Source organism: Pseudomonas fluorescens, assembly GCF_018614775.1.
Lineage (GTDB): Bacteria > Pseudomonadota > Gammaproteobacteria > Pseudomonadales > Pseudomonadaceae > Aquipseudomonas > Aquipseudomonas fluorescens_BY.
Genome location: NZ_JAGGOF010000019.1, coordinates 1 through 57,671, shown reverse-complemented (window position 1 = coordinate 57,671; position 57,671 = coordinate 1). Strand labels below are relative to the sequence as shown.

General features: G+C 59.9%; 52 protein-coding genes and 1 pseudogene (1 of these 53 running past the window's edge). 21 read left to right on the top strand and 32 right to left on the bottom strand.

Annotation, left to right across the window (positions count from 1 at the left end; translation table 11 throughout):
- Positions 1–66, bottom strand: the 5' end (the start) of a protein-coding gene (locus J7E36_RS05425) for a glycosyltransferase (RefSeq protein ID WP_215000720.1). Its footprint begins 1,566 nt before the window's first position; the window shows 66 of its 1,632 coding nt (coding positions 1–66); the start codon lies at positions 64–66; its stop codon lies beyond the left edge, outside the window.
- Positions 67–488: 422 nt separating this feature from the next.
- Between J7E36_RS05425 and J7E36_RS05420 the strand changes: the two genes are divergently transcribed.
- Genes J7E36_RS05420 through J7E36_RS05385 form a run of 8 tightly spaced genes read left to right on the top strand, consistent with a single transcriptional unit; the run spans position 489 to position 9,492 of the window.
- Positions 489–1,403 carry a GDP-mannose 4,6-dehydratase gene (locus tag J7E36_RS05420; RefSeq protein ID WP_215000614.1) on the top strand — a complete coding sequence of 305 codons (915 nt, stop codon included), beginning with the start codon at positions 489–491 and terminating at the stop codon, positions 1,401–1,403.
- The gene (gmd, locus tag J7E36_RS05415) at positions 1,400–2,368 is read left to right on the top strand and encodes a GDP-mannose 4,6-dehydratase (RefSeq protein ID WP_215000612.1); all 969 of its coding nucleotides are present in this window, start codon (positions 1,400–1,402) and stop codon (positions 2,366–2,368) included. Before J7E36_RS05420 ends, gmd begins: the two co-directional genes overlap by 4 nt.
- A 3-nt stretch (positions 2,369–2,371) precedes the next feature.
- Positions 2,372–3,814, top strand: coding sequence for a mannose-1-phosphate guanylyltransferase/mannose-6-phosphate isomerase (locus J7E36_RS05410; protein WP_215000610.1), 1,443 nt, complete (start codon positions 2,372–2,374; stop codon positions 3,812–3,814).
- The gene (locus J7E36_RS05405; RefSeq protein WP_215000607.1) at positions 3,814–4,611 is read left to right on the top strand and encodes an ABC transporter permease; all 798 of its coding nucleotides are present in this window, start codon (positions 3,814–3,816) and stop codon (positions 4,609–4,611) included. Before J7E36_RS05410 ends, J7E36_RS05405 begins: the two co-directional genes overlap by 1 nt.
- Positions 4,611–5,876 (top strand): ABC transporter ATP-binding protein, encoded by a 1,266-nt coding sequence (locus J7E36_RS05400; protein WP_215000605.1) that lies wholly within the window; start codon positions 4,611–4,613, stop codon positions 5,874–5,876. Before J7E36_RS05405 ends, J7E36_RS05400 begins: the two co-directional genes overlap by 1 nt.
- The gene (locus tag J7E36_RS05395) at positions 5,873–7,240 is read left to right on the top strand and encodes a glycosyltransferase family 4 protein (protein ID WP_215000603.1); all 1,368 of its coding nucleotides are present in this window, start codon (positions 5,873–5,875) and stop codon (positions 7,238–7,240) included. Before J7E36_RS05400 ends, J7E36_RS05395 begins: the two co-directional genes overlap by 4 nt.
- Positions 7,231–8,361: a glycosyltransferase family 4 protein gene (locus tag J7E36_RS05390; RefSeq protein ID WP_215000601.1), complete on the top strand. Its 1,131-nt coding sequence runs from the start codon at positions 7,231–7,233 to the stop codon at positions 8,359–8,361. The genes J7E36_RS05395 and J7E36_RS05390 overlap by 10 nt, the downstream gene beginning before the upstream one ends.
- Positions 8,362–9,492, top strand: coding sequence for a glycosyltransferase family 4 protein (locus J7E36_RS05385; protein WP_215000599.1), 1,131 nt, complete (start codon positions 8,362–8,364; stop codon positions 9,490–9,492).
- Positions 9,493–9,559: 67 nt separating this feature from the next.
- Here J7E36_RS05385 and J7E36_RS05380 read toward each other — a convergent pair whose 3' ends face one another.
- Both J7E36_RS05380 and J7E36_RS05375 read right to left on the bottom strand, forming a co-directional pair.
- Positions 9,560–10,186, bottom strand: coding sequence for a glutathione S-transferase family protein (locus J7E36_RS05380; protein ID WP_215000597.1), 627 nt, complete (start codon positions 10,184–10,186; stop codon positions 9,560–9,562).
- A 125-nt stretch (positions 10,187–10,311) separates the two neighbouring features.
- Positions 10,312–11,214, bottom strand: a complete 903-nt coding sequence (locus tag J7E36_RS05375; RefSeq protein WP_215000595.1) for a LysR family transcriptional regulator — start codon at positions 11,212–11,214, stop codon at positions 10,312–10,314.
- A gap of 407 nt (positions 11,215–11,621) precedes the next feature.
- Between J7E36_RS05375 and J7E36_RS05370 the strand changes: the two genes are divergently transcribed.
- Positions 11,622–13,754 carry an LTA synthase family protein gene (locus J7E36_RS05370; protein WP_215000719.1) on the top strand — a complete coding sequence of 711 codons (2,133 nt, stop codon included), beginning with the start codon at positions 11,622–11,624 and terminating at the stop codon, positions 13,752–13,754.
- On the opposite strand, the pseudogene J7E36_RS05365 reads toward J7E36_RS05370, so the two are convergent.
- The 4 genes and pseudogenes from J7E36_RS05365 to J7E36_RS05350 all read right to left on the bottom strand — a co-directional run bounded on the left by J7E36_RS05365 (position 13,751) and on the right by J7E36_RS05350 (position 17,064).
- Positions 13,751–14,337, bottom strand: a pseudogene (locus J7E36_RS05365) (NUDIX domain-containing protein). The gene J7E36_RS05370 and the pseudogene J7E36_RS05365 sit on opposite strands and share 4 nt — an antisense overlap.
- Positions 14,334–15,173, bottom strand: a complete 840-nt coding sequence (gene nadE / locus J7E36_RS05360; protein WP_215000593.1) for an ammonia-dependent NAD(+) synthetase — start codon at positions 15,171–15,173, stop codon at positions 14,334–14,336. Before nadE ends, J7E36_RS05365 begins: the two are co-directional and overlap by 4 nt.
- 1 nt (position 15,174) lies before the next feature.
- Positions 15,175–16,404: a nicotinate phosphoribosyltransferase gene (pncB, locus tag J7E36_RS05355; RefSeq protein WP_215000591.1), complete on the bottom strand. Its 1,230-nt coding sequence runs from the start codon at positions 16,402–16,404 to the stop codon at positions 15,175–15,177.
- Between the two features lie 12 nt (positions 16,405–16,416).
- Entirely contained in the window at positions 16,417–17,064 is a 648-nt protein-coding gene (locus J7E36_RS05350) for a nicotinamidase (RefSeq protein ID WP_215000717.1), read from the bottom strand.
- A 183-nt stretch (positions 17,065–17,247) separates the two neighbouring features.
- Here J7E36_RS05350 and J7E36_RS05345 point away from each other — a divergent pair, with 183 nt between their 5' ends.
- Positions 17,248–17,793, top strand: a complete 546-nt coding sequence (locus J7E36_RS05345) for an adenylyltransferase/cytidyltransferase family protein (RefSeq protein ID WP_215000589.1) — start codon at positions 17,248–17,250, stop codon at positions 17,791–17,793.
- Between the two features lies 1 nt (position 17,794).
- The gene (locus J7E36_RS05340; protein ID WP_215000587.1) at positions 17,795–18,502 is read left to right on the top strand and encodes an NUDIX hydrolase; all 708 of its coding nucleotides are present in this window, start codon (positions 17,795–17,797) and stop codon (positions 18,500–18,502) included.
- Positions 18,503–18,600: 98 nt separating this feature from the next.
- Here J7E36_RS05340 and glmS read toward each other — a convergent pair whose 3' ends face one another.
- From glmS to mnmG, 16 genes are all read right to left on the bottom strand, one after another.
- A complete protein-coding gene (gene glmS / locus J7E36_RS05335) occupies positions 18,601–20,433 on the bottom strand; it encodes a glutamine--fructose-6-phosphate transaminase (isomerizing) (RefSeq protein WP_215000585.1) in 1,833 nt (610 codons plus the stop codon).
- 1 nt (position 20,434) lies between these two features.
- Positions 20,435–21,211 carry a DeoR/GlpR family DNA-binding transcription regulator gene (locus tag J7E36_RS05330; RefSeq protein WP_215000584.1) on the bottom strand — a complete coding sequence of 259 codons (777 nt, stop codon included), beginning with the start codon at positions 21,209–21,211 and terminating at the stop codon, positions 20,435–20,437.
- Positions 21,212–21,425: 214 nt separating this feature from the next.
- The gene (gene glmU / locus J7E36_RS05325; RefSeq protein ID WP_215000582.1) at positions 21,426–22,793 is read right to left on the bottom strand and encodes a bifunctional UDP-N-acetylglucosamine diphosphorylase/glucosamine-1-phosphate N-acetyltransferase GlmU; all 1,368 of its coding nucleotides are present in this window, start codon (positions 22,791–22,793) and stop codon (positions 21,426–21,428) included.
- 116 nt (positions 22,794–22,909) lie between these two features.
- The gene (locus tag J7E36_RS05320) at positions 22,910–23,335 is read right to left on the bottom strand and encodes a F0F1 ATP synthase subunit epsilon (RefSeq protein WP_024777790.1); all 426 of its coding nucleotides are present in this window, start codon (positions 23,333–23,335) and stop codon (positions 22,910–22,912) included.
- Between the two features lie 45 nt (positions 23,336–23,380).
- Positions 23,381–24,757 carry a F0F1 ATP synthase subunit beta gene (gene atpD, locus J7E36_RS05315; RefSeq protein ID WP_215000580.1) on the bottom strand — a complete coding sequence of 459 codons (1,377 nt, stop codon included), beginning with the start codon at positions 24,755–24,757 and terminating at the stop codon, positions 23,381–23,383.
- Between the two features lie 27 nt (positions 24,758–24,784).
- On the bottom strand, positions 24,785–25,645 hold the full coding sequence (gene atpG, locus J7E36_RS05310) for a F0F1 ATP synthase subunit gamma (protein WP_030139034.1): 861 nt from the start codon (positions 25,643–25,645) through the stop codon (positions 24,785–24,787).
- Between the two features lie 50 nt (positions 25,646–25,695).
- Positions 25,696–27,240: a F0F1 ATP synthase subunit alpha gene (gene atpA / locus J7E36_RS05305; RefSeq protein ID WP_053126819.1), complete on the bottom strand. Its 1,545-nt coding sequence runs from the start codon at positions 27,238–27,240 to the stop codon at positions 25,696–25,698.
- Between the two features lie 21 nt (positions 27,241–27,261).
- Positions 27,262–27,798, bottom strand: coding sequence for a F0F1 ATP synthase subunit delta (locus J7E36_RS05300; RefSeq protein ID WP_003187192.1), 537 nt, complete (start codon positions 27,796–27,798; stop codon positions 27,262–27,264).
- A 12-nt stretch (positions 27,799–27,810) separates the two neighbouring features.
- Positions 27,811–28,281: a F0F1 ATP synthase subunit B gene (locus J7E36_RS05295; protein ID WP_215000578.1), complete on the bottom strand. Its 471-nt coding sequence runs from the start codon at positions 28,279–28,281 to the stop codon at positions 27,811–27,813.
- 58 nt (positions 28,282–28,339) lie between these two features.
- The gene (gene atpE, locus J7E36_RS05290; RefSeq protein ID WP_194788647.1) at positions 28,340–28,597 is read right to left on the bottom strand and encodes a F0F1 ATP synthase subunit C; all 258 of its coding nucleotides are present in this window, start codon (positions 28,595–28,597) and stop codon (positions 28,340–28,342) included.
- A 132-nt stretch (positions 28,598–28,729) separates the two neighbouring features.
- Positions 28,730–29,599 carry a F0F1 ATP synthase subunit A gene (gene atpB / locus J7E36_RS05285; RefSeq protein ID WP_215000576.1) on the bottom strand — a complete coding sequence of 290 codons (870 nt, stop codon included), beginning with the start codon at positions 29,597–29,599 and terminating at the stop codon, positions 28,730–28,732.
- 16 nt (positions 29,600–29,615) lie between these two features.
- On the bottom strand, positions 29,616–30,023 hold the full coding sequence (locus J7E36_RS05280) for a F0F1 ATP synthase subunit I (protein ID WP_215000574.1): 408 nt from the start codon (positions 30,021–30,023) through the stop codon (positions 29,616–29,618).
- Positions 30,024–30,171: 148 nt separating this feature from the next.
- Positions 30,172–31,044 carry a ParB/RepB/Spo0J family partition protein gene (locus tag J7E36_RS05275; RefSeq protein WP_215000572.1) on the bottom strand — a complete coding sequence of 291 codons (873 nt, stop codon included), beginning with the start codon at positions 31,042–31,044 and terminating at the stop codon, positions 30,172–30,174.
- Positions 31,045–31,053: 9 nt separating this feature from the next.
- Positions 31,054–31,851 (bottom strand): ParA family protein, encoded by a 798-nt coding sequence (locus J7E36_RS05270; RefSeq protein ID WP_003187199.1) that lies wholly within the window; start codon positions 31,849–31,851, stop codon positions 31,054–31,056.
- Between the two features lie 18 nt (positions 31,852–31,869).
- Positions 31,870–32,505, bottom strand: a complete 636-nt coding sequence (gene rsmG / locus J7E36_RS05265) for a 16S rRNA (guanine(527)-N(7))-methyltransferase RsmG (RefSeq protein WP_215000715.1) — start codon at positions 32,503–32,505, stop codon at positions 31,870–31,872.
- A gap of 5 nt (positions 32,506–32,510) precedes the next feature.
- Positions 32,511–34,403 carry a tRNA uridine-5-carboxymethylaminomethyl(34) synthesis enzyme MnmG gene (gene mnmG, locus J7E36_RS05260; RefSeq protein ID WP_215000571.1) on the bottom strand — a complete coding sequence of 631 codons (1,893 nt, stop codon included), beginning with the start codon at positions 34,401–34,403 and terminating at the stop codon, positions 32,511–32,513.
- 551 nt (positions 34,404–34,954) lie between these two features.
- On the opposite strand from mnmG, the gene J7E36_RS05255 reads away from it, so the two are divergent.
- The 3 genes from J7E36_RS05255 (at position 34,955) to J7E36_RS05245 (ending at position 38,962) form a co-directional block, all read left to right on the top strand.
- Positions 34,955–35,461 carry a sigma-70 family RNA polymerase sigma factor gene (locus J7E36_RS05255; protein ID WP_215000569.1) on the top strand — a complete coding sequence of 169 codons (507 nt, stop codon included), beginning with the start codon at positions 34,955–34,957 and terminating at the stop codon, positions 35,459–35,461.
- Entirely contained in the window at positions 35,461–36,408 is a 948-nt protein-coding gene (locus tag J7E36_RS05250) for a FecR domain-containing protein (protein WP_215000567.1), read from the top strand. The genes J7E36_RS05255 and J7E36_RS05250 overlap by 1 nt, the downstream gene beginning before the upstream one ends.
- A 118-nt stretch (positions 36,409–36,526) precedes the next feature.
- On the top strand, positions 36,527–38,962 hold the full coding sequence (locus J7E36_RS05245) for a TonB-dependent siderophore receptor (protein ID WP_215000714.1): 2,436 nt from the start codon (positions 36,527–36,529) through the stop codon (positions 38,960–38,962).
- 42 nt (positions 38,963–39,004) lie between these two features.
- Here J7E36_RS05245 and mnmE read toward each other — a convergent pair whose 3' ends face one another.
- From mnmE to rpmH, 5 genes are all read right to left on the bottom strand, one after another.
- Positions 39,005–40,375 (bottom strand): tRNA uridine-5-carboxymethylaminomethyl(34) synthesis GTPase MnmE, encoded by a 1,371-nt coding sequence (gene mnmE / locus J7E36_RS05240; RefSeq protein ID WP_215000565.1) that lies wholly within the window; start codon positions 40,373–40,375, stop codon positions 39,005–39,007.
- Between the two features lie 79 nt (positions 40,376–40,454).
- Positions 40,455–42,137 (bottom strand): membrane protein insertase YidC, encoded by a 1,683-nt coding sequence (gene yidC / locus J7E36_RS05235; RefSeq protein ID WP_215000563.1) that lies wholly within the window; start codon positions 42,135–42,137, stop codon positions 40,455–40,457.
- A gap of 2 nt (positions 42,138–42,139) precedes the next feature.
- Entirely contained in the window at positions 42,140–42,385 is a 246-nt protein-coding gene (gene yidD, locus J7E36_RS05230) for a membrane protein insertion efficiency factor YidD (RefSeq protein WP_010465488.1), read from the bottom strand.
- The gene (rnpA, locus tag J7E36_RS05225) at positions 42,378–42,779 is read right to left on the bottom strand and encodes a ribonuclease P protein component (RefSeq protein ID WP_215000712.1); all 402 of its coding nucleotides are present in this window, start codon (positions 42,777–42,779) and stop codon (positions 42,378–42,380) included. The genes yidD and rnpA overlap by 8 nt, the downstream gene beginning before the upstream one ends.
- Before the next feature lie 16 nt (positions 42,780–42,795).
- A complete protein-coding gene (gene rpmH / locus J7E36_RS05220) occupies positions 42,796–42,930 on the bottom strand; it encodes a 50S ribosomal protein L34 (protein WP_003213577.1) in 135 nt (44 codons plus the stop codon).
- Positions 42,931–43,495: 565 nt separating this feature from the next.
- Here rpmH and dnaA point away from each other — a divergent pair.
- From dnaA to gabP, 5 genes are all read left to right on the top strand, one after another.
- Complete coding sequence (dnaA, locus tag J7E36_RS05215; protein WP_215000560.1) at positions 43,496–45,013, top strand: chromosomal replication initiator protein DnaA; 1,518 nt, start codon at positions 43,496–43,498, stop codon at positions 45,011–45,013.
- Positions 45,014–45,052: 39 nt separating this feature from the next.
- Positions 45,053–46,156, top strand: coding sequence for a DNA polymerase III subunit beta (gene dnaN / locus J7E36_RS05210; protein WP_215000558.1), 1,104 nt, complete (start codon positions 45,053–45,055; stop codon positions 46,154–46,156).
- A 20-nt stretch (positions 46,157–46,176) separates the two neighbouring features.
- Positions 46,177–47,280 carry a DNA replication/repair protein RecF gene (gene recF, locus J7E36_RS05205; protein WP_215000556.1) on the top strand — a complete coding sequence of 368 codons (1,104 nt, stop codon included), beginning with the start codon at positions 46,177–46,179 and terminating at the stop codon, positions 47,278–47,280.
- A 5-nt stretch (positions 47,281–47,285) separates the two neighbouring features.
- On the top strand, positions 47,286–49,703 hold the full coding sequence (gene gyrB / locus J7E36_RS05200) for a DNA topoisomerase (ATP-hydrolyzing) subunit B (protein ID WP_215000554.1): 2,418 nt from the start codon (positions 47,286–47,288) through the stop codon (positions 49,701–49,703).
- 282 nt (positions 49,704–49,985) lie between these two features.
- A complete protein-coding gene (gene gabP, locus J7E36_RS05195; RefSeq protein WP_215000552.1) occupies positions 49,986–51,380 on the top strand; it encodes a GABA permease in 1,395 nt (464 codons plus the stop codon).
- A gap of 190 nt (positions 51,381–51,570) precedes the next feature.
- On the opposite strand, the gene J7E36_RS05190 is transcribed toward gabP, so the two are convergent.
- From J7E36_RS05190 to glyQ, 4 genes are all read right to left on the bottom strand, one after another.
- A complete protein-coding gene (locus J7E36_RS05190) occupies positions 51,571–52,350 on the bottom strand; it encodes a lysophospholipid acyltransferase family protein (protein ID WP_215000550.1) in 780 nt (259 codons plus the stop codon).
- Between the two features lie 79 nt (positions 52,351–52,429).
- Positions 52,430–52,963, bottom strand: a complete 534-nt coding sequence (gene gmhB / locus J7E36_RS05185; RefSeq protein ID WP_215000548.1) for a D-glycero-beta-D-manno-heptose 1,7-bisphosphate 7-phosphatase — start codon at positions 52,961–52,963, stop codon at positions 52,430–52,432.
- Between the two features lie 3 nt (positions 52,964–52,966).
- On the bottom strand, positions 52,967–55,021 hold the full coding sequence (glyS, locus tag J7E36_RS05180) for a glycine--tRNA ligase subunit beta (protein WP_215000546.1): 2,055 nt from the start codon (positions 55,019–55,021) through the stop codon (positions 52,967–52,969).
- On the bottom strand, positions 55,018–55,971 hold the full coding sequence (gene glyQ, locus J7E36_RS05175; RefSeq protein WP_022641565.1) for a glycine--tRNA ligase subunit alpha: 954 nt from the start codon (positions 55,969–55,971) through the stop codon (positions 55,018–55,020). The genes glyS and glyQ overlap by 4 nt, the downstream gene beginning before the upstream one ends.
- 81 nt (positions 55,972–56,052) lie before the next feature.
- Here glyQ and J7E36_RS05170 point away from each other — a divergent pair, with 81 nt between their 5' ends.
- Together J7E36_RS05170 and J7E36_RS05165 are read left to right on the top strand one after the other, a co-directional pair.
- Positions 56,053–56,610 (top strand): DNA-3-methyladenine glycosylase I, encoded by a 558-nt coding sequence (locus J7E36_RS05170; protein WP_215000544.1) that lies wholly within the window; start codon positions 56,053–56,055, stop codon positions 56,608–56,610.
- Between the two features lie 43 nt (positions 56,611–56,653).
- Positions 56,654–57,541: a lysophospholipid acyltransferase gene (locus tag J7E36_RS05165; RefSeq protein WP_215000542.1), complete on the top strand. Its 888-nt coding sequence runs from the start codon at positions 56,654–56,656 to the stop codon at positions 57,539–57,541.
- Positions 57,542–57,671 lie beyond the last annotated feature (130 nt).

Sequence of the window (57,671 nt, the reverse complement as noted above, 5' to 3'; positions counted from 1 at the left end):
CTCCGGGCGGCCGAGGCTCTGACTGATGGAGTGGTCGTTTACGTCCGAGTAAAGAATGAAGTTCATGGCACCCCAAAGGGAGGTCGCCATCCTGGCTACCTCTTTTCATGACGGTCGGGTCACTGAGCGAACCGGCCATGCCGCGTTCGTCGATTCCCTGTCTACCCGTCTCGTTCTTGTTTTTAGTGACCCTCGCCCTGCGGTTCAATCTGGAGACCCTCACCGGGGGTTGGTGTCGAGGGGCATTCTAAACACATCCGCCAAGGGTTCGTGAACCGCCCGGCATGAATAAACCCGCTATAAATATGAGAACTGACCGGTCACGGTTTGCGTTGTTGAAATTGCCGCGAAATTGGCACAGATTGGCAGCCAAACAACTACAACAAACGCTTCTCTTGGCTGATTGTTGGATGATATTTCCCCGATCTTACGGAAATTTCCTACCTAATTCGCCAGAGAACGACGTATCCATCAAAGGGGGTTGATGCGTGAAAAAACGTCTGTTCGTCACGGGCCTCAACGGCTTTGTGGGACGTCACCTCAAATCACGTCTGGATGCCCCCGATTCGGCGTGGCAGGTCATGCCCGTCGCTACTCGCTACGACCTGACCGACAGCAAGACCCTCGAAGGCCTCTGGCCTGACATTCCCGACGCGGTGATCCACCTGGCAGGCCAGACCTTCGTCCCCGAAGCCTTTCGCGACCCGGCGCGGACGCTGAATATCAATCTGCTGGGCACGCTGAATCTGCTCCAGGCCCTCAAGGCCCGCGGGTTCACCGGTACGTTCCTGTATGTCAGCTCCGGCGACGTTTATGGCCAGGTCGCTGAAAGTCAGTTGCCGATCACCGAGCTGCAACCCGCCGCCCCGCGCAACCCCTATGCCGTGAGCAAGCTGTCGGCCGAGCTGCTGAGCCTGCAATGGGGCATGAGCGAAGGCTGGCCAGTGCTGGTGGCCCGTCCGTTCAACCACATCGGCCCCGGCCAGAAGGACAGCTTCGTCATCGCCAGCGCCGCCCGGCAGGTCAGCCGCATCAGGCAGGGCCTGCAACCGGCCCGGCTGCAAGTCGGCGACATCGACGTGACCCGCGACTTCCTCGATGTCGCCGATGTGCTCTCGGCTTACCTGGCCCTGCTCGACAAAGGCGCCCCGGGGCAGGTCTACAACATCTGCTCGGGGCGCGAGCAGAGCATCCGCAGCCTCATCGAACAATTGGCCGACATCGCCCAGGTCGATGTGCAACTGATCCAGGACCCGGCGCGCATGCGCCGTGCAGAACAGCGTCGCGTCTGTGGTAGCCCCGCCAAGCTACGACAGGCCACTGGATGGACGCCTGAGACAACAACACAACAATCCTTGCGGGCGATCCTGTCCGACTGGGAGATACGGGTACTCGAAGAATGAAAAGTGCATTGATCACAGGGATCACCGGCCAGGACGGCGCCTATCTGGCCAAGCTGCTGCTCGACAAGGGTTACCGAGTCCATGGCCTGGTGGCGCGGCGAAGCAGCGATTCACGCTGGCGGCTGCGCGAGACAGGCATCGAACAGGACATCGTTTACCTGGACGGCGACATGGCCGATGCCTGTTCGGTTCAGCGGGCCGTGATCAAGTCGGCGCCGGACGAGGTGTACAACCTCGCCGCGCAAAGCTTCGTTGCCGCGTCCTGGGATCAGCCGGTGACCACCGGGATCGTCGACGGGCTGGGGGTGACCCACCTGCTCGAAGCCATTCGCCAGTTCAGTCCCGATACCCGTTTCTACCAAGCGTCCACCAGCGAAATGTTCGGCCTGATCCAGGCCGAACAACAGGATGAACACACACCGTTCTACCCGCGCAGCCCCTATGGCGTGGCAAAGCTGTACGGCCACTGGATCACCGTCAATTACCGTGAAAGCTTCAACCTGCACGCCAGCAGCGGCATCCTCTTCAATCACGAATCGCCCCTGCGCGGCATCGAGTTCGTGACCCGCAAGGTCACCGACGCCGCGGCACGCATCAAGCAGGGCAAGCAGCAGGAACTGCGCCTGGGCAACATCGACGCCAAGCGCGACTGGGGTTTTGCCGGCGATTACGTCGAGGCCATGTGGCTGATGCTGCAACAGGACACGCCCGACGACTACGTGGTTGCCACCGGCGTCACCACGACGGTACGGGAAATGTGCAGGATTGCCTTCGAACACGTCGGCCTGGACTACCGGGACTTCGTGAAGATCGACCCGGCCTTCTTCCGCCCGGCCGAAGTCGAGGTGTTGCTCGGCAACCCGGCCAAGGCCCAGCGAGTCTTGGGCTGGAAGCCCAGGACCGACCTCGACACCCTGATCCGCATGATGATGGATGCGGACATGAAACGCGTCGCCAAGGAGTAGGTCATGCTCATTCCCGTGATTCTCTCCGGCGGTGCCGGGACGAGGTTGTGGCCGGTGTCCCGCGAAGGCCATCCCAAACCCTTCATGGTCTTGCCCGACGGCCAGTCGTTGCTGGGCAAGACCTATCGGCGTGCCGCAGCGTTGTTCGACGGTCGGGGCGATATCGTCACCGTCACCAATCGCGAGTATTACTTCCAGAGCCGCGACCATTATCAAAGCGCTCACCTGGAACGTCATCGCGGCCACTTCGTACTGGAACCGACGGGCCGAAACACCGCGCCGGCCATCGCCGCCGCCGCCCTCGCTGTGCAAGCCTTGCACGGCGACGATACGATCCTGGTGGTCATGCCCGCCGATCACCTGATCCAGGACGAGGCCGCCTTCAAGGCCTCCGTGGAACACGCGGTGGAGCTGGCCAAGCGCGGCCATCTGGTCACCTTCGGCGTACTGCCGACGGCGCCGGAAACCGGCTTCGGCTACATCGAAAGGGGCAAGCCCCTGGATACCAAGGGCGCGGCCAAGGTCGTGCGCTTCATCGAAAAACCCGACCTGCAGACCGCCACCCACTACCTGGAAAGCGGCCGGTTTCTGTGGAATTCAGGCATGTTCTGCTTCACGGTCAAGACCCTGCTGGCGGAGTTGCACACCCACGCTCCCGAGCTGCTGGAACAGGCCCGCGCCTGCATCGCCGCCAGCGCCGCGGTGGAGACTTCGGGTTGCGTGCAGCAGGAGTTGTCCGCCGAACATTTCACCGACATGCCGGATATTTCCATCGACTATGCCCTGATGGAGCGCTCCGCCAACGTCGTGGTGATCCCGGCCGCCTTCGACTGGAGCGATATCGGTTCCTGGAGCGCCGTCGCCGGCCTGGTGCCTGCCGATGCGCAGGGCAACCGCGCCACGGGCGAGGCCCTGTTCATCGATAGCCAGCGCAACTTCGTCCAGAGCGACGGGCGATTGGTGGCGGCCCTGGGCGTGGAAGACCTGATCATCATCGACACCGCCGACGCCGTGCTGGTGGCCCACGCCGACCGCGCCCAGGACGTTCGCCGCGTCGCCCGGCAACTCAAGGACAAGGCACACGAAGCCTATCGCCTGCACCGCACGGTCAGCCGGCCCTGGGGCAGCTACACCGTGCTCGAAGAGGGGCCGCGCTTCAAGATCAAGCGCATCGTGGTCAAGCCCGGCGCGTCGCTGTCGCTGCAGATGCACCATCACCGCAACGAACACTGGGTGGTAGTCGAAGGCATGGCCAAGGTCACCAACAACGGCTCGGGTTCGCACCTGGTGGCCAAGAACGAGTCGACCTTCATCCCCGCCGGCCACAAGCATCGCCTGGAAAACCCCGGCGTCATCGACCTGGTCATCATCGAAGTGCAGAGCGGCGAATACCTGGGCGAAGACGACATCGTTCGCTTCGAGGATCACTACGGCAGGGCCGTCTGATGTTATTGACCTTGCAACGCACCCTGTGGAGCTACCGCGGCTTCGTCCTGGGCAGCGTCAAGCGCGAATTCCAGGCGCGGTATCGCAACTCGTTGTTCGGCGCGCTGTGGACGGTGCTCAATCCGCTGTCGATGATCCTGGTCTACACGGTGATTTTTTCCCACATCATGCGCGCCCGCCTGCCCGGGGTGGAAGACGGCATGGCCTACAGCGTCTACCTCTGTGCCGGCTTGCTGACCTGGGGTTTGTTCGCTGAAATCACCACCCGTAGCCAGGGCATGTTCCTGGAGAACGCCAACCTGCTGAAGAAAATCAGCTTCCCCAGGGTCTGCCTGCCGGTGATCGTGCTGCTCAACGCCGGAATCAACTTCGCGATCATCCTCGGCTTGTTCCTCGGTTTTCTGCTGATCACCGGGCGCTGGCCCGGCATGAGCTTGCTGGCATTGATACCGCTACTGGCCCTGCAGGTCATGTTTGCCGCCGGGCTGGGCATGTTGCTGGGAATTCTCAACGTGTTTTTCCGCGATGTCGGACAGTTGTTCGGCATCTGCCTGCAATTCTGGTTCTGGCTCACCCCGATCGTTTACCCGATGACGATCCTTCCCCCCTCGATCCAGCAACTGCTGGCGTTCAATCCCATGACCGCGCTAATGCAGAGCTACCAGAACCTGTTTCTCTACAACCAGTGGCCGGTGTGGAGTTCCTTGCTGCCGTTGCTGGTCGTTGGCCTGCTGTTGTGCGTCACCGGCCTGCGCATGTTTCGCCGGCGCGGTGGTGAAATGGTGGACGAACTCTGATGGGACATTTACGCGTCAGTGGCCTGGGCAAGGCCTACAAGCAGTATCCGAACCGCTGGAGCCGGCTGTTCGAATGGCTGATTCCCTTTTCCCGGCAGCGCCATCAACTGCACTGGATCCTGCAAGGGGTGGATTTCGAGATCCAGCCTGGGCAAGCCGTGGGTATTGTCGGGGTCAACGGCGCCGGCAAAAGCACCTTGCTGAAGATGATCACCGGCACCACCCAACCCACCTGCGGCCAGATCCAACTGCGTGGTCGCGTCGCCGCGTTGCTGGAACTGGGCATGGGCTTTCACCCGGACTTCACCGGCCGCCAGAACGCATTCATGGCCGGTCAATTGCTGGGCATGCAGGTGGAGGAAATCCAGGCATTGATGCCGGAGATCGAAGGGTTTGCCGAAATCGGCGAGGCTATCGACCAACCGGTGCGCACCTATTCCAGCGGCATGCAGATGCGCCTGGCCTTCAGTGTCGCCACTGCCCGGCGCCCGGACATCCTGATCGTCGACGAGGCGCTGTCGGTGGGCGATGCCTACTTCCAGCACAAGAGCTTCGAACGCATCCGCAACTTCCGCAAGGCCGGCACGACGCTGTTGATCGTGTCCCATGACCGCTCGGCGATCCAGTCGATCTGCGACACCGCCATCCTGCTCGAACACGGGCGCATGGCCATGCACGGCAAGCCCGAAGAAGTGATGGACTACTACAACGCCATGCTGGCCCAGCGCGAGGGCCAGGTGGTCCGCCAGGAAATGCTCGCCAACGGCCAGGTGCGGACCATTTCCGGCACGGGCGAGGCTGGCATTCTCGATGTGCAGTTGCTCGACAGCCAGGGCCAGCCCGTGGAAGTGGCCGAGATTGGCCAGCCGATGGTGTTGCAGGTCCGGGTTGAAGTCCGCCAGGACATCGAACGACTGGTGCTGGGTTTCCTGATCAAGGACCGTCTCGGCCAGCCCATGTACGGCATCAACACCCACCGCCAGGACAAAGCGGTGACCGACCTCAAGGCCGGCGAGCAGATTACCTTCCGCTTCAGTTTCGACATGCGCCTGGGCAAGGGTAATTATTCCGTTGCGCTGAGCCTGTCACGGCTGGATTCGCACCTTGACCGCAATTTCGAATGGCGCGACTACGGGCTGGTCTTTCACGTGATCAATAATCGCCAGGAAGACTTCGTTGGCTGTTCCTGGCTCCAGGCGCGGACCAGCATCCAGCGCACGAGCCAGCCTGCTGCCGAAGCGTTGCCACAAAAGGAGCTGCCATGACCCGCCTGCTGGTGGAGTGCACTTATGTGTTCGAACACCCGGGAGACAATTCCGGCATCCAACGGGTGGTGCGCAATGTCATCCGCGAGCTCCCCGCTGCCGATGGCGAGCGTGAATGCATCCCCGTGGTCATGGTGCAAGGCAAGCTGTACGAGGTGAAGAGCCTGGCGCCGTTATCTACCCATAAACTGGACCTGGCCAGCCTGCGAGTCCGCTGGGAACAGATGGCCAACCGGTTCTGGTTCGGACACCGGACGTTGGCACGGCAATGGCCCTTCCGCCAATCGCTGTGGGCCCGCCGCCTCCTGTATGTGGGCTGCAGAGTGTTTGCCCTGGCTTGCTTGAGCATTCCGATCCGCTTGCTCGACCGCGCCCTCAAGGGCAAGGAACTGCCGCAGCGGTGCGTGCCGCTGGCGCATCGGGCCGGCGATCAACTGGTGTTGCTGGACTCATCCTGGCATTCGGACATCTTCCCGCTGGCCGAGCAGCTCAAGCGCGACGGCGTGGGCATCGTGTCGGTCATCTATGACCTGATACCCCTGACCCATCCGCAGTTCTGCGACGCAGGGCTGGTCAAGGTGTTCAACCGCTGGTTCGACTGGATTACCCGCACCGCCAACGGCTACATCACCATCTCCAGCACCATCCGCGACCAGGTTCGGCAGGAAATGGTCCGGCGCGTCGGTGAGCAGCAGGTCAGCGAGCGCTGGTTCGACTATTTCTACCTGGGCAGCGAACTGGACCTGGCTGACCCCAGCCGTCCCGTCGATCGCGCGTTGCAACGGATGTTCAAACAATCCGAGCCGGTATTCCTGATGGTCAGCACCATCGAACCGCGGAAAAACCATACCTATTTGCTTGATGCATTCGAGCGCGCCTGGGCGGCCGGCTCCCAGGCCCGGCTATGCATCGTCGGGAAGATCGGTTGGAAATGCGAGGCCCTGATCGAACGGATCGAGCGCCATTCGCAACTCAACAATCGCCTGTTCATGTTCAACACCCTCTCGGATCAAAGCCTGGAATATGCCTACCAGCACGCCACGGCGCTGGTGTTCCCATCCTACGTGGAAGGCTTCGGCCTGCCGTTGGTCGAAGCCATGCAGCGCGGGTTACCGGCGATGGGCAGTGACATTGAAGTGTTCCGCGAAATTGGCGGCGATTTCATGGCTTATTTCGACCTCGACGACCCCCAAAGCCTGGCGGATCAGGTCATGGGCATGGAGCACAGCGGGACATTCCCAGCCATGCGCGCCCTCGATCAATGGCAATGGCTGAGCTGGCGTCAGGCCAGCGAACAGTTGGTAGAGCGCATCGAGCAGCACATCGGCGAAGTGGCCGCTGGCAGGGAAGCCGTATGCGGATAGCCTTCAACGCCCGGATTCTCCAGGCCCCCCGCACCGGCATCGGCCAATACGTGGCGGAGCTGGCCACCGCCCTGGCCCAAGAGCCGGACGTGCAATTGTCGTTGTTCCACGGCTGGGGCTGGAGCCCACAACTGCCACAAGCGGCGATGCCAGGTTATTCACGCCTGAGCCCTCTGCTTCGGCAGGTGCCGGGCGCCTATCGGGCACGTCGCTGGCTGGAACAGAAACGCTTCGACCAGGGCCGTTCCCAGGCCATCGACCTGTACCACGAACCCAGCCTGTGGCCGTTGTCCTTTGACGGCCCGACGGTGATGACCCTGCATGACCTGACTCACTTGTACTACCCTGAGACACAACCGGCGGCGAGATTGAAGGAAATCGAGCGGCGGCTTACCCGTGCGGTGGAACAGGCGCAGCTGATTCTGACCGACTCGCAGTTCATCGCCGAGCAGGCCCGTCAACATTTCGGCCTCCCAGCCGAACGCCTGAAGGTCGCCCCGTTAGGCGTGGCTGCGCGATTCCAGCCGCGTGAACCTGAGGCCATCGACGGGGTGCTCAAGGCTCATGGCCTGGAAGCAGGTCGTTATTTCCTCTGCGTCGGCACCCTGGAGCCGCGCAAGAATTTGTCGCTGGCACTTCGTGCTCACGCCGGACTTCCCGAATCCGCCCGTCAGGCCTTTCCTCTACTCATCGTAGGAATGAGCGGATGGCAACCGACGCAGCTCAACGAAGAGCTGAAAAAAGCCCTGGCTGACGGGCATGTCTGCCTCACCGGATACCTGCCTGATGAGCAGGTCGCTCAGTTACTGGCGGGCGCCCGCGCGCTGATCTTTCCCTCTCTTTATGAGGGCTTCGGCTTGCCCGTGCTCGAAGCAATGGCCAGCGGCACGCCGGTGATCACTACCCGTTGCTCGGCGATGCCCGAGGTGGCCGGGTCGGCCGGCAACTATTGCGAACCCGATGACGATCAAGGCATGCGCGAGGCGATGCTCCGGTTGATGGAAGACAGGCTGCACTGGCGAGCCTGTCGGGAAGCGGGATTGCAACAAGCGGCGCTGTTTTCCTGGGAGCGCTGTGCAAAAGTGACCGCGGGCGCGTATCGCCAGGTCCTGGGAGGTTGAATGCGAGTCCTGCACTTTTACAAAACCTATCTGCCTGAATCCATGGGTGGCATCGAACAGGTCATTTTCCAGCTGTGCGACAGCACCGACCGGTTGAACATCAATAACACCGTGCTTTCCCTGAGCAGAGAGCCCGCCGCCGAACCCATCAGGATCCGGCAGCATGACGTCCACCAGGCGCGGATGGACTTCCAACTGGCCTCCACGGGTTTTTCCTACAGCGTATTCAAGAAGTTTCGCGAGCTGGCCGCTGAAGCGGACGTGATCAACTACCACTTCCCGTGGCCGTTCATGGACCTGGTGCACTTCTTCAGCGCGGTGAAAAAACCCTATGTCGTCACCTATCATTCCGACATCGTTCGCCAGCGCCACCTGCTCAAGCTCTATAAACCGCTGATGCGACGCTTCCTGGACGGCGCCGATCGCATCGTTGCGGCTTCGCCGAACTATGTGCACACCAGCGATGTGCTCAAGGATTACCCGGAGAAAACCCGGGTCATCACCTACGGCCTCAATAAAACCAGCTATCCACAGCCTGACGCCGCGCGCATGGCGGGGTGGAAGGCCCGGTTGGGCGAGCGCTTTTTCCTGTTCGTCGGGGTGATGCGTTACTACAAGGGCCTGCACATTCTGCTCAACGCCCTCAAAGGCGTGGATTATCCGGTGGTCATCATGGGGGCCGGCCCCTTGGAAAAGGAACTGCATGCCCAGGCCGCGGCATTGGGCCTGCGCAACCTGCACTTTCTCGGACGCCTGGGGGATGAGGATAAAGTCGCGCTGCTCGAACTGAGCTACGCCATCGTCTTTCCCTCGCACCTGCGCTCCGAAGCCTTTGGTATCTCGCTGCTCGAAGGCGCGATGTTCGGCAAACCGATGATCTCCAGTGAAATCGGCACCGGCACCAGCTACATCAACGTTCACAACGAAACCGGCCTGGTGGTGCCACCGAGCAATCCCGAGGCGTTCCGCGAAGCAATGCGCAGCCTCTGGGAAAACCCGGCGCAGGCACAGGCAATGGGCACCAAGGCCGAAGCCCGTTACCGGCAGCTGTTCACGTCCGAAGAGATGGGCCGCAAGTGGGTGCAGTTGTACGAGGAGTTGCTGGAGGAAAGAGCGCTTTCCTACGCATGAGCCGAGGCTGGCAAGCTCCACTGTGGCGAGGGGACTTATCCCCTCGCCACAGGGCTGTGTACTGGGCTCAGACAGTTTTCTGTAGACCCACCGCCGTACGCGGCATGCCGACGAACCCGGGCAACGCCTCGATCCGTGCCAGCCACGCACGCACATGGGCATAGTCCTGCAACGACACATTGCCTTCCGGCGCATGGGCAATGTAGGTGTAGCCGGCGATATCGGCGATGGTCGGAGCATCCCCCGCCAGATAGGGGCTGCTGCTCAGTTCCTGATCCACGACTTTCAACAGATTGTGGGAACGGGCGATCACATCCTCGGCGTTATGGGCCGCGCCAAACACTGTAATCAGACGCGCCGTCGCCGGTCCTGAATGGATCGGCCCCGCGGCCGCCGATAACCACCGTTGCACCCGGGCGGCGCCGATCGGGTCGGTCGGCAGCCAGCGCCCCTTGCCATATTTCTGCGCCAGGTACACCAGGATGGCATTGGAATCCGCCAGCACCACGCCGTCATCGTCAATGACCGGCACCTGGCCGAACGCATTGATCGCCAGAAACCCGGGTTGTTTATGCGCGCCCTTGGCCAGATCGACAAACACCACCTCGACGGGCAGCTCAAGCAACGACAACATCAATTCAACGCGATGGGAATGGCCGGAAAGCGGGAAGTGGTAGTGCTTGATGGGTTTCATGGTCGACTCCGCTGAGGTTGACGCCATCAGCAGAACGGCGTCGATGGCTTTATCCTGCGCTGCATTGGAAAACCAGAGAATCACCCGAAAGCGCAATCCATTATTTCACTCACGGAAATGATGGGTCAGCGGCTCAGCGCCGGGTGTTGGCGCAATGCGTTGACGGCGAAATCGACAAAACTGCGGACCCGCGCCGGTGCATTGCGTCCGCCCTGATAGACCACATGGATCGGCAGCGGTGGCAATTCGAAGTCGGCCAGGACTATCTCCAATTCACCGCAGGCCACTTTGTCGGCCACTTGGTACGACAGGATCCGCGTCATTCCCAGCCCCAGGCAGGCGGCGTTGATCGCGGCCTGGTTGGCCGTCACCATCAGCCGCGGCACAGGCCGGACGGTCAGGGGTTGGCCGGCGTCGACGAAGGTCCAGCTTTTGTTCTGACTGATGGCCGACGACGCCACCACCGGCATCTGCTCCAGCTCGCCCGGGTGCCCGGGCCGTCCATGACGGACGAAGAAATCCGGCGAACCGCACACCACTCTGCGCACGTCACCCACACGCACGGCGTGTTGGTTGCTGTCCGGCAGCTCGCCGATGCGCACGGCAACGTCGATGCCCTCCTCGACCATGTTGACGATGCGATCCAACAACAGGGCGTTGATGCTGACCTCGGGAAACTGTTGCAGATAATCCACCAGCACCGGCGTGACAAAGGACTGGCCGAACAGCACCGGCGCGGTCATCGTCAATTGCCCACGGGGTTGGACGTGGCTGCCCGCCGCCGAATCTTCGGCTTCCTGCAAATCGCCCAGGATCCGCCGGCAGTCTTCGAGAAAGCGCTGGCCGGCCTCGCTCAGGTAGACGTTGCGGGTGGTGCGGACCAACAGCGGCGTACCGATGCGCTGCTCCAACGCCGCCACCGCACGCGTGACACTGGCCGCCGACAGCCCGAGGCGCCGCGCCGCCGCGGAAAAACCCGACTCCAGCGCCACGGCGACAAACACCTGCATTTCCTGAAACCTGTCCATCCATCCCCCGGTGAGAAATCCTGATACAAGTTTTCCAAACGCCCCGAAACCGCGCTACGCGGCCAGTGTAGAGGGCCGAGCCAGTGAACCACAGCGTAGCGCAGCCGGACACCGGGACATTGTGCCGGTCGCTGAGTGTCACGCTTGGTACCATCCCAGCGTGTGATCATTTAATGACTGAAGGAAACCCTGTGGGAGCGAGCCTGCTCGCGATAGCGTCGAATCAACATCCATCCCCGTCGGCTGACACACCGCTATCGCGAGCAGGCTCGCTCCCACAAGGTGTGTATGCCGTTCAATGGATCAGCTTCAACTGAAAGGCCTGTTTTGTGAAAATCTTTTACTCCCGTTTAACCCACCCCCACGCATCCCTTCTCGCCTTGATCAGTTGCGTGCTCCTGGTCCCGATGAGCCTTCGCCTGGTACTGGGATGGTCCGATCCGTTGGGTTATCTCTCCGACCTGGGTGTCGGCGGGTTGCTGATCGCGCTGCTCTATCGTCGTCCCTGGTGGCTGGCACTGCCCGTATTGCTGGCCTGGAGCGCGTTGACGCTGGCCAGCATCGAGCTGGTCAGCGCCGTCGGGCGGATGCCCACCGCCTCGGACGTGCATTACCTGATCGACCCGCAATTCGTTGAGAACTCCACCAGCGGCGGCTTTGCCCACCCCTGGCTGGCCGCGGTCCAATGGGCAGCGCTGGCGTTCTGGCTGCTTGTCCAATGGCCCCGCCGAGCGCGTCCGGCCCCACGCTTGCCTCACCACACCTGGGCGTTGCCGGTGCTGCTCTTGCTGGTCCACGGCGCGGTGCAAGCCTGGCGGCCCAGTGAAGCGGACCAGTGGAATGTGTTCAACCTGCCCCACCAACTGGCCACCGCAGCGATCGCCAATGGGCAGGAACGCGCCCAACAATGGTTGGCAGGCAAGGCTCCGGATCCCGTCCCGCCGATGGAAGGCCTGACCCGGCTGGACCTTGATGGGCAAAAACTGTTGGCCGCCCCGGGTCGGGCGCGCAACGTCCTGGTCATCGCTTTGGAAGGCATTCCCGGTGCGTATGTGCGCGCCAATCGTCAGGCCTTGAACAGTCCCTATCAGGAAAACCTGATGCCGCACCTCAGTGCCTGGGCCGAACGCGGCATGAACACCCCGGACTACGTCTTGCATAGCCACCAGACCATCCGTGGCCTGTACGCGATGCTGTGTGGCGACTACGACAAACTCGACGACGGCACGCCCAAGGGTGTCGAAATGCTGAACCAGACCCAGCGCAATCAGGCCTGCCTGCCGGCTCAGTTGCGCCAGAACGGTTTCTCCACCCACTTCCTGCAAGCCGCCGGCCTGCGGTTCATGGCCAAGGACCGGATCATGCCGCACATCGGCTTCGACACGGCGCTGGGCATGGAGTGGTTCACAAAACCCGCGTACCTGGAATTTCCCTGGGGCAAGGACGACAAGACCTTCTTCGAGGGGGCGCTGGATTATGTCGGGCAACTGCAACAGGCGGACCGGCCCTGGATGCTCACCTTGCTGACGGTGGGCACGCACCAGCCATATTCAGCACCGGATGACTACCTGCAACGCTACGACTCTGCCAAGCAGGCGGCCGTCGGTTACCTGGATGACGCGCTGGACAGTTTCCTGGCCGGCCTGGAACGCCAGGGCGTCCTGGAAAACACCCTGGTGGTCATCACCTCGGACGAATCCCATGGCATCGACGATGTGCGCCTGGCCTCCTCCTGGGGTTTCAACCTGACCCTGGCTCCGGAACCATTACCCAGGATCAAGGCCGGGGTCTACGGCCATGTCGACCTGACCGCTTCGATCCTCGATTATTTCGGCTTGGCCGTGCCCACGACGTTGTCCGGCCGCTCGATGTTCAGGGACTATGCCTCCGGCCGGGAAATCATGTCGTTCACCAACGGCAAACTGCGCCATCATGACGGCAATGGCACGTTTACCGAATGCGATTTCCTGCAACGTTGCCGGCACTACGCCAGCGAAGGGTTCATCGCCGACCGTGCTCGCTACGGCGGCCAATACAGCGGCCAGCGCGCCAGACTGATCAACGCACGGGCCACGGCCCTGGGCCAGACCCTGCTGCCCACGCCACTGAACCAGCGTTATCAATTCGGCAGCGCCGAGAAAATCCCGCTGCCGGCTCAGGTGTCCAACGACTGGACCGACAACCTGATAGGCGCCCAGTACCTGGAGATGCCCAAGGGTTCACAGACCCGCGTCAGCCTGACCATCCGCGCCGTGGAGGCGGACCATGCCGCCTATATTTCCCTGAAGGCCAAGGAGTTCGAACAGGACGTCGCCATGGACCTGCCGACCAACGTGGCGGTGACACCCGAACAGCCGCTGGTGATGAATATCAGTTTTGATAACCCGCAACAGCGCAAAGCCTTTTCCTTCCATCTGCTCGGTCATGGGGTGGGCGTGATCGAGATCAGCGACTTCAGCGTCGTCACTGAACTGCCGGACCCGCCGGATCAACCGGAATATCTGGACGATATGCAGGACGATCGCGAAGCCCGGGGCTAATCCAGCAAGCGATGCAGCTTCGCGTACTGCAACAGCATGATGGTCTTGCCATCGCAGATGTCCCCCGTCTCGATCATGCCCAAGGCCTGGTCGAGCGACATCTCCAGCACCTCGATCTCCTCGCCCTCCGCCTCCAGCCCGCCGCCTTCATGCTGCTTGTCTTCGTCGAAATATTCGCCGACGAAAAAGTGCAGGCGCTCCGTCACCGAGCCCGGGCTCATGAACGCTTCGAAGACCTTGCGCACGTCCTGGATGACATAGCCGGTTTCCTCTTGGGTTTCCTTGCGAATGCAAGTGTGCGGATCATCGTTGTCCAGCAGGCCGGCGCAGGTTTCTATCAGCAGGTCATCGTGCCCGTTGACGAAGGCCGGGAAGCGAAATTGCCGGGTCAGCACCACGGTCTGCTTGGCCTTGCTGTACAACAGGATGGTGGCGCCGTTGCCACGGTCGTAGGTTTCGCGTGTCGACTCTTGCCACTGGCCATTACGGCCGAGGTAGTCTTGCGCAGTACGTACCAATTGTCCGAGAGCACCTCGACGTTCTTGATGCGCACGCGATCCTTGATGCTGGTCGTCAGGGTCATTCATCCACTCCATTCGGAACGCGCGGTAACGCGCGTTTATGCGCCGTTTTGCTGTAGGCACGCTCAATGATCTGTTGCGCCTGAGGCGGCACGGTTTCGCCCATCAGGTACGCGTCGATTTGGGCATAACTGCATCCATACGCCACTTCATCCAGCTTACCGGGTGCCAGCTCTTCCAGGTCAGCGGTCGGCGCCTTGTGCACCAGGTGCGCGGGAGCGCCCATGGCGTCAGCCAATAAACGCACTTGGGTCTTCGTCAGCCCGGACAGCGGTGCCAGGTCGCAGGCACCGTCGCCAAACTTGGTGAAAAAGCCCATCACCGCCTCTGCACCATGATCGGTGCCGACCACCAACCCATTGCAGAAATTGGCAATGGCGTATTGCGCGAGCATTCGTGCCCGGGCCTTGACGTTGCCCTTGGCAAAGTCGGTCAGTTCGGCCGAAGGTTGTACACCGTCGATCGAGATATTGGCCATCAACCCGTCAACACAGGCGGCGATGTTGCTGGTGGTGATCACATCCGGCCGGATGAAATCCAGAGACGCCTGGGCATCTCGCTCATCCGCCTGGGTCTTGTAAGGCAACCGGACCGCAATGAAACGCGCCTCGTAATCCTCTCCTCGCAGTTGCTCCACCGCCAACTGGCACAGGCGGCCAGCAGTGAGCGAATCGACGCCGCCGCTGATACCCAATACCAGGGACTTGCAACCCGACTCACGCAAAACCTGCTTTATAAACCCGACGCGGCGGGCAATCTCGGTGGGTTCACCGCCTTTTTTGAGTTGGCGGTCGATGCCCAGTTCCCGGGCAATGCGTTCTTGCACCCATGAAGTCATATCAGGCTCCCAGCTGTGGATTGATAAGGCCGACGTTGAACACCTGGGCGGCGTAGCGCAGGAACGAGGCGTCTTCGCAGACGTTCTTGACCGGATCGTCCGAGAACTTCACGACCGGCTCGCCGTGGACCCGCACCAGCTTCATGACGATGCTCAGCGGTTCGACGCCTTCGACATCGCAGGCCAGGCTGGTGCCCATGCCAAACCCGAACCGGGCCTTGCCACGAACGTGCCGCAGGATCGGCAGGCATTTTTCGAAATTGAGGCCATCGGAGAACATCAGGTCCTTGGTACGTGGATCGATGCCCAACTCGTTGTAACGCCTCAGCACCTTGTCAGCCCAGACGATAGGGTCACCGGAATCCTGGCGCAGGCCGTCATAGAGCTTGGCAAAGTACAGATCGAAATCCTTGAGGAAGAAGTCGGTGCTGATGCAGTCCGTCAGCGCGATGCCGAGCCGGCCGCGGTACTCGTGCACCCAGTTTTCCAACGCCGCGTTCTGGCTCTCACGCAACCGCCCCAGTTGCTGGTGCACCATCAACCACTGATGGGCCATCGTGCCAATCAGCGGCAGATCGAACTCGTAGGCCAGGCGCGCATTGCTGGTGCCGACAAAGACCCCGGGGAAATCGCTGCGCATGACATTCACCACTTCCCGTTGGGCCCTGAACGACAGCCGGCGACGGGTGGAGAAGTCTGAAACACGAAACTCGGCGAGTTCCTCACGGCTGGCATTTTTCTCCAGCCATTCGAACTTCCGGTACAGCTGGCGGGTAACGTCGGCCAGCTCGACCTCCGGGTATTTCTCGCGGTTGCGCAGTTCGCTGACCATCGCCAGGACGGGTTGCTCGAACATGATGCAGTGCAACATCGGGCCACGGACGCGGATGTTCAGTTGGCCGTCGACTTCGGACACATGGATGTAGCGCAGATTGAAGCGGAACAACCCGAGGAACTGTTCGAAGTCCGGCGTCAGGTACTCACGGAAACGCTTGTTGAACAGGAACCGCTGCTCTCCTTCGCGCAACTGCAACCCGGCCAGCTTTTCCAGCTCGACCCGAATGTCCGGGATCAGGTGACCGAGCCGTTCCTTGGAACGCACGATGAATTGGTATTCCACCTCGACGTTGGGATGCTGGTGCAAGACCGCCTGCATCATGGTGAAGGTGTAGTAGTCGGTATCCAGAAGACTCTGGATGGTGCCGTTGCTCGAATCGAATGCGCTGTCCATGATTGTTCTTCCTTATACGCTTGCCAGGCGGATGGTTTCTTCGCGGGTCGCGGCAACCGCGACTCCCGCTTGCCGCATGTCCTGAAGGGCTTGAACGGCACCGGCCTCACTGATGGCCCGGCAAGCCGGGAGGTGAATGATCACCTTGAGACCGGCGGCTGCCAGTTGCAGGGCGGTGGTCTTGACGCAGAAATCCAGCGCCAGCCCGCCAACAATGACCTGCTCGACGCCTTGGCCCTTCAAATACTCGATCACCCCGGTGGACAACTTGCCGTGCAGGTCGTGGTAGCAAGCGCCGTACGGGTGCAAGTCCGGCTCGACGCCCTTCCAGACGAAATAGTCGTAGTCGTAGGGGGTCGGCAATTCGTCCAGCAGGGCAAAACCTTCAGTGCCGGGCACACAGTGGCTGACCCACGTGATGTCGGCGTGCTCGAGCCCGGTCGGCATCAGCATCTGAGAATGATCGGCGACCACCCAGGGCGATTGAGGCGAATGGGCGTCCTTGCTGCCGATGCGCAGGCTGGCCAGGGAGGCGATGAAATTCAACTCACCGCCAATCTGATCACCACCCGGCACCGGCAGCTCGTCCGGGCACAGCGGCGTAAAGCTCTTTTGCGCATCGACATCGAAGGACGCGGTTTTGCGGGTCAGGCTGTTCATGCCGGGATTCTCCTCTTCATGGCCGCAAGAGTACATAACGTGTACTTTCATGACAAGCCACTGTGAAAATAATTTTTCCAGGCTCCTTTCATTCAATTAAATATTTGCTTGGTGCAGCAACGCATTTCACCGGAGGGGTTTTTGATGATAGCGTACACGTCGTGTACTTATTGAGGATAAGCCATGTTCGAACTGGCGCTTTATGGCGGTGCCTTCAATCCCCCTCACGCCGGTCATGCCCAGGTGATGATCCAGGCCTCATTCCAGGCCAGGCGCGTACTGGTGGCCCCCAGCTTCCGGCATCCCTACGGCAAGCAAATGGTCGACTATGACGTTCGTCTGAAATGGCTGGAGGCGATCGTCGGGCACGTCCAGCCACGGTGCGGCGCGCCAGTGCGTGCCAGCCGCGTGGAAGAGGTCGTGGCGCGCGGCGTTGAAGGCGCCATCTACAGCTACACCCTGCTCGCCCATCTCGCTGACAGCCTGGCACTGGACGGTAAGCAGATCGCGTTGGTGGTCGGTCAGGACGTCGCGGATCGGTTAACGACCTTCTATCGCGGCCAGGCATTGCTGGAGCGCTTTTCCATCCTTTGCGTCGAGGAAACGATCCACGTGCGCAGCACGCTGGTCCGCGAACGCCTGGCGTTGGGCGAGCTGCTGCCCAACCACTGGATGGCACCCGGCATGGAACCGGTAAACTATGACCTTTACGCTTCCCATGGAAACTGACATGCCGAACAGCACAGCCCCCGCGCGCGATTATCTGCACACCATCGACCTTTGTGTGCTGCGCTTGAACCGGGAAGCCCAGGCGCTGGAAATCCTCCTGAACCGCAGGGAAGCCGAGCCGTTCGCCGGCCATTGGGCGCTGCCCGGGATCGTGGTCAATGGTGGGGTCGAAGATCTCACGCTGAACGACGCCGTGGAGCGCCTGCGCACCTCAAGCAAAGTAGGCATGCCTTTGGCCTGGATCGAACAGGTCGGCACCGTCGGCGATGCGTTCCGCGATCCGCGTTGCTGGTCATCGTCGACGTTCTATCTGGCTATCGTCAGCGATGCGGCCCCACTCGCCGAACACCAGGGATTCTTCCCCCTCAAGGACGTCGCTGACGCCTCGATAAAACTGCCTTTCGATCACAACAGCCTGGTGGCGGCGGTGCAGGAGCGGTTGTTGTCCAAAGCACTCTACAGCAGCCTGCCGCTGATGTTCCTGGGCCCTGAGTTCAGCGCACCGCAAGCTGTGGATATCTTCTCCCTGGTGCTCAACCGTCCGGTGCTCAAGACCAGCATTCGCCAGCGTCTGCTGAAGATGACCGAGGCGGGTTACCTGCAAGAGACCGGCCGCAAGAAAAGCGGCGACGGCGGCCGCCCCCAGCGCACGGTGGAAAACCTCAAGCCGGGGAGCGTTTACCTGTTCGATCGTAGTTTTCTGGAATGACAGGTATCAGGGAGTCAGAGACGCATTTACAGGGAATTATAAAGCGACTATAGACCGATTATAGTCGCTCCCCCTACGCGCTCCGACCGGCTCGAAACTCACTCCACCGTGACAGATTTCGCCAGATTCCGCGGCTGGTCCACGTCAGTGCCCTTGAGCACGGCCACGTAGTACGACAGCAGTTGCAGCGGGATGGTGTAGAGGATCGGCGAGAGGATGTCGTGGATGTGCGGCATGTGCACGACGTGGGTGCCTTCGCCATTGGTCATGCCGGCCTTCTCATCCGCGAAGACGATCAGTTGACCGCCACGGGCGCGCACTTCCTGCAGGTTGGATTTGAGCTTTTCCAGCAGCTCGTTGTTCGGCGCCACGGTGACCACCGGCATGTCGTTGTCCACCAGGGCCAGCGGGCCGTGCTTGAGCTCTCCGGCCGGGTAGGCTTCGGCGTGGATGTAGGAGATTTCCTTGAGCTTCAAGGCGCCTTCCATTGCCACCGGGAATTGTGCGCCACGGCCCAGGAACAGCGTGTGGTTTTTCTCGGCGAACAGCTCGGCGATTTTTTCTACCGTGCTGTCCATCGCCAGGGCCTCGCCCAGACGGGTCGGCAGGCGGCGCAGTTCTTCCACCAGTTTCGCTTCGACGCCCTCGGCCAAGGTGCCGCGCACCTGACCCAACGACAGGGTCAACAGCAACAGGCCGACCAACTGCGTGGTGAAGGCCTTGGTCGATGCCACACCGATCTCCCGGCCGGCTTGAGTCAGCAGCGTCAGGTCGGATTCGCGCACCAGCGAGCTGATGCCCACGTTGCAGATTGCCAGGCTGGCGAGGAAGCCCAACTCCTTGGCATTACGCAGGGCGGCCAGGGTGTCGGCGGTTTCGCCGGATTGGGAAATGGTCACGAACAGCGAATCGGGTTGCACCACCACTTTGCGGTAGCGGAACTCGCTGGCCACTTCGACCTGGCACGGAATCCCGGCCAGTTCTTCCAGCCAGTAACGGGCAACCATGCCGGCGTGGTAGCTGGTACCGCAGGCAACGATCTGCACGTTGCGGACCTTGGCAAACAACTCGGCCGCCTGTGGACCGAAGGCCTGGACCAACACCTGGCTCTGGCTCACGCGCCCTTCCAGGGTGCGTTGTACCACGGCCGGTTGTTCGTGGATTTCCTTGAGCATGAAGTGACGGAACTCGCCCTTGTCGGCGGCCTCGGCACCGTCGCGGTATTGAACGGTCTCACGCTCCACGGCTTTGCCATCAATGTCCCAGATCTGCACGCTGTCGCGGCGGATTTCGGCGATGTCGCCTTCCTCCAGGTACATGAAACGGTCGGTGACCTGACGCAACGCCAACTGATCGGAAGCCAGGAAATTTTCCCCCAGGCCCAGGCCGATCACCAGCGGGCTGCCGCTGCGGGCTGCCACCAGGCGATCGGGTTGGTTGGCACTGATGACCGCCAGGCCATAGGCACCGTGCAGTTCCTTGACCGTCGCCTTGAGGGCGGCGCTCAGGTCCGGCAGGTCCTTGAGCTTGTGATTGAGCAGGTGGGCGATGACTTCGGTGTCCGTGTCCGAGGTGAACACGTAGCCGAGTGCCTTGAGTTGCTCACGCAGGGCCTCGTGATTTTCGATGATGCCGTTGTGCACCACCGCCAAGCCTTCGGAGAACATCGGGTGCGCGTTACGTTCGCAAGGCGCGCCATGGGTAGCCCAGCGGGTGTGGGCGATGCCCAGGCGCCCGATCAGGGGTTGCGCTTCCAGCGCCAGCCCCAACTCGCTGACCTTGCCCGGACGACGCACCCGCTCGAGCTTCTCGTCGTTGGTAAACACCGCCACACCGGCGCTGTCATAGCCGCGGTATTCGAGACGCTTGAGGCCTTCGAGCAAGATTGCAGTGATGTTGCGTTCCGCAACGGCGCCGACAATTCCACACATGCTATTTCTCCTGGCTGACAGACGCGCAGATCACATTGATGCCGCGGGCCTGAATCTGATCGCGGGCCTCTACGGGCAGGCGATCATCGGTAATGAGGGTATGGATGTTGCTCCACGGCAGTTCCAGGTTGGGGATCTTGCGGCCGATCTTGTCGGCCTCCACCATCACGATCACTTCGCGGGCAACCTCAGCCATCACACGGCTCAGGCCCAGCAGTTCGTTGAAGGTGGTGGTACCACGGACCAGATCGATGCCGTCGGCACCGATGAACAACTGGTCGAAATCATAGGAGCGCAGGACCTGCTCGGCGACCTGGCCCTGGAACGATTCGGAATGCGGGTCCCAGGTGCCACCGGTCATCAACAGCACTGGCTCGTGCTCCAGCTCGTTCAAGGCCCTGGCCACGTGCAGGGAGTTGGTCATGACGACCAACCCCGGTTGCAGGCCTAGCTGAGGGATCATGGCCGCCGTGGTGCTGCCACTGTCGATGATGATTCGCGCATGTTCGCGGATCCGCTTCACGGCGGCCCGGGCAATGGCTTGCTTATAACGGGAGACGGTCTGCCCGTTATCGGCCACCAACTCCTGCGGCATGGGCACCGCGCCACCGTAGCGGCGCAGTAACAAGCCGTTGGTTTCCAGGGCGGCGAGATCCTTGCGAATCGTAACTTCCGAGGTTTCGAAGCGTTTGGCCAACTCATCCACACTCACTTCGCCCTGCTCCTGGAGCAAGGCGAGAATGTTGTGGCGGCGTTGTGGCGTGTTGCGTTTCGACATAACGGGATAAGTTTCGATTCGAAAGATAACGTAAGCAATCAAAACCTATTGCGTAGCGGTCGTCAAGGCGCAGGGAGGAAAACTCTGAAGGATCGGTTGTGAATATCAGTGTGGGAGCGAGCCTGCTCGCGAAAGCGGCATGTCAGTCAAGTAGCCGTCGACTGATATGACGCCATCGCGAGCAGGCTCGCTCCCACAGAGGGTGTGGATAACTTTAGGGCTTCTTGATCTTTTCCGGACGCTTCCAATTGTCGATATTGCGCTGACGCGCACGGCCTACGGCCAATTGGGACTTATCCACATTTTGAGTGATGGTCGAACCTGCCGCTGTCGTTGCACCGTTAGAGATATCCACAGGCGCCACCAGCGAGTTATTGGAGCCGATGAAGACATCTTCACCCAACACGGTCTTCCACTTATTCGCGCCATCGTAATTGCAGGTGATGGTACCGGCGCCAACATTGGTGCGAGCCCCCACTTCAGCGTCACCCAGATACGTCAAGTGGCCGGCTTTGGCACCTTCGCCCAGATGAGCGTTCTTCAGCTCGACGAAGTTACCCACATGGGCGCCGGCATCCAGGACCGAGCCGGGACGCAAGCGGGCGAACGGGCCGGCGTCGCTGCCTTCACCCATGACCACGCCATCTAGGTGACTGTTGGCCTTGATCACCACGCCTTTGCGCAGGGTGCTGTCCTTGATCACGCAGTTCGGGCCGATAACCACGTCGTCTTCGATCACGACGTTGCCTTCAAGGATGACGTTGATGTCGATGACCACGTCGCGGCCCACGCTGACTTCACCGCGCACATCAAAACGGGCCGGGTCACGCAGGGTCACGCCTTGGGCCATCAGGCGGCCAGCGGCGCGCAGCTGGTAGTGGCGCTCCAGTTCGGCCAGCTGCTTGCGATCATTGGCGCCCTGCACTTCCATGGCGTCCAGCGGCTGTTCGGTGGCAACCACCAGCCCGTCGGCGACCGCCATGGCAATCACGTCGGTCAGATAATACTCGCCTTGGGCGTTGTTGTTCGACAGGCGACTCATCCAGTCGCCCAGGCGCTCAGCCGGTACCGCAAGGATGCCGGTATTGCCTTCGGTGATCGCTCGCTGGGCTTCGTTGGCGTCTTTCTGCTCGACAATGGCGGTAACCTGGCCGTCGGCGTTGCGCACGATACGCCCGTAACCCGTGGGGTCGTTCAGTTCGACGGTCAACAGGCCCAGTTGCTGGGGCGCGACATGCTTAAGCAGGCGCTGCAAGGTATCGACTTCGATCAGCGGTACATCGCCGTAGAGAATCAGCACGGTGTCAGCGGTGATGAATGGTACGGCTTGGGCGACCGCATGCCCTGTCCCGAGCTGCTTGTCCTGCAGGACGAAGTTAAGGTCATCGGCCGCCAGGCGCTCGCGCACGGCGTCGGCGCCATGGCCAATCACCACGTGAATGCGCTGTGGATCAAGTTGACGAGCGCTGTGGATAACATGGCCAAGCATGGAATTGCCGGCGACCGGGTGCAGGACCTTGGGCAGCGCCGAACGCATGCGGGTGCCTTGACCGGCCGCGAGGATAACGATTTCGAGAGACATGACTGGCTACCAATCCTGGGTGGTCAGCGGCTGCGACCAGATGATGAGTGTCTGAAAAAAGAAAAAAGGGTAGCCGAGGCTACCCTTTTTAATCAATCACACAGAAAGCGGACGGCTTAGCCGCCGAACTTCTTGCGGATCTGCTGGACGGTGCGCAGCTGGGCTGCGGCCTCGGCCAGACGTGCAGCAGCAGAACCATAGTCGAAGTCTGCGCCTTTTTCGTGCAGGGCCTTCTCGGCAGCCTTGACGGCTTCCTGAGCAGACGCTTCGTCCAGGTCGGCAGCACGTTGCACGGTGTCGGCAAGGACCTTGACCATGTTCGGCTGAACCTCGAGGAAACCACCAGAGATGTAGAACACCTCCTTTTCCCCGCCCTGCTTGGTCAGACTGATCGGACCTGGCTTCAAGCTGGTGATCAGCGGTGCATGACCCAGGGCGATACCAAGATCACCCAGCTCACCGTGCGCAACCACAAACTCGACCAGACCGGAGAAAATTTCCCCTTCCGCACTGACGATATCGCAATGGACTGTCATAGCCATCTGATTGCCTCAACCTAAATTAGCGCCCGTTACCGGGCGCCGGGATTACAGTTTCTTGGCTTTCTCGATCGCTTCTTCGATGCCGCCGACCATGTAGAACGCTTGTTCTGGCAGGTGGTCGTAGTCACCGTTGAGGATGCCTTTGAAGCCAGCAATGGTGTCTTTCAGGGAAACATATTTACCCGAGGCACCGGTGAAGACTTCAGCCACGAAGAACGGCTGCGACAAGAAGCGCTGGATCTTACGAGCACGGTTTACCAACTGCTTGTCGGCTTCCGACAGCTCGTCCATACCCAGGATCGCGATGATGTCCTTCAGTTCCTTGTAACGCTGCAGCACGTACTGGACGCCGCGAGCGGTGTCGTAGTGCTCCTGGCCGATCACGTTCGGATCCAGCTGGCGCGACGTCGAGTCCAGTGGGTCTACCGCTGGGTAGATACCCAGGGAAGCGATGTCACGGGACAGAACGACGGTGGCGTCCAAGTGGGCGAAGGTGGTCGCTGGCGACGGGTCGGTCAAGTCGTCCGCTGGTACGTAGACCGCCTGGATCGAGGTGATCGAACCTTGCTTGGTCGAAGTGATGCGCTCTTGCAGCACGCCCATCTCTTCGGCCAGGGTCGGCTGGTAACCTACTGCCGAAGGCATACGGCCCAGCAGTGCGGATACTTCGGTACCGGCCAGGGTGTAACGGTAGATGTTGTCGACGAACAGCAGAACGTCGTTACCTTCGTCACGGAACTTCTCGGCCATGGTCAGGCCGGTCAGAGCAACGCGCAGACGGTTTCCCGGCGGCTCGTTCATCTGCCCGTAGACCAGTGCCACTTTGTCCAGAACGTTGGAGTCCTTCATCTCGTGGTAGAAGTCGTTACCCTCACGAGTACGCTCACCCACACCGGCGAACACGGAATAACCGCTGTGCTCGATGGCGATGTTACGGATCAGTTCCATCATGTTTACGGTCTTGCCGACACCGGCACCACCGAACAGACCGACTTTACCGCCCTTGGCGAACGGGCAAACCAGGTCGATAACCTTGATGCCGGTTTCCAGCAGCTCGTTGCCACCCGCCTGTTCAGCGAAGGATGGCGCAGGACGGTGAATGCCCCAGCGCTCTTCGGTGTCGATCGGGCCCGCTTCGTCGATCGGGTTGCCCAGTACGTCCATGATCCGGCCGAGGGTCGCTTTACCGACCGGTACGGAGATGGCTGCGCCAGTGTTGTTGACGTCCAGACCGCGCTTCAAGCCCTCGGTGGAGCCCATCGCAATGGTACGAACCACGCCGTCGCCCAGCTGCTGCTGAACTTCCAGGGTGGTTTCGGCGCCTTGAACCTTCAAGGCGTCGTAGATGCTCGGTACGCTGTCGCGTGGAAATTCCACGTCGATAACGGCGCCGATGATTTGAACGATACGTCCGCTACTCATAGCTGGATCCTCTGAATATTTGAACCGTTAAACCGCGGCAGCGCCGCCGACGATTTCCGAGATCTCTTGGGTGATCGCAGCCTGACGCGCCTTGTTGTAGATCAGCTGCAAATCGCTGATCAAATCACCGGCGTTGTCGGTAGCGTTCTTCATCGCGATCATCCGCGCGGCTTGTTCAGCTGCGTTGTTCTCGACCACCGCCTGGTAGACCTGCGACTCCACGTAGCGGACCATCAAGCCGTCAAGCAGCTCCTTGGCATCCGGTTCGTAGAGATAGTCCCAGTGGTGCTTGAGTTCCTGTTCCGGGGTCGCCACCAGTGGAATCAACTGCTCCACGGTCGGCTGTTGCGTCATGGTGTTGATGAACTTGTTGGATACCACGGACAGGCGGTCGATCCGGCCTTCCAGATAAGCATCCAGCATCACCTTGACGCTGCCGATCAGATCATTGATCGACGGCTCTTCACCCAGATGGCTGATAGCGGCGACGACGTTACCGCCGAAGTTACGGAAGAAAGCCGCACCCTTGCTACCGACCACGCACAGATCGATCTCGACGCCTTGTTCGCGGTTTACCGCCATGTCCTTGACCAGGGCCTTGAACAGGTTGGTGTTCAAGCCACCGCACAGACCACGGTCACTGCTCACCACAACGTAACCGACGCGCTTGACGGCGCGGTCGATCATGAACGGGTGGCGGTATTCCGGGTTGGCGTTGGCCAGATGACCAATCACCTGGCGGATGCGCTCCGCATAAGGACGGCTAGCAGCCATGCGCATTTGTGCCTTGCGCATTTTGCTGACCGCCACTTTTTCCATGGCGCTGGTAATCTTTTGCGTGCTTTTGATGCTCGCAATCTTACTGCGAATCTCTTTTGCGCCTGCCATGTAACACCTATCAGGTTAGCAAGCGGGAGCCTTGCGGCTCCCGCTGCGGCTTACCAGGTTTGGGTGGCCTTGAACTTCTCGATACCGGCCTTGAGGCCAGCGTCGATTTCGTCATTGAAGTCACCCTTCACGTTGATCTTGGCCATCAAATCGGCGTGATCGCGGTTGAAGAAAGCAATCAGCGCTTGTTCGAAGCTGCCGATCTTGGCGATTTCAATGTCAGTCAGGAACCCACGCTCAGCGGCATACAGCGACAGCGCCATGTCAGCGATCGACATCGGTGCGTATTGCTTCTGCTTCATCAGCTCGGTAACGCGCTGACCATGCTCAAGTTGCTTACGGGTCGCTTCGTCCAGATCAGAAGCGAACTGGGCGAATGCCGCCAGTTCACGGTACTGGGCCAGGGCGGTACGGATACCACCGGACAGCTTCTTGATGATCTTGGTCTGCGCGGCACCACCCACACGGGATACCGAAACACCGGCGTTCACAGCAGGACGGATGCCCGAGTTGAACATGGCCGATTCCAGGAAGATCTGACCGTCGGTGATGGAAATCACGTTGGTCGGAACGAACGCGGAAACGTCGCCAGCCTGGGTTTCGATGATCGGCAACGCGGTCAGGGAACCGGTCTTGCCAGTCACTGCGCCGTTGGTGAACTTCTCTACGTACTCTTCCGAAACGCGGGATGCGCGCTCCAGCAGACGGGAGTGGAGATAGAACACGTCGCCTGGGTAGGCTTCACGGCCTGGTGGACGGCGCAGCAGCAGGGAGATCTGGCGGTAAGCCACTGCTTGCTTGGACAGATCGTCATAAACGATCAGCGCGTCTTCACCGCGGTCGCGGAAGTATTCGCCCATGGTGCAACCGGAGTACGGTGCCAGGAATTGCAGCGCGGCCGATTCCGAAGCACTGGCCGCCACGATGATGGTGTTGGCCAGGGCGCCGTTCTCTTCCAGCTTGCGAACCACGTTGGCGATGGTCGATTGTTTCTGACCGATTGCCACGTAGACGCAGAAGATGCCGCTGTTTTTCTGGTTGATGATCGCGTCGATCGCCAGAGCGGTCTTACCGATCTGACGGTCACCGATGATCAGCTCACGCTGGCCACGGCCGACCGGGATCATGGCATCGACAGCCTTGTAGCCAGTCTGTACAGGCTGGTCTACCGACTTACGCCAGATCACGCCTGGAGCAACTTTCTCGACCGCGTCGGTCTCGGTGTTGTTCAGCGGACCTTTGCCGTCAACAGGGTTACCCAGTGCGTCGACAACGCGACCCAGCAGTTCCTTACCTACCGGAACTTCGAGGATGCGGCCGGTGCACTTGGCGCTCATGCCTTCGGCCAGAGTCGTGTAGGCGCCCAGTACAACGGCACCTACAGAGTCTTGCTCAAGGTTGAGGGCCATACCGTAGACGCCGCCCGGAAACTCGATCATCTCGCCGTACATGACGTCGGCCAGACCGTGAATCCGCACGATGCCGTCAGATACGCTGACGACAGTGCCTTCGTTACGGGCTTGGGAGGTCACATCGAGCTTGTCGATGCGGCCCTTGATAATTTCACTTATTTCGGAAGGATTGAGTTGCTGCATTGCTCTGCTGCCCCTTCAAACTCAAGATTTCAATGCTTCGGCAAGTTTCGCGATTTTGCCGCGAATCGAGCCATCGATAACCAGGTCGCCGGCGCGGATGACAACACCCCCAATAAGGGATTTGTCTTCCTCGACTTGCAGGCGCACTTCCCGGTTGAGTCGTGCACTGAGAACCTTGGCGAGTTTGTCTTGCTGTTCTTGGTTCAATGCAAAAGCACTGGTTACTTCCACGTCTACCGACTTCTCTTGCTCAGCCTTGTACAGGTCGAAAAGAGCGGCGATCTCCGGCAGAAGCGGGAGACGGTCGTTTTCGGCAACGACGTGAATGAAATTCTGTGCCTTGGCATCGAACTTGTCGCCGCACACGTCAATGAACGTGGCGGCCTTTTCTGCGCTCGTCAGTCGCGGGGCCTTGAGCACGCGCTGCATGGTGTCGTCTTGCGACACCGCTGCAGCCAGGCCGAGCATGGCTGACCAATTGGCCAGTTGCTGGTGGGCCTGAGCGTGCTCGAAGGCCGCCTTAGCGTAAGGTCGGGCCAACGTGGTCAGTTCTGCCATGATCGCCCTCGCTTAGATTTCAGCAGCCAGTTGGTTAACCAGCTCTGCGTGCGCGTTTTGATCGATTGTGGCACCCAGGATCTTCGAAGCACCGCCAACGGCCAGGCTACCCACTTGGGCACGCAGCGCGTCTTTGACACTGTTCAGTTCCTGTTCGATCTCGGCTTGAGCCTGGGCCTTCACACGGTCAGCTTCGACACGAGCCTGTTCACGGGCTTCGTCGACAATCTGGGTACCGCGTTTCTTGGCTTGCTCGATGATTTCAGCTGCCTGAGCTTTCGCTTCGCGCAGTTGCTGACCCACTTTCTCATGGGCCAACTCCAAGTCGCGAGCTGCTCGGCTGGCAGCGTCCAGACCATCAGCGATCTTCTTTTGACGTTCGTGCAATGCCGCAATGACCGGAGGCCATACGAACTTCATGCAGAACACTACAAAAATCAGGAACGCAACGGACTGGCCAATCAGGGTCGCATTAATGTTCACGCCAACACCTCGCAGTTACGTTGTCCATCACATCAAACTACTCGAAAACCTCGAGTAATTAGCCAGCGATCTGAGCAACGAACGGGTTCGCAAAGGTGAAGAACAGAGCGATACCAACACCGATCATGGTGACGGCGTCGAGCAGACCGGCAACGATGAACATTTTGACTTGCAGCATTGGAACCATTTCCGGTTGACGCGCAGCGCCTTCCAGGAATTTGCCGCCCAGCAGGCCGAAACCAATTGCGGTACCCAGTGCGCCCAGGCCGATCAACAGTGCAACAGCGATAGCGGTTAGACCAACTACAGTTTCCATCTTTCCTCCCGACTTTTACGTCGTATGGTTTAGGTTTTTTAGATTAAAGCGGTAAAACAAATCGTTTCATCTGCCCGGTTCAGGCTCCCTCCCGTTTGACCGGGAAGGACATCAGACTAGTCGAGACTGGCCTTAATGGTTTTCTTCGTGCGCCATCGACAGGTAGACGATGGTCAGCATCATGAAGATGAACGCCTGCAGGGTGATGATCAGGATGTGGAACACAGCCCACGCCCACTGCAGAACGACACCCAGGCCACTGAGCCACAACAGGCCGCTGCCGAACATCACAGCGATCAGGATGAACACCAGCTCGCCGGCATACATGTTGCCGAACAGTCGCAGGGCCAGGGAGATTGGCTTGGCGATCAGGGTCACGAATTCCAGCAGGAAGTTCACCGGGATCAGCAGGGCCTGGACCAGGATATTCTTGCTGCCGAACGGGTGCAGGGTCAGCTCGCCGATGAAGCCGCCGAGGCCCTTGACCTTGATGCTATAGAAAATGATCAGTGCGAAAACCGAGAACGCCATGCCCAGGGTTGCGTTAGGGTCGGTGGTCGACACGGCGCGGAACGGGATGTGGTGGTCGCCGGAGATCAGGATGGCCAGCTGGGGAATCCAGTCGACCGGTACCAGGTCGACGGCGTTCATCAGGAACACCCAGACGAAGATGGTCAGTGCCAACGGTGCGATCACCGGGCTACGGCCATGGAAGCTGTCTTTCACGCTGCCATCGACGAATTCGACCAATACTTCAACGAAGTTCTGCAGTGCACCAGGCTGACCGGACGTCGCCTTCTTTGCCGCCATGCGGAAAAGAAAAACGAAGATCAGACCCAATGCGACCGACCAGCCGAGGGTATCGACGTGGAAAGCCCAGAAGCCCATTTCCTTGGCTTCTGCTGCGGAGTGGGCAAAGCCCCAGCCGCCGTTGGGTAGCTGACCGAAGGTCAGGTTCTGCAAGTGGTGCTGGATATAGCCCGAAGCGGTTGTCTCTGCCATGGTTGCCTCAAACGCCCTAAGGTCTCGAAAGTCTTGTTCTCATCAGCAGGGGAGCGAACCAGCTGACCAGTTGGGTCAGCACGAAGACGCCGAATACAGCCAGCGGCGCCAATGGCTTCACACCTGCGAACGTCAATGCAAACAGCACTGCCGTTAAAATCAGTTTCCCCGCCTCACCGGCATAAAACGACCGGACGATAGCCTGGGCTGCTCGGGCGCCGGAAAACCGAAAGGCCCTGTGAGCAAAGTAAATATTGGGGAGCAAGGCTATCAGGCCTCCGCAAAGGCTCGAGTATCCGGCGACGACTCCTTTCCATTGCCAGAGCGCCAATGCGGCGATCAGTACGACGGAGAATTGAGCCATCAAAACCGGGAAAACTGCCAGACGATGGAACGGCAAGCGGTTTGGCGTGCGGGTTTCCATCGCTTTTGCTCTCCAAGGGTCGGCTGCCATCATTCAATAACTTGGCATAATTTGTGCCGACAAAATGCGCGCAGAGTATAGGGGCGGTTCTGCCCCTATTCAACTGCCGGGTAGTGATTTCCGACTGCGCGCTACAAAGACAATTGTTTCAGCGAATGTGCGCAAGAACACCTTGCAGCTCATCGAGGGAGTTGTAACCGATTACCAGTTGGCCCTTGCCCTTCTTGCCATGGCGAATCTGCACCGCAGAGCCCAGGCGCTCGGCCAGGCGCTGTTCCAGGCGGGCGATGTCCGGGTCGGGTTTGGGGGCTTCGACAGGGGCCGGTTTGCCGCTCAGCCACTGGCGAACCAGTGCCTCGGTTTGGCGCACGGTGAGACCGCGTGCGACAACATGTCGCGCCCCTTCAACCTGTTGATTTTCCGGTAAACCGAGCAACGCCCGGGCATGACCCATTTCCAGATCGCCATGGGACAACATGGTCTTGATCACTTCCGGCAACGCAATCAGCCGCAGCAGGTTCGCCACGGTCACGCGGGACTTGCCCACCGCCTCGGCCACCTGTTGCTGGGTCAGCTGGAATTCCTGCTGCAGACGCTGCAGAGCTACCGCTTCTTCGATCGGGTTGAGGTCTTCGCGCTGGATATTCTCGATCAGCGCCATGGCAATGGCGGTTTCGTCGGGCACGTCGCGGACCATGGCCGGAATGGTTTCCTTGCCGGCCTGCTGACTGGCGCGCCAACGGCGTTCACCCGCAATGATTTCGAAGCGCCCGTTGGCGATCGGACGTACCACGATGGGCTGCATCACGCCCTGGCTCTTGATCGATTGGGCCAGCTCTTCCAGCGCTTGCGGATCCATGTCCCGGCGCGGCTGGTATTTGCCGCGCTGGATCAGGTCCAGCGGCAGGTGCTGCAACTCGCGCTCATCCACCTGTACGGCCTGTTCTTCCAGCGAACTGACCGTGGGACCACTGAGCAGTGCATCCAGTCCACGTCCGAGACCTCGTTTCTTGACGGCCATGGGGTTTCCTTAAGTTGGCTGGGCAGCAGCGGTGCGGGGGTTACGACGCTGACGGCGAACCATCTCGCCTGCCAGGGCCAGGTAGGCCAGCGCACCACGGGATTGTTTGTCGTAGGCCAATGCTGGCATGCCGTAGCTCGGCGCTTCGGCCAGGCGGATGTTACGCGGAATGACGGTGTCGTAGAGCTGCTCGCCGAAGTGTTCCTTGAGCTGGGCCGAGACGTCGTTCATCAGGCTAAGACGCGGGTCGTACATGGTCCGCAGCAAGCCTTCGACCTTCAGCTCCGGGTTCAGCAGCTCGGCGATGCGCTTGATGTTATCCACAAGGTCGCTCAACCCTTCCAGGGCGAAATACTCGCACTGCATCGGGATGATCACGCCATCGGCGGCCACCAGGGCATTGAGCGTCAGCATCGACAGCGACGGCGGGCAGTCGATCAGGATGTAGTCGTAATTCTCCCGGATCGGCGCCAGGGCGCTGCGCAGACGGCTCTCTTTCATCTGCATTTCCAGCAGGACCACTTCGGCCGCGGTCAGGTCACGGTTGGCCGGCAGCAGTTGGTAACCGCCGTGTTCGGAAAAGTGCATGGCCTGGCCGAGATCGCATTCGCCGATCAGCACGTCGTAGATGGAGTTTTCCAGGCCATGTTTATCCACACCGCTACCCATGGTGGCGTTGCCCTGTGGATCGAGATCGATCAACAGCACCCGGCGCTTGGTCGCGACCAGGGATGCTGCGAGGTTGATGCAGGTGGTGGTCTTGCCCACACCACCCTTCTGGTTCGCTATCGCGAATACCTTAGCCATTCTTGCTTGTGTTCCCAATCATGCCGTGCGGCGCAGTATCAGCAGATGGCGTTGGCCTTGGCAACCAGGTACGGCCAAGGCGTGTTCGCTATCGAGGTGGAAGTCTGCTGGCAATGCTACCAGCTCATCGGCCGGATGAACGCCCTTCATTGCCAGCCAGCGCGTGTTGGCATCGCCCAAGTGGCGAGTCCAGTTGCTGAAATTCTCCATGCTGCTGAACGCCCGGGAAATAATCCCGTTGAAAGGCTCGGCTGGCTGGAACGCTTCGACGCGACTGTGGATAACTTGCAGGTTGTCCAGTTTGAGTTCGAGTTTGACCTGGGTCAGGAAGCGGGTCTTCTTGCCGTTGCTGTCCAGGCAGGTCACTTGCGAGCCGGGAAACAGGATCGACAGCGGGATCCCCGGCATGCCGCCACCGCTGCCCACATCCAGCCAGCGACCGTCTTCGATGAAGGACATGACGCTGAGGCTGTCGAGCAGATGGCGCGAGACCATTTCATCCGGATCGCGCACCGCGGTCAGGTTGTAGGCCTTGTTCCACTTGATCAGCAACGCCAGGTAACCCAGCAACTGCGCGTGCTGGGCTTCGGTCAGGCTGACGCCAAGTTGCCGGGCACCTGTGGATAACTCTTCGGCGTGTTGCGAGGTGACCATCGAACTCAAGCGCTTTGCTCCAACTGGCGGCCCGCGCCGCGTTTTTTCAAATGAATCATCAACAGGGAAATGGCCGCAGGCGTCACGCCGGGGATGCGCGAGGCCTGGCCCAGGGTCTCCGGACGCGTAGCGCCAAGCTTGCTCTGGATTTCCTTCGACAACCCGGAAATCCCGGTGTAGTCGATATCCACAGGCAGTTTCGTGTCTTCGCTGGCGCGCAGACGGGCGATTTCATCCTGCTGGCGATCGATGTACCCGGCGTATTTGGTCTTGATCTCGACCTGTTCGGCCACCTGTGGATCTTCTGCGCCTTGGCCGGTCACTTCCACCAGCCCGGCATAGTCGATCTCCGGACGGCTCAACAGGTTGAGCAAATTGTATTCGTGGGTCAGCGGCGTACCGAATTTCGCGGCAATGGCATCGCCCTGTTCCGTACCGGGACGAACCCAGGTGCTTTTCAGGCGCTGCTCTTCCAGTTCGATACTCTCGCGTTTCTTGCAGAACGCGGCCCAACGCACGTCATCCACCAGCCCCAGCTCACGGCCTTTCTCGGTCAGGCGCAGGTCGGCGTTGTCTTCACGCAGGATCAGCCGATATTCGGCGCGGGACGTGAACATCCGGTACGGTTCCTGGGTACCCAGGGTAATCAGGTCGTCCACCAGCACGCCGATGTACGCCTCATCGCGACGTGGACACCAGCTGTCCTTGCCTTGGGCACGCAGCGCAGCATTTGCACCGGCCAACAAACCTTGGGCACCAGCCTCTTCATAACCGGTGGTGCCGTTGATCTGACCGGCAAAGAACAGGCCGCCAATGACTTTGGTTTCCAGGCTGTACTTCAGGTCACGCGGGTCGAAGTAATCGTACTCGATGGCGTAACCGGGGCGAACGATGTGGGCGTTTTCCATCCCGCGAATCGATTGGACGATCTGCAGTTGCACATCGAACGGCAGGGATGTGGAGATTCCGTTCGGGTACAGCTCGTGCGTGGTCAGGCCTTCGGGCTCGATGAAGACCTGATGGCTTTCCTTGTCGGCAAAGCGATGAATCTTGTCTTCGATCGACGGGCAATAACGCGGGCCGATGCCCTCGATCACGCCGGAATACATCGGCGAACGATCCAGGTTGGCAGCAATGATTTCGTGAGTACGGGCATTGGTGTGGGTGATCCAGCAGCTCACCTGCTGCGGATGCTGCTCTTTCGACCCCATGAACGACATCACCGGGATCGGCGTGTCGCCCGGTTGCTCGGTCATGACCGAAAAATCCACCGACCGGCCATCGATACGCGGCGGGGTACCGGTTTTCAGGCGGCCAACACGCAGTGGTAACTCACGCAGGCGCTGGGCCAACGCAATGGAAGGCGGATCGCCAGCGCGGCCACCGGAATAGTTCTGCATACCGATGTGGATAAGTCCGCCGAGGAAGGTCCCGGTGGCCAACACAACCGAATCGGCGAAGAACCGCAGGCCCATTTGCGTAATCACGCCGCGGACCTGGTCCTGCTCGACGATCAGGTCATCGGCAGCCTGTTGAAATATCCACAGGTTCGGCTGGTTCTCCAGGATTTCGCGGACAGCGGCCTTGTACAGGACCCGGTCGGCCTGGGCGCGAGTGGCGCGTACGGCCGGGCCTTTGCGGCTGTTCAACACGCGAAACTGAATACCGCCTTTATCCGTGGCAATCGCCATGGCGCCGCCAAGGGCGTCGATTTCCTTGACCAGGTGGCTTTTACCGATCCCACCAATGGCGGGGTTGCAGCTCATGGCGCCGAGGGTTTCCACGTTATGCGTCAGCAACAGGGTTTTGGCTTCCATGCGTGCTGATGCAAGTGCTGCCTCGGTACCGGCATGACCGCCGCCGATGACGATCACTTCAAAACGGGAAGGGAAATCCACCACGCACCTCGTGCCTGCTTAATTCAGGTAATTCGGAAATAGGTTTTGACTCTGGCCATCGGGCGTTTTGAGCCAGGTCGGCAAGTATAGGGACTTCGCCCTTCCTAAAGAACCCTTTGCACAAAATTTAACCAGCTGTGGAGAACTCGCGGTTAAAGAAATAAAAAAGAAAGAAATTTATAAAACCTTTGTTTTTATGTTTATTCTTACTGAGCTGATTATCTGTGGATAAAACCATACAGGCCTTCATTTACGCTATGTACAGCGTTTCAAAACCCTGTGGTCATGTGGCAATGAGGGGCTTGGATAAGCGGTGTAAGCCTGTGGATGAATAGGCGTGTTATCCACAGAGACGGTTATCTTCAGTTTTTGAGGGGGCTTATCAACCTGGCTCAGGGGCAGTTATTCACAGGGCTTAATCGTGCTTGCGCGCCCCTCAAGCACGTTGCGTCAAGCTAAAACTGAAAAGCTTGTTGATGGGAGCCCCGGGGCTATTGTGAGAAGACGTAACAGAAGCTAATAATAGCTATTATCATTAGCGCGCCCGGACTATGCCTTTGTCTTCTCATACTGCTGCGATCGAGCGAATTTATGAGCAACACCATTCGTGGCTGTACGGGTGGCTCAGGGGCAAGTTGCAGAACGCTTGCGATGCTGCGGACGTTGCCCATGACACGTTTGTGCGGATTCTTGGGGCACGCAATGCCATGCAGATTCGCGAGCCACGGGATTACCTCGCCACGGTCGCAAGAGGCCTGGTCATTGATCGTTATAGAAGGCAGGCTATTGAAGCCGCCTATCTGGAGTCTCTTTCAGCGCGACCCGAGCCCACCGCGATCAGTGAAGAAGACAAGGCATTGATCATCGAGACGCTGGTCTCTGTGGATAAAGCCTTGGCGGGGTTGGGAACCCGTACCCGGCGCATCTTCATGCTGTCGCAAATCGGCGGGCTGACTTATCAACAGATTGCCGGGCAATTGAAGGTTTCCCTGACCACCGTGAAAAAGCACATGGTGCGCGCACTCACCGAGTGCGCATTGATCATGGCCGAACGCTGATGCCTGCCCTGCCGGATCGCAAGATCTTCGAAGCGGCCGCCAGTTGGTACGTGCAGTTTCAGGACAGTCCCCCTTCGCACACCGAACGCCTGGCTTGGCAGGGCTGGCTCGACAGCGATCCAGCCCACCAAGATGCGTGGCACCAGATCGAGCAACTGCAGCGCCATCTCGGTGCGTTGCCCCAGGACGTTTCACGGCGTGCATTGAATACCGGACAACACCGGCGCCAGGTACTCAAGCTGCTGTTGTTGTTGGCCGCCACGGGTTCTGTCGGGTGGAACCTGCGAGACCACAGGACGCTGGCCTCGGTCTGGGCCGATTACAAAACCGCAGTGGGGCAGCGTCGTGCCCTTGACCTGGCGGACGGTAGCCGTATTCATCTCAACACCGAAACAGTCATAGATATTTCGTTCGACACTCACCAGCGGCTGATTCGGTTGTTCAGCGGGGAAATCCTGGTGCAGACCGGCAAACTCAAAGACACACGGCCTTTTTTTGTCGAGACCGAGGATGGCCGTATTCAGGCGCTGGGGACGCGATTCACGGTACGCCGGTTGTCGGACTCGACGCGTGTGGGCGTGCTGCAAGACCGGGTCAGCATTGCGCCGGGAGGGGGCCCGAACGACACCGCTACCCTTGAGGCCGGCGAGCAAGCCGACTTCAACAGTCAGGGCCTGGGGGCCATCCAATCCTATCGTTCCGCGCAAGCGGCGTGGGTGGACGGCCAGATGATCGTTCTCGACACGCCCCTGGGGGACGTCATTGAAGAGCTGGGTCGTTATCGACCCGGTGTCCTGCAATGTCAGGAACGGGCCCGGCACTTGCGGGTCTCCGGTACGTTTCGCCTGGACTCCACGGATGCCGTGCTGGCTAACCTGCAGGCGTCGTTGCCCATTCAGGTTCGATATTTCAGCCAATACTGGGTGTCGATCAGGCGAATGGGATGAGGACATCCCGGCACCCGCAAATAAATGGGTGACGGGGGTTATCTTTTTCCGTGCTGATACGGCCCTTCAGGTAATCGCGATAACGCGGCTCTTTGCCAACCTCCAGGGCTTACCCACCATGCGCCTCTCCACGTTTCGTCAGCGTTTTTCTCAGCACTGCATCGCTTATGGCCTGTTGATAACCAGCACCGCAGGCGGCGTGCTGGTGGCCCCTGGCGCTTTCGCCAATACCGCCACGCAGCACTACGCTATTGCCGCCGGTTCACTGGACACCGTTCTGAACCAGTTCGCCGCGAAAGCCAATGTCATCCTCTCGTTCTCTCCACAGCAGACCGGTCAGATGCAGAGCCCCGGGTTGACCGGTGACTATTCCGTTGAACAGGGATTCGCCCAGCTGTTGCAAGGTTCAGGGCTCCAGGCCATGGCGCAGGCGCCCGGCAGTTACACGCTGTACGCCTTGCCGACGGGCCAGACAATCGAACTGGCAGCCACCAGTATCAGCGCGACGGCGGCCAACCCGATGGACCTGGATTACGCCACCGATGTGGGCTACAGGGCACAAAACAGCCGGATCGGTACGAAAACCAGCACGCCGTTGTCAGAAACGCCGCGCTCGGTGTCGGTGGTTACCGGCCAGCGTATGAAAGACCAGAAGTCACAGACCCTGACCGATGTCCTGGGTTATGTTCCTGGCATCTTCGCCCCGCCTTTCGCCGCTGGCGACAGCTTGGCTGGGGACCTGTTCTATATACGCGGCTTCAACGCCACGGATTATGGCTATGGCTTGCTCCGCGATGGCCTCAGGGTCCAGGGCAACCGCTACGACACCAGCTCGGAGCCATACGGATTGGAGCGAGTCGAGGTATTCCGCGGGCCGTCTTCGCTGCTTTATGGAGAGAATGCGCCGGGTGGCCTGGTCAATCTTGTCAGCAAGCGGCCGACCGCCACGCCACAGGGCGAAGTCCAGCTGGGCTATGGATCCCACAACCGGCGTCAGGTTGGCGTGGACGTCTCCGGACCGCTCGCCGAGAACGACAATATCCTCGGCCGGATCGTAATGTTGGGCCGTAACGCGGATACCCAGACCGACCACGTTCCAGATGACCGTCTCTACATAGCGCCCTCCCTGACTCTGAATTTCGATGACTTCAACACGCTCACCCTGCTGGCCAACTATCAGAAAGATCACACCAACATGGAGTTGGGGTTACCAGCCGCCGGTACGCTGCTCAGCAACCCGAACGGTCAGTTGCCCAAGGACACCATGCTTGGCGATCCGGACTGGAACACCTTCGAGCGGGAAACCTGGAGCACCGGTTATGAATACAGCCACCGCTTCAATGACGATTGGCAGTTCCGGCAGAACTCGCGCTACCTGCAATCACGCATCACCCGCCACGAAACCTGGCCCGGCAGTTTGAACAACGGCGGCTTTGGCCGCCGCGTGAACGTCACGGCCTATGACCGTTTCAACAAATCGATGGTGTACTCCCTGGATAACCAGTTGGAGGGTAAGTTCAGCACGGGGGGTCTGGAAAATACCCTGCTGTTCGGTGCCAGCTATGATCGGACGTCGTTCAATCAGGATTGGAATGCCGGCGTCGTCGGGCCTGTGGATATCTACAACCCGGTGTACCTGGGCGATCCGAAGACGCCGATCGCGGTGCAAAACACCTTGCTCGAACAACAGATGAAAGGGGTTTATACCCAGTTGCAGAGCAAATACGACCGCTGGCTGTTTCTACTTGGTGGGCGCCAGGATTGGGTCGACAGCGATTTCCGCGACAAGGTCGCCAGCGCGGGAAACATCAGCTCGAAGGACAAGAAGTTCACCTATCAGGGTGGCTTGATGTACCAGTTCGACAACGGCATGACGCCTTACGTCAGTTACTCGACGGCCTTCGTACCGGTGCAGCAGATTTCCAATGCCGGCACGCCGCTTGAACCGATCACCAGCAGCCAGTATGAAGTCGGCCTCAAATACGAGCCCATTGGCTGGGATACTGCCTTCACTGCGTCCGTCTACGATTTGCGCAAAAAAGACGACACTTACTTCGACGCTACCACGTCGACTTATCGTCAGGTGGGTGAGAGCCGTGCCAAGGGCGTGGAGCTGGAGCTCAATAGCAACCTGACCCCAGCCCTGAATGTCACGGCCTCCTACACTTATACCGATGCGCGGGTGACCGAGGATGCGCCGACATCCCTGGTAAAAGGCCACCAGATGACCGGCGTACCGCGAAACCAGGCCTCTTTCTGGGCCAAATATCGCTTTCTGGAAAGTAACTTGAAAGGGTTGTACGTGGCGGGCGGCGTGCGCTATTTCGACAGCGCATACGCCTACACCGCGCCCACCCTGTACGGAAAGCTCGATGCCGGCGATGTTACGCTGGTGGACGCCGCCGTCGGCTACCAGATCGATACGCATTGGAGTGTCGACTTGAACGCGAAGAACCTGTTCGACAAGGAGTATGTTTCGGGTTGCAACGATGCGGGGCGCTGCTACTGGGGTGAAGACCGTACGCTGCTCGGCACGGTTTCATACAACTGGTAACTAAAAAAGCCAGGCTGTGGATAAATTGTCCACAGCCTCCGTTCATTTGCCGATGCAGAAGCTGGAGAAGATCCGTCCCAGCAAGTCATCGGAACTGAACGCCCCGGTGATTTCACCCAGCGAATGCTGGGCCTGACGCAGATCTTCGGCGAGCAGTTCGCCGGCACCGGCCAATGTCAGTTGAGCACGGCCATGTTCCAGAGCGGCACTGGCATGACGCAACGCCTCCAAATGCCGGCGTCGGGCGCTGAAGCTGCTTTCCGAGGTCTGCTCATAGCCCATGCAAGCCTTGAGATGCTCGCGCAACAATTCGAGGCCTTCGCCAGCCGACTTCGCGCTCAGGCTGATGGTCACATGCCCATCGTCACTGACTTCAAGGGCAATCGCTTCCCCGGTGAGGTCGGCCTTGTTGCGAATCAAGGTGACTTTTGCCGGATCCGGTCGGACTTCGAGGAATTCCGGCCACAAGGCGAATGGGTCGTCGGCTTCCGGCGACGTGGCGTCCACGACCAGCAACACCCTGTCCGCTTCGCTGATGGCTTTGAGTGCCCGCTCAACGCCGATTTTCTCAACCTGGTCGTCGGTGTCTCGCAGCCCCGCAGTGTCCACCACGTGCAGTGGCATTCCGTCGATGTGGATATGTTCACGCAAGATATCCCGGGTGGTGCCGGCGATCTCCGTGACAATGGCGGCCTCACGACCGGCCAGGGCGTTCAGGAGGCTGGATTTACCAGCGTTTGGCCGTCCAGCAATCACCACGGTCATACCGTCACGCAGCAAGGCACCCTGCCCCGCTTCGCGCAGTACTGTGGATAACTCATCGCGAACCTTGTCCAGCATGGTCAGCACATGGCCATCGGCAAGGAAATCGATTTCTTCTTCCGGGAAGTCGATCGCCGCCTCGACGTAGATGCGCAGGCCGATCAATTGCTCGGTCAGGTTATGCACACGCTGTGAAAAAGCACCTTGCAACGAACGCAACGCGTTGCGCGCGGCCTGGGCCGAGCTGGCTTCGATCAGATCGGCAATGGCCTCGGCCTGGGCAAGGTCGAGTTTGTCGTTGAGGAACGCGCGCTCGCTGAACTCTCCCGGCCGGGCCAGGCGGCAACCCAGTTCCAGGCAACGCTTGAGCAGCATATCCAGGACGACGGGGCCGCCGTGGCCTTGCAGTTCCAGCACGTCTTCGCCGGTAAACGAATTCGGTCCGGGGAAATACAGGGCAAGGCCCTCGTCCAGCACTTGCTGATCGTCACTGAAGAACGGGCCGTAGTGAGCAAACCGCGGTTTGAGCTCGCGACCGCTGATAGCTTTGGCCGCAGTGCTGGCCAACGGCCCCGAGATACGGACGATGCCGACCCCGCCACGACCTTGGGCGGTGGCAACGGCGGCGATGGTTTCACGCGGTGCGCTCATAAACCGGTATCCAGACAAAAGTGGCAGATAGCAAAACGCCCCACTAGGGGGCGTTTTGTGTGGTTATCCACAGAGCAAGTTACGCCTCGGCTTTTTTCGTCGCCGCTTCGATCTTACGTGTGATGTACCACTGCTGAGTGATGGACAACACGTTGTTCACAACCCAGTACAGCACAAGACCCGCCGGGAACCACAGGAAGAAGAAGGTGAAGATGATCGGCATCATTTTCATGACCTTCGCCTGCATCGGATCCGGCGGTGTCGGGTTCAACTGCTGCTGGATGAACATGGTCGCACCCATGATGATCGGCAGGATGAAGAACGGGTCCTTGATCGACAGGTCGGTAATCCACAGCATGAATGGCGCCTGGCGCATTTCCACGCTTTCCAGCAACACCCAGTACAGCGACAGGAACACAGGCATCTGCACAAGAATCGGCAAGCAACCACCCAGCGGGTTGATCTTCTCCTTCTTGTACAGCTCCATCATGGCCTGGGACATTTTCTGCCGATCATCGCCATGTTGTTCTTTCAGGGCAGCCAGTTTCGGTGCCACTGCACGCATGCGCGCCATGGATTTGTAGCTGGCAGCCGACAACGGGAAGAAAAGCCCCTTGATCAGCATGGTCAGGAAGATGATCGACCAGCCCCAGTTACCGACAATGCTGTGGATATGTTGCAGCAGCCAGAAGATCGGCTGGGCGATGAACCACAGGAAGCCATAGTCGACGGTCAATTCCAGACCGGGGGACAACTGCTTCAGCACCGCCTGGCTTTTCGGGCCGGCATACAGAATGGCGCTGGTTTCGGCTTTTGCACCGGGCGCAGCGGTCAACGCCGGGCCGGTGTAACCGATGATGTAGTTGCCTTTGCTGTCCTTGCGTGTCTGGACGACGTTGCTTTCGCCTTTCTGCGGGATCCAGGCAGTCACAAAGTAGTGTTGCAGCCAGGCAACCCAGCCACCTTGGACGGTTTCCTTGAGCTGTGCCTTGTCCATGTCCTTCATGGACACTTTCTTGTACGGCTCCGAACTTGTCCACAGGGCGGCGCCCAGGTAAGTCGCGGTGCCAGTGGCGGTGCTGGAGGAAGGATCGGAGCTGGCGTCGCGCTTCAATTGCGCGAACATCGCACCGGACCAGGGCTGGGCGCTCTGGTTGTCGATCAGATAGGACACAGTCACGTCATACAGGCCACGTTTCAAGGTGAAACGCTTGATGTAGTTGACGCCATCCTTGCTGAACTTCAGGTCAACGACCAGTTGATCCTGACCATCAGCCAGTTGATAAGTCTTCTTCTCGGCAGAGTAGGTCGGACGACCGGCCGGGCTTGCGTCCGGGCCGTTGGTGCCGATCAGGCCACTCTGGGCCAGGTAGGTCCGCTCGTTGCCGTTGTCGAACAACTGGAACGGAATTTCCGGATGATCCTGGCGACGGGGATACAGCGGCAGCTTCAGCTGGGCGATGTCACCACCTTGTGGATCGATTGCCAGCTCGAGCACGTCCGTCTTGATCTGAATCAGATCCTTGCTGACCGCCACTGGGGCTTCTGCAGGAGCGCTGGTATCGCTTGCCGCGCGGGGGATGTCGTCATTGCTGGCAGCAGTGTTGCCAACAGGGGCATCCGGCAGGCTCGGTGCGGTATTGCTGGCTGCAACATTCTGAGTCGGCAGGGCAGCCTGGCCATAGTCCTGGTTCCATTTAAGGACCATGACGTAGGACACGATTGCCAGGGCGACGATCAGGATCGTGCGTTTGATATCCATGATTACTCGGCCATCGAAGAAGAACGGGAGGTAGGGATAGGCGGAACCGGGTCATAGCCGCCGGGATTCCACGGATGACAGCGACCTAAACGACGAAAGGTCAGCCAGCCACCGCGCAGAAGGCCATGATTTTCTATGGCTTCATACGCGTAGCAGGAACAACTGGGGTAGAAACGACAGTGACTGGCCATCAAGGGACTAATGGCGTAGCGGTAAAACTGGATCGGAACGAGTGCCAGTTTACGCATCTGGACTGTCTACCCCTACAGTTTCGGTGTTGACTGCTGGTACCGGCTTGTTACGTGCCAGACGCTTCCAGAGCTTGCCGAAATGCTGAATCAATTCGGGGTTTTCTACGTCACCCAAACCTTTGCGCGCGACGATAACGATGTCCCATCCGACCAGTGAATCCTGGTTCAGGCGAAACGATTCGCGCATCAGACGTTTGAGGCGATTGCGCTGAACGGAGAGCTTGACGCTCTTTTTCCCGATAACCAGCCCGAGTCGGGGGTGATCGAGATCGTTGCCACGCGCAAGGAGCAGGAGATTTTTCCCCGGAACCTTGCCGGTAGGGGAGTCAAAGACTGCCTTGAAATGCCGGGGAGTAAGCAGACGCTTTTCCCGACTGAAGTCCTGACTCACCTCCAGTGCCGGATTATCAAACTGCCAGACGCGCACGACCTTTGGCGCGACGACGCGACAGGACGGCACGACCGTTCTTGGTAGCCATGCGAGCACGGAAACCGTGGGTACGAGCGCGTTTGATAGTGCTTGGTTGGAAAGTACGTTTCATGTCGTGTTACCTGGTTCGTCCACAACGGGCCGGAATGGCCCCCGTTTTAAGAGACCGGGGATTCTAGAGAAAGCAAGCCTCTAGGTCAATTTCCAACCAGCGTTTCCTTTAAATAGATGCGCAGCCTTCCTGGCGGATTCATCACACGGCACTAGATATAGAAATAAAGAAGGGAATTATTTAAAGCTTTTCTGTAAAGCTTATAGAAGCTAGGCAGCCACTTTTCTGTGGATAACCACCCCCAGGCCTTATAATCCGTCATGTACAGAGGATGACAACTACAGTGGAAAACGGTGTTCAGGCTGTGCTGCGCCCTCGGATAAGCTGTGTGTGGAACGGGCAGTTATCCACAGGCCGGTTATCCACCGGGTTCAACCCCCACTTATGCAATGACCTCAGACCCGGTTATCCACAGAGCTTATCCACTGACCGTCTGTCGCCTTTCTCTTTGTTAAGGCATTGATAATCATGGGCGATCGGCAACCTGCATGTGGATAAGTGGGCGTCTGGTCGCTACAATGGCCGCTTGTTTTTGCCTCACCGGCTTTCAACTTAGGGGATGTCCGTGTCAGTGGAACTTTGGCAGCAGTGCGTGGAGCTTTTGCGCGATGAGCTGCCTGCCCAACAATTCAACACTTGGATCCGTCCACTACAGGTCGAAGCCGAAGGCGACGAGTTGCGTGTCTATGCGCCCAACCGTTTCGTTCTCGACTGGGTCAACGAAAAGTACCTGGGTCGCGTCCTGGAACTGCTCGACGAGCATGGCAATGGCACGGCGCCTGCGCTGTCCTTATTAATAGGCAGCAAACGCAGTTCGGCACCGCGCGCGGCGCCCAATGCGCCGCTGGCCGCAGCCGCCTCCCAGGCCCAGGCAGCCGCTGCGCCGGTTAACACCGCCCCTGCTCCCGCACCTGCCCCGAGCAAACGCAGTACGCAGAAAACGGCGGAAGTCAGCGAAGAGCCGTCCCGGGACAGTTTCGATCCCATGGCAGGCGCGAGCTCGCAGCAGGCTCCGGTGCGTGCCGAACAGCGCAACGTCCAGGTCGAAGGTGCGCTCAAGCACACCAGCTACCTGAACCGGACCTTTACCTTCGAAAACTTCGTCGAAGGTAAATCCAACCAGTTGGCCAGGGCCGCCGCCTGGCAAGTGGCGGATAACCCCAAGCACGGCTATAACCCGCTGTTCCTTTATGGTGGCGTGGGCCTGGGTAAAACCCACTTGATGCACGCGGTGGGCAACCATCTGTTGAAGAAGAACCCGAATGCCAAGGTCGTTTACCTGCATTCCGAGCGTTTCGTGGCCGACATGGTCAAGGCGTTGCAATTGAACGCGATCAACGAGTTCAAGCGGTTCTACCGTTCGGTGGACGCCTTGCTGATCGACGACATCCAGTTCTTCGCCCGCAAGGAGCGTTCCCAGGAAGAGTTTTTCCACACCTTCAACGCGTTGCTTGAAGGTGGGCAGCAGGTCATTCTCACCAGTGACCGTTATCCGAAAGAAATCGAGGGCCTGGAAGAGCGCCTGAAATCCCGTTTCGGCTGGGGCCTGACGGTGGCTGTCGAGCCGCCAGAGCTGGAAACCCGGGTCGCGATTTTGATGAAGAAGGCTGACCAGGCCAAGGTCGAGCTGCCTCATGACGCCGCGTTCTTCATTGCCCAGCGCATTCGCTCGAACGTGCGAGAGCTCGAAGGTGCCCTCAAGCGGGTGATCGCTCATTCGCACTTCATGGGCCGCGACATCACCATCGAGCTGATTCGCGAATCCTTGAAAGACCTGCTGGCGCTCCAGGACAAGCTGGTCTCTGTGGATAACATTCAGCGCACGGTGGCTGAATACTACAAGATCAAGATTTCCGACCTGTTGTCCAAGCGCCGTTCGCGTTCGGTCGCGCGCCCGCGTCAGGTAGCCATGGCCTTGTCCAAGGAACTGACCAACCACAGCCTGCCGGAAATCGGCGATGTGTTTGGTGGGCGTGACCACACCACCGTGCTGCACGCCTGCCGCAAGATCAACGAACTTAAGGAATCCGACGCGGACATCCGCGAGGACTACAAGAACCTGCTGCGTACACTGACCACTTGATGACCACCAGCGCAGCTAATTAAGGCAAGGGACTAGACCATGCATTTCACCATTCAACGCGAAGCCCTGTTGAAACCCCTGCAACTGGTCGCCGGCGTCGTCGAACGCCGTCAGACCTTGCCGGTCCTTTCCAACGTGCTGTTGGTTGTCGAAGGCCAGCAGCTGTCGCTGACCGGTACCGACCTGGAAGTCGAGCTGGTTGGTCGCGTGCAACTTGAAGAGCCAGCCGACCCGGGTTCCATCACGGTGCCGGCGCGCAAGCTGATGGACATCTGCAAAAGCCTGCCCAACGACGCGCTGATCGACATCAAGGTCGATGAGCAGAAGCTCGTGGTCAAGGCCGGTCGCAGCCGTTTCACCTTGTCGACCCTGCCCGCCAACGATTTCCCGACGGTTGAGGAAGGCCCGGGTTCGCTGACCTGCAGCCTCGATCAGAGCAAGCTGCGTCGCCTGATCGAACGCACCAGTTTCGCCATGGCCCAGCAGGACGTGCGTTATTACCTCAACGGCATGTTGCTGGAAGTGTCCGCCGGGGTCATTCGTGCCGTTGCGACCGACGGGCATCGCCTGGCAATGTGTTCGATGCAGGCCGATATCGGTCAGCCGGATCGCCATCAAGTGATCGTGCCGCGCAAAGGTATCCTGGAGCTGGCGCGCTTGCTGACCGAGCCGGACGGCAACGTCAGTATCGTATTGGGCCAGCATCACATTCGCGCCACCACCGGTGAATTCACCTTCACCTCGAAGCTGGTGGACGGCAAGTTCCCGGATTACGAGCGGGTGCTGCCTAAAGGTGGCGACAAGCTGGTGCTGGGCGATCGCCAGGCGCTGCGTGAAGCCTTCAGCCGCACGGCGATCCTGTCCAACGAAAAGTACCGTGGCATTCGCTTGCAACTGGCTAATGGTCAGCTGAAGATCCAGGCCAACAACCCGGAACAGGAAGAAGCGGAAGAAGAAGTGGGCGTTAACTACAACGGCGGCTCCCTGGAAATCGGCTTCAACGTCAGCTACCTGCTCGACGTGCTGGGCGTGATGACCACCGAGCAAGTGCGTCTGATCCTGTCCGACTCCAACAGCAGTGCGCTGGTGCAGGAGTCCGATAACGACGATTCGGCTTACGTTGTCATGCCGATGCGTCTGTAATCATGCCCAGCAGAAGCTAGATGTCTCTAAGTCGCGTCTCGGTCACCGCGGTGCGCAATCTGCACCCGGTGACCTTCTCCCCCTCCCCCCGAATCAATATCCTTTACGGCGCCAACGGCAGCGGCAAAACCAGCGTCCTGGAAGCCGTCCACCTGCTGGGCCTGGCCCGTTCGTTTCGCAGCACCCGCCTGTTGCCGGTGATCCAGTACGATCAATTGGCATGCACGGTGTTTGGTCAGGTGGAGTTGGCGCAAGGCGGTCACAGTGCCTTGGGTATTTCCCGGGATCGACAGGGCGAGTTCCAGATCCGCATCGACGGCCAGAACGCGCGCAGCGCTGCGCAGCTGGCGGAGATACTGCCGTTGCAGCTGATAAACCCGGACAGCTTCCGGCTGCTGGAGGGGGCACCGAAGATTCGTCGGCAGTTTCTCGATTGGGGCGTGTTCCACGTGGAACCGCGCTTCATGACCACTTGGCAACGCCTGCAGAAGGCGCTGCGCCAGCGAAACTCTTGGCTTCGGCATGGTACACTTGACGCCGTTTCGCAAGCGGTTTGGGACAGGGAACTGTGCCAGGCCAGCGCTGAAATCGATGAATACCGCCGCGCTTACATCAAAGCCTTGAAACCGGTCTTCGAGCAGACCTTGAGCGAACTGGTTGAGCTTGAGGGCCTGACGCTCAGCTATTACCGAGGCTGGGACAAGGACCGGGAATTGAGTGCTGTGCTGGCTGGCTCGCTGCAGCGCGATCAGCAGATGGGCCATACCCAGGCTGGGCCACAACGCGCTGACTTGCGTCTCCGATTGGGCGCACATAACGCCGCGGACATCTTGTCCCGGGGTCAGCAGAAGTTGGTGGTGTGTGCTTTGCGGATCGCCCAGGGGCATCTGGTCAGCCAGGCCCGGCGCGGTCAGTGTATTTATCTGGTGGATGACTTGCCGTCCGAGCTGGACGAAGCCCACCGCCGCGCGCTCTGCCGCTTGCTGGAAGACTTACGCTGCCAGGTATTCATCACCTGTGTAGATCACGAATTATTGAGGGAAGGCTGGCAAACGGAAACGCCAGTCGCCCTGTTCCACGTGGAACAGGGCCGTATCACCCAGACCCACGACCATCGGGAGTGAAGGCATTGAGCGAAGAACATACGTACGACTCAACGAGCATTAAAGTGCTGAAAGGCCTGGATGCCGTACGCAAACGTCCCGGCATGTACATTGGCGACACCGATGATGGTAGCGGCTTGCACCACATGGTGTTCGAGGTGGTCGACAACTCCATCGACGAAGCCCTCGCCGGCCATTGTGACGATATCAGCATCATTATCCACCCGGACGAGTCCATCACCGTTCGCGACAACGGCCGCGGCATTCCGGTCGACGTGCACAAAGAGGAAGGCGTTTCCGCCGCTGAGGTCATCATGACCGTCCTCCATGCTGGCGGTAAGTTCGACGACAACTCCTACAAAGTATCCGGCGGCCTCCACGGCGTAGGTGTCTCGGTAGTGAACGCACTGTCCGAACAATTGGTGCTCACCGTTCGCCGCAGCGGCAAGATCTGGGAACAGACTTATATCCACGGCGTTCCACAGGCCCCCATGGCGATCGTTGGCGACAGCGAAACCACTGGCACCCAGATCCATTTCAAGGCTTCCAGCGAAACCTTCAAGAACATCCACTTCAGCTGGGACATCCTGGCCAAGCGGATTCGCGAACTGTCTTTCCTGAACTCCGGTGTCGGCATCGTCCTCAAGGATGAGCGCAGCGGCAAGGAGGAACTGTTCAAGTACGAAGGTGGCTTGCGCGCGTTCGTTGAATACCTGAACACCAACAAGACCGCGGTCAACCAGGTGTTCCACTTCAACATCCAGCGAGAAGACGGCATCGGTGTGGAAATCGCCCTGCAGTGGAACGACAGCTTCAACGAGAACCTGTTGTGCTTCACCAATAACATTCCCCAGCGCGACGGCGGCACCCACCTGGTGGGCTTCCGTTCGGCGCTGACGCGTAACCTGAACAACTACATCGAGCAGGAAGGCCTGGCGAAGAAGCACAAAGTCGCCACCACCGGTGATGATGCCCGTGAAGGCCTCACGGCGATCATTTCGGTGAAAGTGCCGGATCCGAAGTTCAGCTCCCAGACCAAGGACAAGCTGGTTTCTTCCGAAGTGAAGACCGCTGTCGAGCAGGAAATGGGCAAATACTTCTCCGACTTCCTGCTGGAGAACCCGAACGAAGCCAAGCTGGTGGTCGGCAAGATGATCGACGCCGCCCGCGCCCGTGAAGCTGCACGCAAGGCCCGCGAGATGACCCGCCGCAAAGGCGCACTGGACATCGCCGGGCTGCCGGGCAAACTGGCTGACTGCCAGGAAAAGGACCCTGCCCTGTCCGAGCTGTACCTCGTGGAAGGTGACTCTGCTGGCGGTTCCGCCAAGCAGGGTCGCAACCGCCGCACCCAGGCCATCCTGCCGCTCAAGGGCAAGATCCTGAACGTCGAGAAAGCGCGCTTCGACAAGATGATTTCCTCCCAGGAAGTCGGCACCTTGATCACCGCGCTGGGCTGTGGCATTGGCCGCGACGAGTACAACATCGACAAGCTGCGTTATCACAACATCATCATCATGACCGACGCCGACGTCGACGGTTCGCACATCCGTACCCTGCTGCTGACGTTCTTCTTCCGTCAACTGCCGGAGCTGATCGAGCGCGGTTACATCTACATCGCCCAGCCACCGTTGTACAAGGTCAAGAAAGGCAAGCAAGAGCAATACATCAAAGACGACGACGCCATGGAAGAGTACATGACGCAGTCGGCCCTGGAAGACGCCAGCCTGCACCTGAACGAAGATGCCCCCGGGATCTCCGGCGAAGCCCTCGAACGCCTGGTCAACGACTTCCGTCTGGTGATGAAAACGCTCAAGCGCCTGTCGCGCCTGTACCCGCAGGAGCTGACCGAGCACTTCATCTACCTGCCGGCCGTCAGCCTGGAGCAATTGTCCGATCACGCCGCGATGCAGGATTGGCTGGCCCAGTACGAAGTACGCCTGCGCACCGTCGAGAAGTCCGGCCTGGTCTATAAAGCCAGTCTGCGTGAAGACCGTGAGCGCAACGTTTGGCTGCCGGAGGTCGAACTGATATCCCACGGCCTGTCGAACTACGTCACCTTCAACCGCGACTTCTTCGGCAGTAACGACTACAAGACTGTGGTCTCCCTCGGCGCGCAACTGAGCACGCTGCTGGACGATGGCGCCTACATCCAAAGGGGTGAGCGCAAGAAAGCCGTGACCGAGTTCAAGGAAGCCCTTGAATGGCTGATGGCCGAAAGCACCAAGCGCCACACCATCCAGCGCTACAAAGGGCTGGGTGAAATGAACCCGGATCAGCTGTGGGAAACCACCATGGACCCGAGCTCGCGCCGCATGCTGAAGGTGACCATCGAAGACGCCATTGGCGCGGACCAGATCTTCAACACCCTGATGGGTGATGCGGTCGAACCTCGCCGTGACTTCATCGAGAGCAACGCGTTGGCGGTGTCCAACCTGGATTTCTGATCCAACCGCAGCACACGCTCCAAATAAAAAGCCAACGCCATGCGTTGGCTTTTTTATGCGGCAAAGGTAGCGCCCTGAGTGGGCAACGTCGGGTAACCCAGTAACACTTTGAAGCAAAACCTTTAGTACTCAATGACTTGGCAAGCGGCCAAGCCCCCGGCATACGGGCATTTGACCGAGGCTGGCGCAATTCTTGCGTCTTTAATAACTTACACATCGTTTTTTTATTTTTACAGGAACGATGGTACGAGATTGGGTGAACACATCTAAAAGGTGGTATCAATGAGCGGTACGCAAACTTCCGATACGCTGGAGCAAGGGCTCAAACCACGGCATGTAACGATGCTGTCCATCGCCGGCGTGATTGGCGCCGGTCTATTCGTCGGCTCCGGACATGCTATTGCAGCGGCCGGCCCCGCCGTGTTGCTGGCCTACGCTGCTGCCGGTGCCTTGGTGGTGTTGGTAATGCGTATGCTGGGGGAAATGGCCGTCGCATCGCCGGACACCGGTTCGTTCTCGACTTACGCTGATCGCGCGATCGGCCATTGGGCCGGCTTCACCATCGGTTGGCTTTACTGGTGGTTCTGGGTCCTGGTGATCCCACTGGAGGCCAACGCCGCGGCGACCATTCTGCATGCCTGGTTCCCGAACATAGCGATCTGGGCCTTCACCCTGGTCATCACCCTGCTGCTGACGGTCACCAACCTGTTCAGCGTGAAGAATTACGGCGAGTTCGAGTTCTGGTTCGCCTTGGTCAAGGTCGTGGCGATCATCGGATTCGTCGGCCTGGGCATCCTGGCGATTTTCGGGTTGTTGCCTACCAGTCAGGTCAGCGGTGTTTCGCACCTGTTCGATACCCAAGGCTTCCTGCCCAACGGCATGGGCGCGGTACTGGGGGCGATCCTCACCACCATGTTTTCGTTCATGGGGACCGAGATCGTCACCATCGCCGCCGCTGAATCGAAGAACCCGGGGCAGCAGATCTCCAAGGCCACCAACTCGGTGATCTGGCGGATAGGCTTGTTCTACCTGGTGTCGATCTTCATCGTCGTTGCGCTGGTGCCGTGGAATGATCCGCTATTGGCCAGCGTGGGTTCTTACCAGACGGTGCTGGAACGCATGGGCATCCCGAATGCCAAGCTCATTGTCGATATCGTCGTCCTGGTAGCGGTGACCAGTTGCTTGAACTCGGCGCTGTATACCGCTTCGCGAATGATGTTCTCGCTGGGCAAGCGCGGTGATGCTCCGGCCGTTGCCAAGCGTACCAACAAGAGCGGCACGCCTTACTGGGCCGTGATGTTGTCCACTGCGGCGGCCTTCCTGGCGGTGTTCGCCAACTACGTGGCGCCGGCGGCTGTCTTTGAGTTCCTGTTGGCAAGTTCGGGTGCCATTGCGCTGCTGGTGTACCTGGTCATCGCGATTTCGCAGTTGCGCATGCGCAAACAGCGCATGGCCCGCGGTGAAAAAGTTGCCTTCAGCATGTGGCTCTTCCCTGGCCTGACCTATGCGGTGATCGTGTTCATCGTCGGCTCGCTGACCATCATGCTGTTCCAGGAAGCCCACCGCGTGGAAATCCTCGCCACCGGGCTGCTCAGCTTGCTGGTGGTGGCTTCCGGGGTGCTGGTGCAGCGCCGTCGGGTCGGGAAAGCAGGAAGCCTGGTTCACACCCACGGCTGATTGATCGTTCCCACGCGGGAGCGTGGGAACGATCAAATCGCTGCCGAGGGCTGCGACTTTTCCGAGCGCTATAAAAACTTATGCACCTTTCCGCCGGTTTTATGTGTTTATGAAATATGTATTAAAAACATAGACTTAAACCATAAAATCGGCGGATTACAGAAAACGGTACACAGCTTATCCACAGATGTCAGACAGCAACCTGATCCGTAGCCGCCGGTGCTGCGGGGGTGGGAGGCAGCGAGCCCATTTCCCTTTGCGTCTGTTCGTTCCAGGTCTGAACCCGGTCGTTCAACTCAGCAACGGCGCGAGGCCCAGTGCCTTCGGCGTACATCGGCTCACCGATGACCACGGTGATGACACCTGGGGTGCGGAACCAACCTGCCTTGGGCCAGAATTTACCGGCATTGTGTGCAATCGGCAGCACAGGCAGGTTAGCGTTCACCGCCAATGCCGAACCGCTGCGGGAAAACTTGCCGACCGTCCCATAAGGAACTCGGGTGCCTTCAGGAAAGATCAGCACCCAGACGTTGTCCTTGAGTAACTCGTCGCCTTTCTTTGCCACTTGCTTGAGTGCCAACTTGGGGTTGTCGCGATCGATGGCGATCGGTCGCAGCATCGCCATTGCCCAGCCGAAAAACGGCACGAACAGCAATTCACGCTTGAGCACCTGGCTCAGCGGCTCGAAGTAGGCCGACAGGAAGAACGTCTCCCAGGTGCTCTGGTGGTTGGACTGAATCACACAGGGCCGGTCCGGCACGTTCTCGGCGCCCTTCACTTCATAGTGAATGCCCAGGAACACCTTGCTCAGCCACAGTGCGCAACGGCACCAGTACACATTGATAAAACGGTAGCGCGCCTTGAACGGCAGAAAAGGCGCGATAAAGAAACTCAGGGAACACCACAGCAACGAGCTGGTGCCCAGCAGCAGGTAAAAGAGAAAGGTTCTGATGGCCTGCAATATCGACATAGCGGCGTTTACCGTTGCGGGCAATGCCCGCCTGTTCAAGCGCTTCCCGAACACTCCTTGTCAGGACGTCGTGGGAGCTCTAATTGTGGATAAGTTCAGCGGCAATCGCCGCCAGGTCGTCAAAGATCAAGGTGCCCACCGGTAGAGTCTTGCCCAGAGTCTTCTCGCCTTTCCCGGTCTTTACCAAAACTGGCTGACAATCGACGGCCTTGGCGGCCTCCAGGTCACTGAGACTGTCGCCGACAAACCACACCCCGGCCAGCGCCACGTCGTAATGCGCGGCAATGGTTTTCAACAGGCCCGGCTTGGGCTTGCGGCAATCGCACCCTTCGTCCGGCCCATGAGGGCAATAAACGATCAACCCGACTTCACCACCCTGCTCCGCCACCAGGGCGCGCAAGCGCTCATGCATGGCCTCCAGCGTGGCCAGGTCGTAATAACCGCGAGCAATGCCCGACTGGTTGGTGGCGATTGCCACCGTCCAGCCGGCCTTGCTCAACTGCGCGATGGCTTCGATCGAACCGGGGAGCGGCAACCACTCCTCCACCGATTTGATGTAAGCGTCGGAGTCGTGATTGATCACCCCGTCCCGATCGAGAATCAGCAGTTTCAAGGCCTACCCCAGCAGCGAAATGTCGGCGACGCCGAGGAACAGGCCACGTAGACGCGCCAGCAGCGCGTAACGATTGGCCCGCACATTGGCGTCTTCGGCATTGACCATCACCGCCTCGAAAAACGCATCCACCGGTTCGCGCAGTGCCGCCAGGCGCGCCAGGGTTGCGCTGTACTGACGCGCTACCGCCATCGGCTGGACCGCCTGGTCCGCCTGCTGGATCGCCGAATACAGGGAGAACTCGTTGGCGTTGTCGAAATACTTGGCTTCGACGGTGGTCGCGATGTTGCCTTCGGCCTTGCTCAACAGGTTCGACACACGCTTGTTCACAGCAGCCAGTGCCGCCGCTTCCGGCAACTTGCGGAACGCCTGCACCGCTTGCACGCGCTGGTCGAAGTCCAGGGCAGAACCTGGCTTCAGGGCACGCACCGACAGGTAGGTCGCGACGTCGACACCTTCGTCTTCATAACGCGCACGCAGGCGGTCGAAGATGAATTCCAGCACCGCGTCGGCCAGGTCTGGTGCCTTGACCTTGCTGCCGAATGCGTTGACGGCGAAGGCCACCGCATCGTTCAGGTCCAGGTCCAGCTGCTTGTCGATCAGGATCCGCAACACACCCAGCGCCGCGCGACGCAGGGCATACGGGTCTTTGCTGCCGGTGGGCAACATGCCGATGCCGAAGATGCCAACCAGGGTGTCGAGCTTGTCGGCGATCGCCACGGCCGCACCGGTCAGGGTGGTCGGCAGTTCCGCACCGGCACCGCGCGGCATGTACTGCTCGTTCAGCGCCAGGGCCACGTCTTGCGGCTCGCCGTCGTTGAGGGCGTAGTAGTAACCGGCGACGCCTTGCATCTCCGGGAACTCACCGACCATCTCGGTGGACAGGTCGCACTTGGACAGCAGGCCGGCACGGGCCGCGCGCTGGGCGTCGCCGCCGATGCGTGGGGCAATGTACGCCGCCAGCTTGGACACGCGTTCGGCCTTGTCGTAGACGCTGCCGAGTTTTTCCTGGAACACCACGTTCTTCAGGCGCTCGTTGAAGCTTTCCAGCGGCTGTTTCTTGTCTTGCTTGAAGAAGAACTCGGCGTCGGTCAGGCGCGGGCGAACGACTTTTTCGTTACCGGCGATGATCTGCTGCGGGTCCTTGCTCTCGATGTTGGCGACCGTGATGAAGCGCGGCAGCAACTTGCCTTCGGCGTCCAGCAGGCAGAAGTACTTCTGGTTGTCCTGCATGGTGGTGATCAGCGCTTCCTGGGGCACTTCAAGGAAACGTTCCTCGAACGAGCACACCAGCGGCACCGGCCATTCCACCAGGGCGGTCACTTCGTCCAGCAGGTTTGGCGGCACGATGGCGGTGCCTTCCTGGCGGGTGGCCAGCTCTTCAGTGCGCTTGCTGATCAGTTCGCGACGCTCGTTGGCATCGGCCAGCACGTAGGCGGCACGCAGGTCGGCCAGGTAGTTGGCCGGCGAGGTGATGCGCACGCTTTCTGGATGATGGAAGCGATGACCGCGTGAATCGCGACCGGCCTTCTGGGCCAGGATTGTGCAATCGATGACCTGGTCACCGAGCAGCATCACCAGCCATTGGGTCGGGCGCACGAACTCTTCCTTGCGCGCGGCCCAGCGCATGCGCTTGGGAATCGGCAAGTCATTGAGGGAGTCTTCGACGATGGTCGGCAACAGGCTGGCGGTCGGCTTGCCCTTGATGCTCTGGCTATAGCGCAGCTTCGGGCCGCTCTGGTCGATTTCGCTCAGCTCTACGCCGCACTTCTTGGCGAAGCCCAGGGCGGCCTGGGTCGGATTTCCGTCGGCATCGAAGGCGGCCTGGCGTGGCGGGCCATCGAGGTTGATGCTGCGGTCCGGCTGTTGGGTCGCCAGCGCCGTGATCAGCACGGCCAGGCGACGCGGCGCGGCGTAGACCTGTTTGGCTTCGTAGCTCAGGCCAGCGGCTTGCAGGCCTTTGTCGATACCGGCCAGGAACGCGTCGGCCAGGGTGTTCAGGGCTTTGGGTGGCAGTTCTTCGGTGCCCAGTTCAACCAGGAAATCTTGCGCACTCATTGTGCAGCCTCCAGCTTAGCCAACACTTCATCACGCAGGTCCGGGGTCGCCATCGGGAAGCCCAGCTTGGCGCGGGCCAGCAGGTAGGCTTGCGCAACGGAACGCGCCAGGGTGCGCACACGCAGGATGTATTGCTGGCGCGCGGTCACGGAAATCGCCCGGCGTGCGTCCAGCAGGTTGAAGGTATGGGAGGCCTTCAACACCATTTCATAGCTCGGCAACGGCAGCGGCTGGTCCAGCTCGATCAGGCGCTTGGCTTCGCTTTCATAGAAATCGAACAGCTCGAACAGCTTGTCGACGTTGGCGTGTTCGAAGTTGTAGGTCGATTGCTCCACTTCGTTCTGGTGGAACACGTCGCCATAGGTCACCTTGCCGAACGGGCCGTCGGCCCACACCAGGTCGTAGACCGAATCCACGCCTTGCAGGTACATGGCCAGGCGCTCAAGGCCATAGGTGATTTCGCCGGTCACCGGGTAACACTCGATGCCGCCCGCCTGCTGGAAGTAGGTGAACTGAGTCACTTCCATGCCGTTGAGCCAGACTTCCCAGCCCAGGCCCCAGGCGCCGAGGGTCGGTGATTCCCAGTTGTCTTCGACGAAACGGATGTCGTGCACCAGCGGGTCGAGGCCCACGTGCTTGAGGGAGCCCAAGTACAGTTCCTGGAAGTTTTCCGGGTTCGGCTTCAGGACGACCTGGAACTGGTAGTAATGCTGCAGACGGTTCGGGTTCTCGCCGTAGCGGCCGTCAGTCGGGCGGCGGCTGGGCTGCACGTAGGCGGCGTTCCAGGTTTCCGGGCCGATGGCACGCAGAAACGTGGCAGTGTGGAAAGTGCCGGCGCCTACTTCCATATCGTAGGGCTGAAGTACCACGCAACCTTGCTCGGCCCAGTATTGCTGGAGGGCGAGGATCAAGTCTTGGAAGGTACGCACGGCTGGCGTAGGCTGGCTCACGAAATTCACCTGTTTCTTGGGCTGCGATTTAAAGAGCGGGAGTATACCCGATTCGTTCCTGCGCACGCCCCCTGGAGCCTTATGCCACGCTGCTTTTGGTGTTCCGAAGATCCGCTGTACATGGCCTATCACGATCAGGAGTGGGGGACGCCGCTGCGCGATGCGCAGGGTTTGTTCGAGTTGCTTTTGCTCGAAGGGTTCCAGGCCGGACTGTCCTGGATCACCGTGCTGCGCAAGCGCGCGCACTACCGCGAGGTGCTGTACAACTTCGACGTACAGCGGGTGGCGCAGATGAGCGACGCCGAAATCGAGGACCTGATGCAAGACCCCGGCATCATCCGCAACCGCCTCAAACTCAAGGCCGCCCGCCGCAACGCCCAGGCCTGGCTGGCGTTGGAAGACCCGGTGGCGTTCCTCTGGTCGTTCGTCGGCGACAAGCCGATCATCAACCATTTCAAGGACCGCACCGAAGTGCCGGCCATCACGCCCGAGGCCCTCGCGATGAGCAAAGGCCTGAAAAAGGCCGGCTTCACCTTCGTCGGCCCGACCATTTGCTACGCACTGATGCAGGCCTCGGGGATGGTCATGGACCACACCCAGGACTGCGACCGTTACGCCGAGCTGGCAAACGGTGGTTAGAATAGCCGGCTCGCAACACGGCCCATACATTCAGGAGTGACCTGTGGATAAGTTGAAAGGCGCCTTGCTGGTCGGCGCTCTGCGGTTGTTTGCGCTGCTGCCCTGGCGAGCGGTACAAGCGGTGGGGGCGGCCATTGGCTGGCTGATGTGGAAACTGCCCAACCGCTCCCGCGACGTGGTGCGGATCAACCTCGCCAAGTGCTTCCCCGAGATGGACCCGGCCGAGCGCGAACGCCTGGTGGGCCAGAGCCTCAAGGACATCGGCAAATCCCTGACCGAAAGTGCCTGCGCCTGGATCTGGCCGGCCCAGCGCTCCATCGACCTGGTGCGCGAAGTCGAAGGCCTGGATGTACTGAAAGAGGCCCTGGCGTCCGGCAAAGGCGTGGTGGGCATCACCAGCCACCTGGGCAACTGGGAAGTGCTCAACCATTTTTATTGCAGCCAGTGCAAACCGATCATTTTCTACCGCCCGCCCAAGCTCAAGGCGGTGGATGAACTGCTGCGCAAACAGCGCGTGCAACTGGGCAACAAAGTCGCCGCATCGACCAAGGAAGGCATCCTCAGCGTCATCAAGGAAGTGCGCAAGGGCGGCCAGGTGGGCATCCCCGCCGACCCGGAACCGGCCGAATCCGCCGGCATCTTCGTGCCCTTTTTTGCCACCCAGGCCCTGACCAGCAAGTTCGTGCCGAACATGCTCGCCGGCGGCAAAGCCGTCGGCGTCTTCCTCCACGCCCTGCGCCTGCCGGACGGCTCCGGCTACAAAGTCATCCTCGAAGCCGCCCCCGACGCCATGTACAGCACCGACACCGAAACCGCCTGCGCCGCCATGAGCAAAGTGGTCGAACGCTACGTGCGCGCCTACCCGAGCCAATACATGTGGAGCATGAAACGCTTCAAGAAACGCCCGCCGGGCGAGGCGCGGTGGTACTGAGCCAGCTTCTTACGGGCAACCAAACCCCTCAAGCACGCCGCTCCCCTTTGTGGGAGCGGGCTTGCTCGCGAAAGCGCCCTAACAACCGCCACGCATCCAACTGAAAACACACCCCCCTGTGGGAGCGAGC

Excerpts from the sequence above, each read along its gene's own strand:
- gmd (WP_215000612.1), top strand. The coding sequence starts at position 1,400 with ATGAAAAGTGCATTGATCACAGGGATCACCGGCCAGGACGGCGCCTAT.
- J7E36_RS05410 (WP_215000610.1), top strand. The coding sequence starts at position 2,372 with ATGCTCATTCCCGTGATTCTCTCCGGCGGTGCCGGGACGAGGTTGTGG.
- J7E36_RS05405 (WP_215000607.1), top strand. The coding sequence starts at position 3,814 with ATGTTATTGACCTTGCAACGCACCCTGTGGAGCTACCGCGGCTTCGTC.
- J7E36_RS05400 (WP_215000605.1), top strand. The coding sequence starts at position 4,611 with ATGGGACATTTACGCGTCAGTGGCCTGGGCAAGGCCTACAAGCAGTAT.
- J7E36_RS05395 (WP_215000603.1), top strand. The coding sequence starts at position 5,873 with ATGACCCGCCTGCTGGTGGAGTGCACTTATGTGTTCGAACACCCGGGA.
- J7E36_RS05390 (WP_215000601.1), top strand. The coding sequence starts at position 7,231 with ATGCGGATAGCCTTCAACGCCCGGATTCTCCAGGCCCCCCGCACCGGC.
- J7E36_RS05385 (WP_215000599.1), top strand. The coding sequence starts at position 8,362 with ATGCGAGTCCTGCACTTTTACAAAACCTATCTGCCTGAATCCATGGGT.
- J7E36_RS05380 (WP_215000597.1), bottom strand. The coding sequence starts at position 10,186 with ATGAAACCCATCAAGCACTACCACTTCCCGCTTTCCGGCCATTCCCAT.
- J7E36_RS05375 (WP_215000595.1), bottom strand. The coding sequence starts at position 11,214 with ATGGACAGGTTTCAGGAAATGCAGGTGTTTGTCGCCGTGGCGCTGGAG.
- J7E36_RS05370 (WP_215000719.1), top strand. The coding sequence starts at position 11,622 with ATGAGCCTTCGCCTGGTACTGGGATGGTCCGATCCGTTGGGTTATCTC.
- nadE (WP_215000593.1), bottom strand. The coding sequence starts at position 15,173 with ATGACTTCATGGGTGCAAGAACGCATTGCCCGGGAACTGGGCATCGAC.
- pncB (WP_215000591.1), bottom strand. The coding sequence starts at position 16,404 with ATGGACAGCGCATTCGATTCGAGCAACGGCACCATCCAGAGTCTTCTG.
- J7E36_RS05350 (WP_215000717.1), bottom strand. The coding sequence starts at position 17,064 with ATGAACAGCCTGACCCGCAAAACCGCGTCCTTCGATGTCGATGCGCAA.
- J7E36_RS05345 (WP_215000589.1), top strand. The coding sequence starts at position 17,248 with ATGTTCGAACTGGCGCTTTATGGCGGTGCCTTCAATCCCCCTCACGCC.
- J7E36_RS05340 (WP_215000587.1), top strand. The coding sequence starts at position 17,795 with ATGCCGAACAGCACAGCCCCCGCGCGCGATTATCTGCACACCATCGAC.
- glmS (WP_215000585.1), bottom strand. The coding sequence starts at position 20,433 with ATGTGTGGAATTGTCGGCGCCGTTGCGGAACGCAACATCACTGCAATC.
- J7E36_RS05330 (WP_215000584.1), bottom strand. The coding sequence starts at position 21,211 with ATGTCGAAACGCAACACGCCACAACGCCGCCACAACATTCTCGCCTTG.
- glmU (WP_215000582.1), bottom strand. The coding sequence starts at position 22,793 with ATGTCTCTCGAAATCGTTATCCTCGCGGCCGGTCAAGGCACCCGCATG.
- J7E36_RS05320 (WP_024777790.1), bottom strand. The coding sequence starts at position 23,335 with ATGGCTATGACAGTCCATTGCGATATCGTCAGTGCGGAAGGGGAAATT.
- atpD (WP_215000580.1), bottom strand. The coding sequence starts at position 24,757 with ATGAGTAGCGGACGTATCGTTCAAATCATCGGCGCCGTTATCGACGTG.
- atpG (WP_030139034.1), bottom strand. The coding sequence starts at position 25,645 with ATGGCAGGCGCAAAAGAGATTCGCAGTAAGATTGCGAGCATCAAAAGC.
- atpA (WP_053126819.1), bottom strand. The coding sequence starts at position 27,240 with ATGCAGCAACTCAATCCTTCCGAAATAAGTGAAATTATCAAGGGCCGC.
- J7E36_RS05300 (WP_003187192.1), bottom strand. The coding sequence starts at position 27,798 with ATGGCAGAACTGACCACGTTGGCCCGACCTTACGCTAAGGCGGCCTTC.
- atpE (WP_194788647.1), bottom strand. The coding sequence starts at position 28,597 with ATGGAAACTGTAGTTGGTCTAACCGCTATCGCTGTTGCACTGTTGATC.
- atpB (WP_215000576.1), bottom strand. The coding sequence starts at position 29,599 with ATGGCAGAGACAACCGCTTCGGGCTATATCCAGCACCACTTGCAGAAC.
- J7E36_RS05280 (WP_215000574.1), bottom strand. The coding sequence starts at position 30,023 with ATGGAAACCCGCACGCCAAACCGCTTGCCGTTCCATCGTCTGGCAGTT.
- J7E36_RS05275 (WP_215000572.1), bottom strand. The coding sequence starts at position 31,044 with ATGGCCGTCAAGAAACGAGGTCTCGGACGTGGACTGGATGCACTGCTC.
- J7E36_RS05270 (WP_003187199.1), bottom strand. The coding sequence starts at position 31,851 with ATGGCTAAGGTATTCGCGATAGCGAACCAGAAGGGTGGTGTGGGCAAG.
- rsmG (WP_215000715.1), bottom strand. The coding sequence starts at position 32,505 with ATGGTCACCTCGCAACACGCCGAAGAGTTATCCACAGGTGCCCGGCAA.
- J7E36_RS05255 (WP_215000569.1), top strand. The coding sequence starts at position 34,955 with ATGCCTTTGTCTTCTCATACTGCTGCGATCGAGCGAATTTATGAGCAA.
- J7E36_RS05250 (WP_215000567.1), top strand. The coding sequence starts at position 35,461 with ATGCCTGCCCTGCCGGATCGCAAGATCTTCGAAGCGGCCGCCAGTTGG.
- J7E36_RS05245 (WP_215000714.1), top strand. The coding sequence starts at position 36,527 with ATGCGCCTCTCCACGTTTCGTCAGCGTTTTTCTCAGCACTGCATCGCT.
- mnmE (WP_215000565.1), bottom strand. The coding sequence starts at position 40,375 with ATGAGCGCACCGCGTGAAACCATCGCCGCCGTTGCCACCGCCCAAGGT.
- yidC (WP_215000563.1), bottom strand. The coding sequence starts at position 42,137 with ATGGATATCAAACGCACGATCCTGATCGTCGCCCTGGCAATCGTGTCC.
- yidD (WP_010465488.1), bottom strand. The coding sequence starts at position 42,385 with ATGCGTAAACTGGCACTCGTTCCGATCCAGTTTTACCGCTACGCCATT.
- rpmH (WP_003213577.1), bottom strand. The coding sequence starts at position 42,930 with ATGAAACGTACTTTCCAACCAAGCACTATCAAACGCGCTCGTACCCAC.
- dnaN (WP_215000558.1), top strand. The coding sequence starts at position 45,053 with ATGCATTTCACCATTCAACGCGAAGCCCTGTTGAAACCCCTGCAACTG.
- recF (WP_215000556.1), top strand. The coding sequence starts at position 46,177 with ATGTCTCTAAGTCGCGTCTCGGTCACCGCGGTGCGCAATCTGCACCCG.
- gabP (WP_215000552.1), top strand. The coding sequence starts at position 49,986 with ATGAGCGGTACGCAAACTTCCGATACGCTGGAGCAAGGGCTCAAACCA.
- J7E36_RS05190 (WP_215000550.1), bottom strand. The coding sequence starts at position 52,350 with ATGTCGATATTGCAGGCCATCAGAACCTTTCTCTTTTACCTGCTGCTG.
- glyS (WP_215000546.1), bottom strand. The coding sequence starts at position 55,021 with ATGAGTGCGCAAGATTTCCTGGTTGAACTGGGCACCGAAGAACTGCCA.
- J7E36_RS05170 (WP_215000544.1), top strand. The coding sequence starts at position 56,053 with ATGCCACGCTGCTTTTGGTGTTCCGAAGATCCGCTGTACATGGCCTAT.